We start from the raw sequence: 57,671 nt of genomic DNA on the forward strand, positions 1-57,671 counted from the left end.
CAGCCTGAAGCATCAGGGATTACTCCCCCTCAGGTTATGACTCAAACACAATAAGGAACAATCATGCGTCCAATGATTATTTTCAACCAGGTGAACAAATGGTATGGCAATTACCAGGCGCTTACCGGCGTGAGCGCCGAAATCAAGAGCGGCGAAGTTGTGGTCGTGTGTGGTCCTTCCGGTTCCGGAAAATCGACACTTATCCGTACGGTGAATCGTCTGGAACCGATTGAACAGGGTGAAATCCTGTTTGACGGAGTCAATATTCATGGCAGCAGTATGCGTCTGAACCATCTGCGCCAGCGTATCGGCTTTGTTTTTCAGAACTTTAATCTGTTCCCGCACGTCTCAGTGCTTGAGAATATTATGATGTCGCCTATCAAAGTGCTGGGGGTTAAAAAATCGGAAGCCCGTCAGCAGGCCGGTGAACTGCTGGAGCGTGTCGGTATGTCGCACCGGGCAGATGCGTATCCTGCACAACTTTCCGGCGGACAGCAGCAGCGTGTGGCCATTGCCAGGGCACTGGCGATGAAACCCCCGGTGATGTTGTTTGATGAGCCTACCTCGGCACTGGACCCGGAAATGGTCGGCGAAGTCCTGAATGTGATGCGCGGGCTGGCGCAGGAAGGGATGACGATGATGTGTGTCACCCATGAGATGAACTTTGCCCGTGAAGTTGCGGATACTATCTGGTTTATGGATCAGGGGCAGATTCTGGAAAAATCGACGCCACAGCAGTTTTTCTCCTCCCCGACCAATGCCCGGGCAAAGCGATTCATCACCGATCTGGCCTCCCACTGATCGCTCTCCGACAGGCCGTAAACCCCGTAAAGAAGTGAGTGAATACACATTCTTAGCGGTCTGTCGGAACAATGTATGCCCCGTCTTCCTGTCAGGTTTTTTCCCGGTCTTTTTGAGCAACCCGCCAATCCCTGTCTACACTTAGAGGGATATTTTATTCTGCAGACACAGGAGTAATGGATGATTTTATCTCTGAAAAACCAGGTGGCGTTGATTACCGGTGCCAGTTCAGGCATTGGCTACGGATGCGCGGAAGCCCTGGCGGCTGCCGGTGCCAGCGTGGTAATTAATTACCGCAGCCAGCCAGAGCCGGCCGAAAAACTTGCCGCCAGTATTCGTGAAAAGGGCGGTCAGGCCATTACGGTGCAGGGAGATGTGTCAAAAGAAGAGGATGTCGAAAATCTGTTTGCGAAAACCCTCGAAGCCTTCGGCGCTCTGGATATTCTGGTGGCAAACTCCGGTCTGCAACGGGATGCCATGATCGCGGATATGAGCCTCGCTGAGTGGCAACAGGTGCTGGATGTGAACCTGACCGGACAGTTCCTGTGCGCCCGGGCGGCCGTCCGCCAGTTCCGCAACCAGGATCGCGGGTCTCTCAGCCGTGCAAAAGGCAAAATTATTCATATGAGCTCGGTGCATCAGCTGATCCCCTGGGCCGGTCATGCCAACTACGCAGCCTCAAAAGGCGGTCTGGATTTGCTGATGCGTTCACTGGCCCAGGAACTGGGCGAGGAGAAAATCCGTATCAACGCCGTTGCACCGGGGGCCATCGCCACGGCAATTAATAAGGAGGCGACACAGGGAGAGGCGGCTGAAAAACTGCTGGAGCTGATCCCTTACGGGCGTATCGGTGACACCGAAGATATTGCCAACGCGGTGGTGTGGCTGGCCAGTGATCTGGCGGATTATGTACACGGCACCACATTATTTGTGGATGGCGGGATGAGTCTGTATCCGGAATTCCGCGGCAACGGCTGAAAACCTGACAGAAGCGAGCGGGATCCGGTATGGCTTCCGCAGGTCTGCGGGCGTTGTGCCGGGGGTTACCCGTTGAGCGCACATAAAATGCCGGTGACAGTCCCCTGTCACCGGCATTACTTTCCTTAAGGCCTGTCGCGGCACTCCCGCAGCGGGTGATGCGTCAGTGGTTATCCAGCGGGACGGAAGAGGGAGTGCGGTGTGTGGCTACAGCAGATTTCGGCCGACTGACGTAACGTATAGTCAGTATCACCGCCAGACTCCAGATCACCCCCATCGCAATATACCAGCCCCGCTGTAAGTGCCCGCTCACCAGCCCGAGCGGAGAGAAGGTCAGATACAGACTGACCAGTGCCGCAATCAGCGCGATACTCACCGGCACCGCATAACGCCAGCCCACCAGTTCACTTCCACGGTCCGGCAGACGGCCCTGATGGCCGGCGGGCAGATAATGGTTCAGAGCAAACAGCAGCAGCATTTCACAGGCAAATAATATCCCCATCAGATGAATAAAGCTGATCCCCCAGCGGGCATCCACGTTCAGTCCCAGAATAAAAATACCGTACAGCAGGGCATGAAACACCAGCACCACTTTTGCCGCGATGGCGGGCGGCCGGGCGACGAGGAAGGCAAACAGCACTATCGCAATGACCGGCATATTAAAGAACCCGGTAAAGCGGCGTAACAGGGTGTAGATACCGTCCGGGGCATGCATTAACAACGGGGCACAGGCAATCGAGATGACGGCGACCAGCAGGGTCATTTGTTTCCCGAAACGGATCTGTTGCCGGTCCGTCGCTGCGGGGCGGCGGTGCAGATAGAAGTCATAAGTCAGCAGCGTGGCGGACGCATTCAGTATGGCATTAAAGTGACTCATCACCGCGCCGAGAATAATGGCGACAAAAAATCCTTTCAGCCACCAGGGCAGCAGGGCGGCGATCAGGGCCGGATACGCCAGGTCTGACGAGGCCAGCGGATGTCCGCGGAAGTAGTGCCAGGCAATGATGCCGGGCAGCATCATCAGTAACGGCAGGATCAGCTTAAACGCGCCGGTGAGCAGAATACCTTTCTGTGCCTCTTCCAGTGAACGGGCGGCCAGGCTTTTTTGCATAATGGCCTGGTTGGTACACCAGTAAAACAGGTTGGCAAAAATCATCCCGGTAAACAGGGTACTGAACGGCACACTGTCGTGGGTATTACCGATCATATTCAGTTTCTGCGGATTCTGACGCAGAAGCTCACCGACCCCTGCCTGAAAATGGCCGTGCCCCAGCGCGATAAAGCCCAGCACCGGGACCAGGAAGATGATCGCCAGCAAAAAGACGCCATTGATGGTATCGGAAACCGCAATTGCCCGCAGCCCGCCGAACACGGCATAGGCCGTCCCGATGGCCCCGGTCAGGCAGATCATAGCGACCAGGCTGCTCTGATAACTGATCCCCAGCAGTTGCTGAACATTAAAGATTTTCTCCAGCGTCAGCGCCCCCAGATAGAGTGACGAAGGGCATAGCACCAGGGTATACGTCATCAGCAGCAGAATACTGACAATTTTGCGGGCGGTCCGGTCATAGCGGGATTCAATAAATCCGGTCAGGGTGGTAAAGCCGCTTTGCATATAGCGGGGAAGGAAGAATAACGCCAGCGCGATAATGGCAATAATGGCCGTCGCTTCCCATGCGATGGCACTGAGATTATGCAGGTAGGCATCGCCGTTCAGGCCAATCAGCTGGTCAACCGAGACATTTGTCAGCATCATGGATCCGGCGATAAAACCGAAGCTCAGCTTGCCGCTGGCCATAAAATACTCTCTGGCACTGGTATTTTTGATCCGCCGCGTCAGCCAGGAGGAGATCAGGATGATCAGCAACAGCGTTGCCAGGGTGGTTATCAGTGTAAACATCAGGCCTCCGGTCGGGGGTCGTTGATCCTGCCAAACTGGCTGCTGCCATCGATGGCGTAGTGGTCGATGGCCTGCAGTTCATGGGGGGTGAAGTCGGTATTTTCCAGCGCCTGCAGATTGTGCTGCAGTTGCGCCACCGAGCTGACACCGGTCAGCGCGGAAGTCACTTCAGGTAAGCGGAGAACCCAGGCCAGCGCCATTTGTGGCAGGGATTGTCCACGCTGTCGGGCGATGGCCTCCAGCCCCGCAATCCGGGCGTAATTCTGCTCACTCAGTTCACGCTGATCGATACTGGCGCGCGGCTTATCCGCCGGAGTGGCGGCGGTGTATTTACCGCTCAGTAATCCCTGAGCGAGGGTACTGAAGGCAATGATCCCGGTGCCCTGTGCGGCACAGGTTTCCAGCAGGTTTTGCTCAATCCAGCGGTTGAACAGGTTATAGGCCGGCTGATGAACAATCAGTGGCACATGCCACTGACGTAACAGGCGTGTGATTTCCCGCGTCTGTGCAGAGGGGTAAGAGGAGATCCCGACATACAGGGCTTTCCCCTGGCTGACCGCGGTGGCTAATGCCGAGGCGGTCTCTTCCAGCGGTGTCTGCGGGTCGTAGCAATGGGAGTAGAAAATATCCAGGTAGTCGAGTCCCAGTCGCTGCAGGCTCTGGTCAAGGCTGGCCAGCAGGTATTTGCGTGAACTGCCGCCCTGACCATAAGGCCCCGGCCACATGTCATACCCGGCTTTGCTGGAGATGATCAGTTCATCGCGGAACGGGCGGAGATCCTTGCGGAACACCTCCCCGAAATTCTGTTCAGCGCTGCCATAAGGGGTTCCGTAATTATTCGCTAAATCAAAATGGGTGATACCGGCATCGAAAGCGCTGTGCAGCAGGGCGCGCTGTTGTTCCCGGGTGGTGTTGTCACCGAAGTGCTGCCATAACCCGAGCGAGATCCGCGGCAGTTTCAGGCCACTCTGACCACAATACCGGTAGGGCATTTCCTGATAACGCTGTTTTTCAGGCTGATAATGCATAGTCATTTCTCACTGACGAGGGGGAAAGGCGGGGACGGTTAAGCCCAGATGGCTGCGTAAGGTGCTGCCCTGATACTGTGTGCGGAACAGGCCACGACGTTGTAATTCCGGCACCACCTGCAGCGCGACCTCTTCCAGTCCCTGCGGCAGGTGCGGCACCATAATGTTGAAACCGTCCGCGGCATACTCTTCGAACCAGCATTGCAGCTCGTCGGCAATCTGCTGCGGGGTACCTTTCAGGGTCCGGTGCCCACGGCCTCCGGCAATGCGTAACCCCAGCTCTGCCAGCGTCAGATTTTCTTCGGCGGCCAGCGCCAGTAACAGGGCCTGGCGGCTTTGCTGACCGGAATCTGACAAAGGGAGTTCCGGCAAGGGTTCATCCGGCGGATAGCCGGATAAATCAAAATTCCCCAGCATTCTGCCCAGCAGAGCGATACCCACGTCCGGTTCGACCAGTTGCTGGAACTGCTCATATTTTTCTTCGGCCTCAGACTGCGACTGTCCGGTGACCAGCAGTACACCGGGCATGATCTTCAGGCTGTTTTCGGTCCGTCCGGACAGGCTCAGGCGCTGTTTCACATCCCGGTAGAAGGCTTTGGCTTTGTCGAGTGTCGGCTGGGCGGTAAACACAACATCCGCCGTGGCTGCGGCCAGCGCTTTACCGTCTTCGGACGAGCCGGCCTGCACCACCACCGGTTTCCCCTGCGGGGAACGGGCAATGTTTAATGGCCCCCGTACCTGGAAATAATCACCGTGATGGTGAAGCGAATGCATTTTTTCCGGGCGATAGACTTCGCCGCCTGCTTTGTCATACACAAACGCGTCGTCTTCCCAGCTATTCCAGAGTCCTTCGACGACCCGGTAAAACTCACGGGCACGTAAATAACGTTCCTGATGGCTGAAGTGCTGTTCCCGGTTGAAATTAGCGGCTTCGTTGGCGGCATCAGACGTTACCAGGTTCCAGCCGGCACGGCCGCCGGACAGATGGTCCAGTGAGGCGAACTGACGTGCAATATGGTACGGCTGATTGTAGCTGGTGGTTGCGGTGGCAATTAAACCGATATGCCGGGTCACCGCTGAGAGGGTCGCCAGCAGCGTCACCGGTTCAAAATAATTAGAGCGCGCCATCTTGTGGGCCACCGGCGAGTCAAACACCGCCAGACTGTCGGCAATAAATAAGGTGTCCAGGCAGGCGTGTTCAGCAAGCTGAGCTATCCGGATATATTGCTGAAGATCCAGCGGGTCCGGCGCCACGTCAGGATGCCGCCAGGCAGCCACGTGGTGGCCCGCCGGATGGATAAATGCACCTAATGAGAGCTGTTCATTTCTGGCCATAATTATTCTTAACTAATTAATATTATTGCTTAAACTATATCTGCGCTTTGTTGTTTTATTTAATATCAATTCGTGCACAGGTTATCCGGAAATTAGCTAAACCACGTGTCATGGCTGTCCGGGACGTGGGGCGCAGAGAAGCAAGGTCTGTCGGTGGCGGACGATATCAGGCGGAAAAGTGGCCGGTGACTGATTCGGTTTTCTGTTGATTGCGGTATGTGCAGATGGGAAATACTCGCAGAGAATGAACAGGTTTCTGCGCTGCCAGCCCGGGGAAACGGGTCAAAATACTTGCGATTTATCAGGAATTATGGAAATCTGGACATTGAGACGTCCAAACGTCCGATTCACCTTTCTTCTCATAAAATAACACTGATAAATATCGCAAACTATGACTCAACTTTCAGCTGACGTATCGTCGGGAAGTACCTCACCAGAGAATGATTACACTATTCATAGCGCGGCAGATGTCAGCCGGCTGGTCAATAACTCAACCCATGGCCGGACCAACGCACGGATCATCGTGGCCATCGCCCTGGGCGGTGTCTTTCTGGATGCCTATGATTTAGGTGCGCTGGCATTCGGCGTGAAGGACATTACCCGTCAGTTCGGGCTGAGCCCGTCGGGTATCGGGATGGTGGTGTCTGCCATCACTCTCGGGGCCATCGTCGGGGCCGTCATCGGGGGATATCTCACCGATAAAATCGGCCGTTACCGCGTATTTATGGCCGATATGTTTTTCTTTGTGTTTGCCGCCCTGCTCGGCGCTCTGGCACCGAATGCCGAAGTGCTGGGTATCAGCCGCTTTATTATGGGGCTGGGGATCGGCATCGACTTACCGGTCGCCATGGCCTTTCTGGCCGAATTTTCGCGGCTGAAAGGCCGGGGCAATAAGGCCTCCAGTATTGCGATGTGGTGTCCGACCTGGTATGCGGCTATCTCGGTCTCGTATCTGCTGGTGCTCGGATTATTCTATTCGCTACCCGCCAGTCAGAGCGAATACCTGTGGCGCTATATTGTAGGCTTCGGGGCGGTACCGGCACTGGTGATCCTGACGGTACGTAAACGCTATATGACAGAATCGCCGGTCTGGGCGGCGCAACAGGGGGACTTAACCTCTGCGGCCAGCATCCTGCAGACCGCCTATAATATCCCGGCCACGGTCGGCAAAGACGCGGTCTTACACGCGAAAAAGGGTCTGCAACGGCGTACGACCGGCTGGAAAAGTTATGGCGTATTGCTGCAGGGGGACTATCTGAAACGTACGGTGCTGAACAGCGTAATGTCATTTGTTTCGCCGTTTGCCTATGCGGCTATCGCGTTCGGGCTGCCGATTATTATTTCCACCCTGTTTAAACAATCGATGCTGACGACCATTCTGGTCTCTCTGGCACTGAATCTGCTGTTTGCCTTTACCGGCGGACTGGCGGCGGTGCGGCTGGTACCGAAACTGGGGTCACGCAGTATGACGATTGCCGGTTATACCTGTCAGCTGGTTGCATTGCTGGGCCTGGCGCTGGCCGGTCGTCCGGAAGATACGGCGCAGGCCGTGGCCTGCTGTGCCTTTCTGGCACTTTTCCTGCTGGGGCAGGGCTTCGGCCCGGGGGCGCATACCATGGTGTACGCCTCACTCAGTTATCCGGCGTCGATTCGCGGGGTGGGGGTCGGTTTCAACCAGACGATTACGCGTTTCAGCTCGACGCTGGCGCTGTTTCTGTTCCCCATCCTGACGGCGAGCCTGGACACCGGTTTATTCTGGGTGATTGCCTTATCACCGGTGATCGGTCTGCTGGCACTGTTTATCATTCGCTGGGAGCCGTCAGGGTACGATGTGGATGCCGAAGATTATGCGTCTGTAAAACATGAAAATACACAGCCTGGCGGGGGAGCCTGAGATGTCATTTACCGAAATACAGGTCGTACCGGGGCCGGCGAATTATTACTGTTTTCCGGGAGCGTTACGCGAACTGACAAACTTTTATTCTGCCGCAGACCTGGAGCAGGCGTTCTGGGTCTATGGTGAACGGGCGATTGGGGCGGCGGAACCTTTTCTGCCGGCCGCCTGGTCTCTGCCTTCCGCCGGTAAGCACTGCATCCGGGAACATTGTAGTGAACCTCTAATCAGCCAGCTACTGACAGAGGCCGGGGACCACCGGAAAGTGATTATCGGTATCGGCGGTGGATCGGTGATGGACAGTGCAAAAGCACTGGCGGATCGCCTGAAATTACCGGTGGTGCTGATCCCGACCATTGCCGCCACCTGTGCGGCCTGGACGCCGCTCTCGGTGTGGTACAACGCCCATGGAGAGAATATTGGTTATGAAATCTTTAAACAGGCTAACCATCTGGTGCTGGTGGAACCGGAAATTATTCTGAACGCGCCGGCGGACTATCTGCTGGCCGGTATCGGCGACACCCTGGCGAAATGGTATGAAGCCCGGGTGCTGCTGCCGGATGAAACGGCCTGCAGTGTCCCTTATCTGGCAAAGACGGCGCTGAAAATGGCCGAAGGTCTGCGTGACCTGCTGTTCAGTGACAGTGCTGTCGCACTGCGGGATCAGCAACAGGGCACACTGACCCCGCGCTTTATCTCGGTGGTCGATGCCATTATTGCCGGGGGCGGGCTGATCGGCGGGTTAGGTGAACGTTTCACCCGTGTTGCTGCCGCGCATGCCGTGCATAACGGGCTGACCGTGCTGCCGCAAACCCACCGTATTCTGCACGGGATTAAGGTGGCTTATGGCATTCTGGTGCAGGCGGCCCTGCTGAATCAGCAGCAGGATATCCGTAAGCTGTTGCACTTTTATCATCAGCTGAAATTGCCGGTCACGCTGGCGGAGCTGGGAGTTTCTCTGTCAGATCGTGAAGAGATGGATAAAATGATCGCGCATACTTTACGTCCGCGGGAAACCATTCACCTGTTACCGGTGAAAGTGACGGCAGAAACGCTGTATCAGGCGATGGCGGCCATTGAACGGGCAGGGAAGTCAGCAGAGTAAGACTGAAGGCCCGGCAGGATGCCGGGCCGGGATATCATCAGAAATCCGCTTTCAGTACCGCACGGTAACGGGCTTTACCGTCACGCACATACTGCAGAGCGTCATTGATTTTTGACATCGGGAACAGCTCGGTCTGAGGTTTCACCCCGGAGCGTGCGGCCAGTTTTACCAGGCTGCGTAACTCATGCGGAGACCCGGTCGATGACCCGGAAATGCTCCGGTCACCGGCAATCAGCGTAAAGGCTGGCACTTCAAACGGTTTCATCACGGCACCGACGGTATGGAAGCTACCGTTGTAGGTCAGTGCCTGGAAGTACGGCATCCAGTCCAGATCGACATTGATGGTGTTGATAATCAGATCAAACTGTCCGGCCAGCGCTTTCAGGGCTTCCGGATCCCGGCTGTTAACCACCTTGTCGGCACCCATTCCCAGGATTTCCTGTTCTTTAGACGGTGACGAACTGAACGCGGTGACTTCACATCCCATCGCATGCAACAGTTTAATAGCGATATGGCCCAGGCCACCGATACCTATGACACCGACACGACTGGTCGCCGTGATATGGTGCTGCAGCAGGGGTTTGAATACCGTGATCCCGCCGCACAGCAGCGGACCGGCAGATTCGATATCCAGCGCTTCCGGAAGCGGGATCACCCACTGCCAGTCGGCACGGATTTTTTCAGCGAAGCCACCGCGGTTCAGGATAGTCGGCACACTGCCCTGTTTACAGTTGCTGTGACTGCCGCTGATACAGGCATCACAATACCCGCAACTGCGCGCGGTCCAGCCAATCCCGACACGCTGACCGACTTTCAGACCTTTGTTTTCTGCCGCACTCCCCAGAGCGCTGACACGGCCAACCACTTCGTGACCGGCGACCAGAGGGTACTGAGATATGCCCCATTCGTTGTCAATCATCGACAGATCGGAATGACAAATACCACAGTACTCAACCGTGACTTCAACATCTTCGGCAGCAAGTTCACCGGCATCAAATTCCTGCAGTTCCAGTGCTGCGCCAGCTTCGGCCGCGGCGTAGCTTTTAATCTTGCTCATGAAGGTCTCCTTTCTGTGATGTAGTTATCACTTTAAAGCATGGCAGATGATAGCCATTAAAAAAAGCGCAGAAGAGAATAATATGATGCGGGGGAAAATAGTTGTCCGATATTGCGGTAAGGGCCGGTGAAACTCACCGGCCACAGGAGGGTCAGGCAGGTTTCGCACACCCGTTACATTGATTTTCAAGGATTTGTGTAAAGAAATCATTACCCTTGTCATCCACCAGGATGAAAGCCGGAAAGTCCTCAACGTCAATCTTCCAGATAGCTTCCATCCCCAGTTCCGGGTATTCGACACACTGCAGATTTTTAATACTCTGCTGTGCCAGTACTGCCGCCGGACCGCCGATACTGCCAAGATAAAACCCGCCATGTTTTTTACAGGCATCCGTCACCTGCTGGCTGCGGTTGCCTTTGGCCAGCATAATCATGCTGCCGCCGTGGGATTGCAGTAAATCCACATAAGAGTCCATTCGTCCGGCGGTGGTCGGCCCGAGTGAACCGGAGGCATAACCGGCCGGGGTTTTCGCAGGCCCGGCGTAATAGATGGGGTGATCTTTGATGTACTGCGGGAGTTCTTCCCCGTTATCCAGACGCTCTTTCAGTTTTGCATGGGCGATATCACGCGCGACGATAATCGTGCCATTCAGGGAGAGACGGGTCGATGCCGGATACTGGCTCAGCCGGGCCAGGATCTCTTTCATCGGCCGGTTCAGGTCGATGCTGACGACCGTACTTTCCGCTGCATTCTGCAATGTCTTCGGAATCAGGCGTGCCGGATTATGTTCCAGTTTTTCTATCCACAGACCTTTACGGTTAATTTTCGCTTTAATATTACGGTCAGCCGAACAGGAGACGCCCATCCCGATGGGACAGGAGGCACCGTGGCGGGGCAGACGGATCACCCGGATATCATGGGCAAAATATTTACCGCCGAACTGCGCCCCCAGGCCGAGGTTCTGTGCTTCTTTCAGCAGTTCCTGTTCCAGCGCCGTATCGCGGAACGCCTGACCGTACTTATTGCCTTCGGTCGGCAGATCATCATAGTAATGGGCGGAGGCCAGTTTGACGGTTTTCAGGGTACTCTCTGCGGATGTGCCGCCGATCACAAAGGCAATGTGGTATGGCGGACAGGCCGCCGTGCCCAGGGTGCGCATTTTCCCGACCAGATAATTTTTGAGTTTCCCCGGGCTGAGCAGCGCTTTGGTTTCCTGATACAGATAGGTCTTGTTGGCAGAACCGCCTCCTTTGGCAATACAAAGGAACTTATATTCATCGCCATCCACGCTGTAGAGATCGATCTGCGCCGGCAGATTCGTGCCGGTATTCACTTCCTGGTACATATCCAGCGCCGCATTCTGTGAATAGCGCAGGTTATCCTGCTGATAAGTATTGAAGACTCCCTGGCTGAGAAAGACCTCATCGCCGCCGCCGGTCCAGACCCGCTGACCTTTTTTACCCACGATGATGGCGGTTCCGGTGTCCTGACAGGACGGCAGGATACCTTTGGCGGCAATTTCGGAGTTACGCAGAAACTGCAGCGCGACATATTTATCATTTTCGCTGGCTTCGGGGTCATCGAGAATATCGGCTACCTGTTGCTGATGGGCGGTGCGCAACATAAACGAAGTATCATGGAATGCCTGCTGAGCCAGCAGCGTCAGCGCTTCCGGCGCTACTTTCAGGATCTCCTGCCCTTCAAATTCAGCGACTGACACATAATCGCTACTCAGCAGGTAATAGTCGGTGTCATCTTCGGCGACAGGAAACGGGTCCTGATAATGAAAAGGGATCGTTGACATGTTTTCTCACTTAAAGAGCCGCAGACGGGCGGCCACTATGCTTCGCAAAATACTGATGGTAATGGAAAATCTCTCCCGGAGTCCGATACGTTGCCGGTGCCGGGAGAGGCTCATTGACATAAATACCTGCAGCGATAAAAACGACGCTGTTATCCGAAGATCATCATCATCCAGGGGTAGCCGATGACAAGTAATGCGACCAGGAAAATAGCACCAAAAATGGTCCCCAGACGCCAGTAGTCTACGGTAGGCAGATAGCCACTCCCGTAGTATATCGGGCTTGGTCCGGTCCCGTAAGGGGTGATAATGCCCATCACTCCCAGAGAGGTGACCATCATCAGACAAAAGACCTGCATGTTCATGCCCGGAATGGTGGCGGCGATGGTCAGCATGGCAGGCAATAATGCCGTGGTATGTGCGGTGGTACTGGCAAACAGGTAATGCAGCAGATAAAAGGCAATCACCAGCACGATAAGCGCCACGCCCGGTGAGATACCGCCCATCAGTGCACCGCCTTCTTTCCCCAGCCAGCCGATAAAACCGGTAGAAGAAAGACCATCCGCCAGGGCGACCAGGGTCGCAAACCAGGTAAAGGTATTCCAGGCGGCTTTATTACCGGTGATATCGCTCCAGTTAAGCACACCGGTCCATAACATCAGGGTGATCACCAGCAGAGCGGCCATGGCCGGTTCAATCCAGCTGGCGGCAAAAATCCACATCGCCAGGGCGCAGCAGACAAAGATCAGCAGCAGGATTTCGTTACGGGAAAGCTTACCCAGTTTTTCCAGCTCACGGGTGGCCCAGCGCGGCACCTCGTCGTTAACCTTCACCTCCGGCGGATAAAACAGATAGGCCAGCAGGGGCATGGCCAGGATCAGCAGAATACCGAGCGGCAGGAAGGCGACAAACCAGTTCCCCCAGGAGATGGTGATCCCGGTAATACTTTTCACCAGTGCCAGCGCCAGCAGGTTGGGGGCCAGTGCGGAAAGGAACATTGAGCTGGTGATACAGGCGGCAGTAATGGCGACCCACATCAGGTATGAACCGATACGTCTCGCGCTGGGGTCATTAGGTTTCGACCCATACAGCGGCGGCAGGTTGGCAATAATCGGGTAGATCGTTCCGCCGCTACGGGCGGTATTGGAAGGCGTAAACGGGGCCAGTAATAAATCGGCAAAGGTAATGGCATACCCCAGCGTCAGACTGCGGCGTCCCAGATATTTGACCAGTATCAGGGCCAGCCGGCGGCCGAATTGCGTTTTATCGTAACCGGCGGCAAACATAAAGGCCCCGAAGATCAGCCAGACGGTGGAGTTACCAAATCCGCTGACGGCCCATTTAAAGGACTGACCTGCCAGTTTGAAGCCCGGAGCCGCTTGCTGTTCCGGGCTGAACAGTAACCAGTGGCTGAAGAGGGCGATAACCACCACCCCGGTCAGGCCGATGACGGCGCCGGGTAACGGCTCAAAAATCAGCCCGACGATCACCCCGACAAACACGGCGAAGAAATGCCAGGCATAAGGCGGAAGACCGGCAGGCACGGGGACGAGTAAAAGCAGAAGGGCGACGACGACGGGAAGGAGCAATAATATCAGACGGTTTTTTTTGCCGGTGGCGGGGGGAACTCCCGTCGCGGGCTGAGTTGCATTTGATTTTACGTTCATAGTCAGTTTCTGTATGGGGTTAGAATAGTTATGGAGCAGCGTACAGATAATATTGCGTTTCCGTTATCAGGACATTTCTGTGGCTCAGAATATCCCTGACGCGAAAATTATTATTATGCAGAGCATGTTACATCATCTGCATCATGGATAAAGTCTTTATATGATCTGTTATCTCTTTTTTTTACCGTTGATCCTGATCAACGAAACAGAACTATTTTTTTATTTTTTAAATTATTTTTAGCAATTCTTTTTGATATCAGTCACCTGCTTATTTCCGGTCGCATAGCCGGGGGTTCTGCCGGCCGGTGGGCACGGAATGAAAAGTGTTACATGATGATTTTCTTAGGGTTTATCTCTTTGCTGGCTTACGGTGACCTTATATTCTCCTGTAATAAAACAGCGTGGTAAGGGTTAACAGAAAAATACGCGGCCCTGCCTGTTGGCGGAATTTAAATTTTAATTAATTTATGTCATAAGTTGTGTCTTTTGTTTGTGCTTGAATACGGAGATCGGACATTACCGGAATAACGGGTTTCCGATAACGACCTGAAAAAAATAGTCCTGAACATCCGGAGCAGATAATGACGAATTGTAACCCGCAGCTATCAGAACCCCTGACGCTTCCCTGTGGTACCACCTTAAAAAACCGGCTGGTGATGGCCCCGATGACGACCTGCGCCGGATTCTATGAAGGCAGTGTGACCCGGGAACTGGTGGAGTACTATCGACAGCGTGCGGGTGATGCAGCCGCCATTATTGTTGAATGTGCCTTTGTGGAAGATAACGGGCCGGCGTTCCCCGGGGCGATAGGTATCGACAAAGACAGTAAAATCGAGGGCCTGGCAAAAATTGCCGCGGCTATCAAAGCGCGGGGTTCGAAAGCGATTCTGCAAATCTATCATGGCGGGCGGATGAGTGAACCGCTGCTGATTGGCGGCCGGCAGCCGGTCGCGCCGGACGCTATCGCCATGCCCCGCGAAGGTGCTGTCACCCCGCGCGCGCTGAACACGCAGGAAGTGGCCGACATGGTAGAGAAATTCGGGCAGGCCGTTCATCGGGCTATCCTGGCCGGATTTGATGGCGTCGAAATCCACGGGGCGAATACCTACCTCATTCAGCAGTTCTTTTCACCGCATGCGAACCGGCGAAATGATGAATGGGGGGGCAGCCGTGAAAAACGGGCCAGATTCCCGCTGGAAGTGCTGAAAGCGGCCCAAAAGAAAGTAAAACAATACGCTCCGCCCGGGTTTATTATCGGCTATCGTTTTTCCCCGGAAGAGATCGAAGAGCCGGGGATCCGTTTTGACGATACGCTCTTTCTGCTGGATAAACTGGCGGTTCAGGGGCTGGATTACCTGCACTTTTCAATGAACCATATTCTGCGCAGCTCGCTGGTGGATACGGCAGACAGTGAACCCCTTATCGATAAATATATTGCAGGGCGCACCGCGGCACTGGCCGCTGTTCCGGTGATTGGCGTGGGCAGTGTAGTGAGTCAGCAGGAAACGACGCAGGCGCTGGCCCATGGTTACTCGCTGGTCGCCGTCGGCAAAGGCAGTATTGCGTATACTGACTGGGCCTCAAGGATCATCGGGGGCGAGACCCTGTCGCTGACTATCGACAGTACTCAGCGTGAAGCCTTATTTATTCCCGAACCGCTGTGGTACTTCCCGCAGGTGGCGGCGATGGTCCGCGATCTGAGTCTGGCGGGCGGGAAGTTTATGCCCGGCCACTACAGTGAAACCTTACAGGATGAGCAGGGGGATTGCCGGATCACGGTCACCCTGGCGGAGGATCGTATTACTGATCTCGAACTGTCCACGAAGGAACCGGCTGAGATCGAATTTACCACCCATTTTAATGAACTGCGTTCGCGGATCCTCGATGCTAACAGTCCTTATGTGGATGCGGTGACCGGTGCCACAACCCAATGCGAAGCCGTGAAAAAAGTGGTCGCCAGAATCCTGATGGCCTCCGCAAGGCAGCGTTTGCAGCAGACCGGCGACGGGAACGGGGGCGAAGCGCACTATGATGTGGTGGTGGTGGGCAGTGGCGGTGCCGGACTGACGGCCGCCATACAGGCCGGCGAGTCGGGTGCCCGCGTGCTGATTGTCGAAAAAATGCCGGTACCGGGCGGCAATACGCTGAAAGCCTCGGTCGGGATGAATGCGGCCGAAACCCGGTATCAGACGCTGAAAGGTATCCGTGACAGTAAGGCGCTGTTTTATGAGGAAACCCTGAAAGGCGGCCACGGTAAAAATAATACGCTGCTGTTGCATGAATTTGTGGAGCAGGCGCCTCAGGCGGTGGACTGGCTGGCGAAGCATGACATCGTGCTGAGCGATATCACCATTACCGGCGGCATGAGTATCGATCGTACCCATCGTCCGGCGGATGCGTCTGCCGTCGGGGGCTATCTGGTCAGTGGTTTATTAAAAAATATTCATCAGCGCCCGGACATTGAAATGATGACCGATACCAGCGTCAGCGGAATTGAGTATGACGATGGCAGGGTGACCGGGGTGACGTTACTGAATGAGCAGCAGGAAAGCTTCCGTGTGCAGTGCCACAGTGTGATCGTGGCGACCGGCGGTTTCAGCGCCAATCAGAAAATGGTGGTCAGCTACCGTCCGGATCTGGCCGGATTTGTCACCACCAACCATCCCGGCGCAACCGGGAGCGGGATCGCGTTATTACAGTCCATCGGTGCCGGTACGGTGGATATGGGCGAGATACAGATCCATCCCACCGTAGAACAGACCACCTCTTACCTGATCTCTGAATCTGTCCGCGGCGGCGGGGCCATTCTGGTCAGTCAGAAGGGCGAACGATTTATTAATGAGATGGACACCCGGGATAAGGTCTCGGCAAAAATCATCGGCCTGCCGGAGAAATCGGCCTGGATAGTGTTTGATCAGCAGATCCGTGAACATAACAAGGCCATTGAGACGTATCTCTCGCGGGGATTTGTGGTGAGCGCGGACACCCCGGAGGCGCTGGCCGAAAAGACGGGGATGGATGCCACGCGGTTGCAGGCGACGTTAGCCTGTTTTAATCAGGTCGTCGCAAACAAGCAGCCGGATCCCTTTGGCCGTACTACGGCCCTGCGGCAGCCCCTTAGCCAGCGGCCTTTCTACGCTATCCGTATTGCGCCGGGGGTACACCACACGATGGGCGGGGTCACGATTAATACCCATACCGGGGTGCTGGATGAAAACCAGCAGCCGTTGGCCGGGGTGTTTGCGGCGGGGGAAGTGGTCGGCGGGATCCATGGCGGTAACCGTATCGGGGGGAATGCCGTGGCAGATATCGTGATCTTTGGTCGGGTGGCGGGGGAAAACGCCGCGAAGTATGCCCTGGCACACCGGGATCAGCCGGCCGTCACCCCGGCCTGACGGGGTTGGCGGTCATTCCTCAGGAGACGCTATGTCAGAGATCCCGGGCAGATACCATTATTCGGCGGTGATGATGGGGACGCGCGTAGAACTGCAACTGGCGGCACACCAGCCGGCGCTGGCGCGTCAGGTCTTCCGGCAGATTAAATGGCTGGAAGATCTGCTGACCGTGAACCGGCCGGACTCCGCACTGATGTCTGTCAATCGTGCTGCAGGGGCTCACCCGGTGGTGGTGCCACCACCGGTATTTTCACTGCTCTGGCGGGCCAGGGAGGTCAGCTTCAGCGGCGGATGTTTTAATCTGGCGATAGGCCCGCTCGTCCGGCGCTGGAAGATCGGATTCAGCGGTGATGCCGTGCCGCCGGCCGAAGAGATCGCCGCATTATTGCCGCTGACCGATCCCCATGCGATCCGCATGGATCCGGAGGCCGGTTCGATCTTTCTGACACGGCCCGGGATGTCTGTCGATGCCGGAGCCATCGCCAAAGGGTATATGGCTGACCGGATCTGTGATTTTTTACAGGCACAGGCCGTCGATCATGCACTGATCAATCTGGGGGGGAATATCCGGGTCATCAGCCCGCCCGGTGCTGAAGGCTGGTCGGTCGGGCTGCAGCAACCTTTTGCCGGCCCTGAATCGCTGCTGGGCAGTATCCGTTTATCTCAGGGGTCGGTAGTCACCTCCGGAGTGTATGAACGCTACTTTGTCCATCAGGGACACCATTATCATCATATTCTGGATCCACGCAGTGGCTATCCGCTGGATAACGATTTACTGAGCGTGACCGTGATTTCACCGCACTCCATCGATGGCGAAATATACTCAACGCAGTTATATGGCATGGGGCTGGAAAAGGGTTGTGAGTGGCTTGCGACACAGACGGATATTGAGGGGATAGAGGCTATCTTTGTGACCCGCGACCGGGAGGTCATCATTCCGTCACAGCGTCAGTTCTGTTTCCGGCCGGCTTCCCGGTAATCCCGGGCCTGGCGGAAGAGAGTGCCCGCTGCTGAGCCGGACACCTGATGTTTATTGGCAGTGGCAGGCTGATAAGTAAAAACGGATGTCAGCGGCCCGGCTTTGTTCCGGACCAGTCGTGGGACCCGCGTAGCCGTGATAAAGGTTTAACCTTTTTGCAGAGTAAATAGCGTAATTTCACCCGGATAGCCCAGCCTCAGCGCGAAACCATTCCATAAGCCGGTACCGTTGCTGACATACAGCAACATCCGGCCCAGACGATATTCGCCGGAATAGAACCCCTGGTTGGCTCGTTTTACCAGAATATCCAGCCCCGGCACCATACCGCCGTGGGTATGGCCGGAAAGCTGCAGGTCAACACCACTGGCCGCATTCTGCCGGGCATTCACCGGTCGATGGTCGAGCAGGATCACCGTATCCTGTTGCGTCACCCCCTGCAGGGCCTCCGACAGTGACGGGCCGGGCTGAGAAAACCGCAGCGCCGCTTCATCGGTCACCCCGGCGACCACGATACTCTGTTCACCGCGATAAATACGGACCGACTGATTCATCAGTTCGCGGATCCCCGCGGCTTCAATTTCACGCATCCAGCCGGAAAAATCCGCGTAGTATTCATGGTTCCCCGGGATGGCGACCACACCATCTGCGGCCCGTAATTCTTTGAGCGGTGCGACATCCTGTTTACGGTCCGCCACCGTGCCGTCGGCGATATCACCGGTAATAGTGATCAGATCCGGCTGCAAGGCATTGGTTTTTTCGACGATCTCTGCCATTCGCTGACCGCGTAATAAGGTACTGGCATGCAGATCGGTCAGTTGTACCAGCCGGTAACCTTCAAAGGCGGCAGGTAATCCGGAGACATTCACCGTCACATTTTTCACTGCGGGGACTTTCACGGCCTGCCATACCGCATAGCCCGAAATGGCCAGTGAGACGGCACATAACAGACTATTGGTGGCCCCTTCATGGGATAGCGGATGCCCCGCCAGATAAGCCACTCCGGCGATCAGACCGTGCAGCACCAGCAGCAGAGTAAACAGGATCTCCGCGCCAAACAGAACGTTAATCGCCACCATCACCGGCTGAGGAAATTCCGGTGAAAACATATTGCCGAACACCAGACGATAGATAAGGTGACATTCCGCAACCAGCAAGGCAAAAACAAACAACAGTATTCTGACGGACGCGGGAAGCGGGAGATGTAAAATAAAACGCCAGCCAATCACCAGCGCCATTACAGGGGTCATAAAAGGTAGCACAGTCACTCCTGTGGGTTTGTCATCAATACCTTAACTCTAGCATCGCTCAGCCAATAGTCACATGTCACAGGCCCGGGGCAGGGAGGCTGCCTCCTGCCCCCGGCTCCGTCAGCTATCCCGGACGCCTTTACTGAACCCATCTTCTGCCGGCATTACCGGCCACCGTGAGTGTGCCGTGATCCCTGCACGCCTGGCAAAAAAGGCCCCGGGTGAACGGACAGCCTCTGGAGTGCCGGGTTGCTGTTATCGTGGCAGGATGACAGTGACCGCGAGCCGGCCTGCAACGGTTTTCGGATTACTTCGCCCGTTTCTCAATGGCACAGCAGGTCGCGAAGGAGCCTCCCACGGCCAGTATCACCGGAATGACCAGCGTACTGCCCATATGGGTGAATTCTGCCGCCAGCATCACCGTAGTCAGTGGCATCTGCATTGATGCCGCAAGGAAAGCGGCGGCCCCTGACAGCGCGATCGCCGTCTGATCTCCGGCGGGTAACCACGGTGAGAAAACGGTGAACAAAACACTGGCGAACAGAGCGCCGACGGTAAAGCCTGGCGTCAGAACGCCGCCTTCAGCCCCGGCGCGCAACACAGCCCGGATAAGCACCAGTTTCAGTACCAGCAATATCACGGGTAACAGACCGGTTAATTCCCCCCACAGGGCCAGTTGCGTTGGCCCTTTACCATTGCCGGGTAATTGCGGATACCACAGTGACAAAACGCCGGTCAGGCCAAAACTCAGCAGACACAGGACCGGCATCTGCCAATTGGTTTTAACTCCTTTGCGGGCATTTTCGGTATAACGGCGAAAAAGATGTGCGGCATAGCCGAACAGGGGGGAAGTGACGATGGCCCAGATAATCAGAGGGGTATCGGCGGCCGGTGCTGAGAAATGGTATTGCGATTCATTACCCAGGCCAAAGGTGGCGACATAGGCTCCCAGTGCAGAAGTCACCAGCGCCGGCAGTACGCAGGACCAGCGGAAAGAGATCAGCAGAACTTCCAGGGTAAAGATGGCTCCGGCCAGCGGGACATTATATACCGCTGCCAGCCCGGCCCCCGCACCACAGGCAATCAGCACCCGGGTATCCTCAGGGGAAAGCCCGAAGACGCGAGCCAGAGAGGTGGCGCCCAGCGCGCCGATCTCCCTCGGCGCCACTTCACGGCCTAACGGTGAGCCTAACGCCACCGTGATAATCTGTAATAAGGCATGGATCAGTGAGGTGACCCCCGGCATTGGTCTGGCGGGATCTTTCACTGCCGCGTTGACCGAAACCCGTGGACGGCCGTACCGTGCCAGCAACCACCAGCCGGCACCGGCAATGATCCCTCCCGCCAGTAAAGCCATGATCCGTCGTTCAGCACTGGCCGCGGTCACACCCTGTAAAAAGCTCTCTTTGCTGATAATCGCATCCTGACTGTATCCGAAAGCCAGATGCTGCACGGCATGCAGCAGCATCGCCAGTAACATGCCGCCCAGTCCGGAGAGTACCCCGGTCATTACCACCGCCCCGGCGAACCGTAGTGATTTGGTCATATGACAACCCTTAATACGATAAATAAAAAATATTGATGTCTGCTAACTATGAGGCAGCCAACGTCAATCCGGCGTCAACTCACGGAGATAAGTTAGCTTACATGATGAAAATACGTGATTTTCATTGTGATACCTTGCCGGTAAGGATGAATATTTTTGTAGAAAATTTCTACAATTGTGTCATTCTTAAGCGTGTATCTCATCACACTGATACTAAATAAATCAGTGATGATTATGAGTCGCCAGGAAGCAGAAAAAACAGGGGGAGATCAGGGAGGGACAGGGCCGGAAAAAGAGGTATCTTTCCGGTTTTAAAGGACTTTTTTAAGCCGCCGGGGGGCAGCTTACCCACATGTCATCGCCCGTTTTTGTCGGGAAATGAATAATTGTGCGAAAGTACTGATATTTCCTATATCATAATCATCCGGGAGTTCGTACGATCTCCTGATGGCGAAAAAATAAAGACGTAAATTGTTACATTATGGTCCATGAATTATTAACTCGCCAGTTTGTCTTAGTGATGAGACATAAAATAATGTCGACTAATAGATTGGTGATGCAAGCATGAAAAAAAGTAATGGGTTCAAATTCAGCTTCCTGAATCCTAAGTATCTGACCTTGTGGCTTGGGATCAGTGTTTTATGGTGTGTGGTTAAGCTCCCTTATCCACTGCTTCTTGCCCTGGGGAAACGCCTTGGCACCTGGTCGCAGCCTTTCCTGAAACGACGTAAGTCTATCGCCCGTCAAAATATCCGTCTCTGCTTTCCTGATATGTCTCCTCAGGAACAGGAAGCGTTGTTACAACAAAATTTCGAATCCCTGGGGCTGGGATTACTGGAAACCGGCATGGCCTGGTTCTGGTCTGACCGGCGTATCCGTAAGTGGTTTGACGTTGAAGGGCTGGAAAACCTGAAGCGCGCGCAGTCCGGCAAACGCGGGGTGATGTGTGTCGGGGTTCACTTTATGTCCCTTGAACTGGGCGGCAGAGTCATGGGACTGTGCCAGCCAATGATGGCAACCTACCGTCCGCACAATAATCCACTGATGGAATGGCTGCAAACCCGTGGTCGCTTACGCTCGAACAAAGCGATGATTGACCGCCGCGATTTGCGTGGCATGGTCGGTCAGCTGAAACAGGGTGAAGCGGTGTGGTTTGCGCCGGACCAGGATTACGGAATCAAGGGCAGCTCCTTTGTGCCTTTCTTCGGGGTTAAAGATGTGGCAACGACCAACGGAACCTATGTGCTTTCCCGTCTGTCGCATGCGTCGTTGTTAACCATTACCCTTGTCCGTAAAAAAGACGGCAGAGGCTACCAGTTACATATCGAGGAACCTTTAGAAGATTTCCCGGCCACGGAGTGGAAAGCGGCGGCTTATATGAACCAGATCATTGAGCGGGAAATTATGCGTGCACCTGAGCAATATATGTGGGTCCACCGCCGTTTTAAAACCCGACCGATGGGTGAAGCTTCTCTCTATATCTGATCCTGTCCTTTATCGGACCTGTATCGCTCAGGCGATACCGGCCCGATAACCCCCTTAGCACTTCCCCCATAATTCACCTGTTCTCTCTCCTGCGGGATCGTTGTCTCCGTGAACGGGTATCGCGGTTACGTGAGTTTGTTTGAATCAGTGATCTCTTCATCTTAACGGCAGTGGCTGCAGTCTCGCGCCCGTCGCTGATTAACCTGTTCTGATTATTCCTGTCTGTCCTCTGAACCTCTGAACTGTTCCCTGTGGGGCGTATACCCTGTAAGCGTGAAATTGTCTGCTGCTGCCCGCCATCCGTGAAACAGAATGAGAGTGGGTATTCACTTTCAGGAGGTCGGGGAGTGGGGGGCTGTGCAACGTGACTCAGGACTTTCTCTGAGTCTGTCACGGTATACCTGCGATGTCAGGGGGAATGCTGCTTTTGGGGCAGGCTCCTGACGAAATGGCCTTTGATTACAGTGTCTTGAGAGAGTGTAAGTACACGCTTACTTTTATAGCGTGATCACGTCATTAATAAGTCACGGCAGACCGGCTCTGAAGGTAGTGCGGAGAGCTGAAAGCTGACAGGGGTTTAATATCTTATTTTTGCAGAAAGATTATCTTAATCACAGGCCAGACTGTCATTACAGGTTGTTTCGCAGGCGATATCTCAGCGGAAGGTGTTTAGTGGTTTCTGTGACGCATTAGCTGAACAACATAGCTACGGCATGACTCCATTAAAATAAAAATCAAATAATATAGAGGGTTATATTGATAGTAAGTATTCACATTATTATGAGGTGTGACCTGAGCGGCAACATGGCTAACACCCGGTGTGGGCGACAGCCATGTTGCGGATGGGATGAATAAAAACCGGCACAGCTCTCACTGTGCCGGTAGCGGGATTAACGGATGATTACGTTCTCCATTGGCGGGATGTAACCGTAGTCGAATTCTTTGACCATAAAGGTACGTTTACCTTCGATCTTAATCTGTACGGTCGGGGCTTCGGTACCACCGATGCGGTATGCACCGTCGTAGTCATTGTCAGAAGCTGGCACCGTATCAATAAATGACGTCACCAGGCCGTTTGGCATCACACAGTGTGAATAGGTCTGCAACGGCTGAGACGATGGGTTACCCAGTACCAGGCCGGAACCATTCAGCGGCTCGTAAGGGCCAAACAGTGAATCACTGACAAATCCGTAAACGCCGTCCGGGCCGGTCAGGTTATCGGCATACGTCGATTTATGGCTGATGGTAAACAGGTAGTACTTCCCGTCCTTAAACACAAAGTGAGGACGTTCCGTCTGGTCGTTGACACCAACCGCAGTGATCAGCGGTGGCAGCAGCTGCCAGTCATTACCTTCCGCATCTTTCGCCGCCGCCAGACCGATACAACCCGTCTGATAACGTGCGCCACCGACATCGTCGTAACCCGGAGGAATATCACCCATATCTTCGGTGGTAATCTCATGGCTGCCGCGATCCCCGGCCACATTGCCTTCGAAGACCATATAGAGGTTGCCATCATTCGGGTCGATGAACGGGCTTGGGTCACGGAAGCCCCAGTACGGGTTTTGTTCTTCGGTCTGGTAGTAGAAACCGTCCGCGGAGAACAGCTCAATGACTTCATTGAAACCGGAGAGGGTGACGCCGTTACCATCGGCAGCAATTTTACCTTTCACCTTCACGATGGTCGCGCCCGGCGTGACGCAGGTGTAATACAGTTCCACATCACCCTGTTCGTTCAGCAGAATCGGGGTACCGGCCCATTCACGGGTAGTCGGTGAAACACCTTCCGCCATCACACGGCCACCGAAGGTCCAGTTTTTGCTGTCTTTTGAGTACCAGAAGCAGATTCGGGCACGACCATGACGGGCATTCCAGTCGGTGTAGATGTCGTAGTTGCCGTTTGCATCGGTGTACTCTTCCGGCAGACGATCGGCGGTCAGCGTAAAGATCACGGACCAGCCATTAACGGAAACGATATTACCGTCGTATTTACGTAATGGCAGAGTATCCCAGATAAAGACTTCATCGCTCATCACCGGAAAATCAATGGCGACCACAGGCTGAGTGGTGGTTGGATCATCCTCGCGAACTTTCAGTGCATCTGCACGGCTCCATGCAGTTGTTTTTACTTTGTCTTGTAAATTTTTAATTTCAGTATTTTTCATTTTTAAAACCTCCGTAGTTAAGTGAGGCTTTATAAAAACATGCAGCGTTATTTAATTAAACGTATCCCGGCTTTGTCATTTACCACACAACATATTCAGAAAATAATCTTATTATTTGTTGTGTGGCAGAGCAGACAACGGCTGAATATATCCCTGTTCACTTTTTTATCCGACACTGTCCGGTGGTCCGGAAATGGATTTTCATGCCGAACATTTTCATGAGAAAATGGCAAGCAAAACCTGTGGTAATATCCCTGCGACTTTTTCTTAAAAAATGGGGGTGATCGGTGTTTATGAGAATTTTTCCGTCGCCAGGGGGATTTTTTCATATAAATTAAAATATCCGTTCAGTTCACAGAAAATATACGAATCCGGGATTTCTGATCAGCCGATATTCGGCTACCGACCGGCAGAACGGTCTGTTATCGTAATGTCATGAACCGCAGTAAGAGATAAGGAATGGTCAGGAGTATGATAAAATCTGTATCCTGGGATCTCCTGATAAGTCATATTTCTGGTCCGGACATCACCCGCTACTAATATCCTCTTTTCCGTGGGTTGAAATGTTTTCATCTGTCATCCCGATGGCATTTATCAGATACCCATATCCATGAACATGAGATCATACAGCCCATCCAGCGCCTGTGTTCTGTGTTGTTTTGTCAGCAGGCCGGGAGGACAGTTTTCATTCTGCGGAAAAGGGAGGTCCGGCAATTAACCGATAATCTCCGGCCTGGCCACCGCTCTCAGCGAGACGTTCATTATTCGCTGTCAGGCCGCCGCCGGCAGGGCGGATCCGTTGACTCTGAGACCTTTAGCGACCTGAAACGAAGATGTCAGGCAGAGGTGTCGCAGTATTCTTACTCTGCCGATCCCTTTCAACGCTGTTGCCGGCGGGCAGAAATGATCAAATCTCCCCTGGCAGCCGGTATGACGACCGGAAACCACGCGGCCGCTTTCAGCGGCCCGGGAAGGATCTCTGGCGGGCGGACGCTGTGGTGGATGGAAAAGACGTATCGTGCGGTGTCGTTTCCGGCAGCGGATCGCCGCCATTGGCGATCGCTTTCACCTTTATGACATCCACTGTGCGCTGACGGGAAATATCGATCAGCAGAAAGGTACAGAACCCTAAGCATGATGACCGCCGTGCTGAGACCTTTCCGGACGGTGTCCCGTGTTGCTACCTCCCGGATTCGGGAGAGAAGCCGCACTATGATGGCTGATAAACACGGCAGGCAGCCTGTTAACAGAAAGCGGAAAGCCGGCCAGAAAGATATTCCCGGCCGGCGGCGAAGCGATGTTTTATCCGGAGATAAATATCCCCTGATTTTATCAGGGATATTTCTCATTACAGAGAAGAGATGTGGGAATAATGTTAAAAAATAAAAAATTCCCTATCATGTTTAAGGGTATAGTCTGAGGAATGCGTGTTATTCACCGGCGTTCCTCTCCCATGAACAACAGATAATTTTCTGCCGGGCATGTTTTTACAAAGAATGTTAAGTGCAGGGTTAATTCAATTTCTTCATGATAATCCGGTTTATCCAGAAACTGATTTTTTTTACGCCCATAAAACCGATAAATCCGCCAACAGAAACGGTTAACTGGCTGGATACCCCAAAATAATTCATTAACGATACAGAAATAAATGTCAGGCAGCCACAAATCCCCCCTTCAAGTAATGTTTCGATAATACCCCGTCCGGAATATATCATTCGCAGGATAGCCATAAAAAAGGAGATGAAAACACCAAAGAAAACGGAATCTCCCCGAATGGCTCCCTTCGCTGCATTAATAATGCTGTTAATATCCATAAATTTTTCCTGATAAAGACGCGACCTCAGTCGCGCCACAATGAATATTATTTGACGATGACATTTTCCATCGGAGGAATATAACCGTAGTCAAATTCTTTAACCATAAACGTCTGGTTGCCTTTTATTTTAATTTGTACGGTAGGGGCTTCGGTTCCTCCGACACGATAGCTACCGTTATAATCGCCATTTGATTGCGGAATAGTATCGATAAAAGAGGTCACCAGGCCATTGGGCATGACGCAATGTGAATACGTCTGATAAGGTTGTGACGAGGGATTCCCCAGGACTAAACCGGAACCATTTAACGGCTCATAAGGGCCAAATAAAGAATCACTGACAAAGCCATACACACCATCCGGCCCCGTCACACCGTCACCGTAGGTGAACTTGTGGCTGATAGTAAACAGGTAATATTTACCGTCTTTGAACACAAAGTGAGGACGCTCTGTCTGGTCATTGACCCCGACCGCCGTGATTAATGGTGGCAGTAACTGCCAGTCGTTACCTTCGGCATCTTTTGCTACCGCAAAGCCGATACAACCGGTCTGATAGCGGGCACCGCCGACGTCTTCATAGCCCGGAGGAACATCCCCCATATCTTCGCTGGTGATGACATGTGTCCCGCGAGCGCCGGCCACATTCCCTTCAAACACCATGTAAAGATTGCCATCTTTAGGGTCAATAAACGGGCTCGGGTCACGAAAGCCCCAGTATTCATTCTGTTCTTCTGTCTGGTAAATAAAACCATCGGCAGAGAACAGTTCAATGACCTCTCTGAACCCGGAAAGCCTGACTCCGTTGCCATCGGCAGCGATTTTACCCTTAACTTTCACGATTGTCGCGCCGGGGGTGACGCAGGTGTAGTACAGTTCAATGTCACCCTGCTCGTTTAGCAGAACCGGTGTCCCGGCCCATTCACGGGTGGTCGGTGAAACGCCGTCCGCCATGACCCGGCCACCGAACGTCCAGTTTTTGCTGTCTTTGGAATACCAGAAACAAATACGTGCACGGCTGTGGCGATTGACCCAGTCACTGTCGATATCGTAGTTGCCTTCGGCGTCAGTGTAGACATCAGGCTGACGCTCTGCGGTCAGTGTAAAGATGACAGACCAGCCGTTAACGGAAACGATATTACCGTCATATTTTTTCAGCGGCATGGTGTCCCAGATAAACACTTCATCACTCATCACCGGAAAATCAATACCGACCAGCGGCTGTGTGGTGGTCGGATCATCAGAACGAACTTTAAGGGCGTCAGCACGGCTCCATGCAGTAGTTTTCACTTTATCTATTAAATTTTTCATATTAAACCTCCGTAATTGAATGAGGTTTAATAAAATCATGTCCCCGTAAATAATTAAAACGCATTTAATTTTGTAATGCACCACACAACAGACATAATTTAAAAAAGGGCCGTATTGTTGTGTAGTCAGTGGCAGACCAGAGAGTGATGGCGCCGGACGGGTATATAAATAAGTATCTACAGCCAGATAAAAAGCAGATAGAATCTTTTATCTATTAACAGCCATTAATGTAGTGATTGATCATTTATACCTCTACATGTTTTAAAATTATTCAGTAAAAATAGGTGGTACTTATGATGCGTTGCCCGATCTGTAACAAGCCGGCTCACACACGTACGAGCCGTTACTTAAGTGATACGACCAAGGAAGCATACTATCAATGTCAGGATATTACCTGCTCATGCACCTTTAAAACGATAGAGAGTCTGGAAAAAATTATATGCGCTCCGATGGCTAATCAGGAACAACGAATAATGGCGACGTTATAGGAATAGTCTTAATAACGAATTTTCCACTGAACTTTTCATCAATGTCGTAAGCGCTGATAATAATCAGAGATGTCGTATGGAAAATATTTTCCGACGGCATATTAGCGGAAGCTTATCAATAATTGATCAATATTGCTTTATGTGTGGTTAAACCGCGGTATGCACAATATACCGCGGTTTAACCATCTTCCTGTAATAATGTAAACCATCCGTTATTATTTTGTTTTATTGATGCTCATGCTGGTCCGGGGGCGGGCGGCGTTCTGCCGTCTCCTTTACAGGCCTTCACGATGGCGATTCTTCGTGCTTCGGTCGGGTGGGATGGCACGTCTGAGACCTGGCACAAGCCCGTCAGGGTGGCGGTTTCCCTCCTGTGGCCGGCCGGGCAGTCACGTTTAAATGTCTTTTTTATCCTTTCGTCGCCCTCTGCTGGCATTTTACGATTTTACAACAGTATCAGTGTCTGGATATTGTAAATGCTATTGATAACTATTATCAAAATGATGTAGATTCTCATACAAAATAAGTGGCTGATATTTGCACAATTTCTTTCTTTGAGAGGAAACATTCGTTTGCATTCACTTGCCGGCAAACGACATTTTTGGCGTGTCTGGATACTGATGATTATGTATAAATTTCTGACTCAGGGTAAGTTTAAACCTGCATTATTCAAATTTACCGCGGTGGCACTGTCCGTTCATTCGGCCTGTACCTTTGCCGCAAACACAGCAACGACTGACGCCGGGGCCGGGAGTTCTGAACAGCAGCTTACCGTTACGGCCACCCCGTTGCCGCTGCGCGCAGATAACCGAAAAACGATCACGGCTGATCAGATGCAAAAGCAGGGCGCAACAGACTTTGGTACGCTGATGCGTTATCAGACGCTGGTCAGTGCGACCGGAGCCAGCGGCGGTTCCGGTAACGGGAAAAGTGGCTTTGACCGTGGTGGCTACACCGGTTACAACATCCGCGGCCTGGAAAGCAACCGTGTCGGCATTGATGTGGATGGGGTTGAACTCCCGTCTGCCACGGGGCGTGGCTACGTCGGACGTACCGGAGTGAACACCTTCGGTATTGGCCGCGATTATATTGACCCGTACCTGTTTGGTTTAATGAGTATTGATGCGGGAGCCACCGCAGTATCGCAGCCGAACACCTCTATCGGCGGCATGGTCTCCTTCCGTACCAAATCTCCGGACGATTACCTTAACCCGGAAAAATCGACCTATTTCGGTTACCAGTCGGATTACGATTCCTCTGACCGGGGCTGGCACAACGGGATCACTGCCGCGGCCGGTGATGAAGAACTGCGCGGGATCTTTGTCTACAGTCGTCGCGACGGTCAGCAAACCCGTAATAACAGCGGGACCGTCTCCGCCTATCCGGCGAACTGGCATTCCGACGCCTTCCTGACCACCGGTATCTGGCAGCCGAATGATCAGCATAAGCTGACCGGGACCTTCAGCTATTATGATAAAACTAATCATACGCATTATGACACCTGGGATTCCGCCGGCAAGAATGTGATCGGTACCAGCCATCAGTCCGGGGAAACCCGCCGCCTGGGAGTCAATCTGCAGGATGAATATACGCCGTACAATGACTGGATAGATTCCCTGACCACCCGGGTTAACTGGCAAAAGACCGAAGCGCATGACAATACGCTGGCACCTTATGATACCGGGGTGATTGGCCGTACCTACTCGGACTACAATACCCATTCGCTGGGATTCTCCACCGAACTGCGTAAAACCCTGGGACGCCATGAGCTGAGCGGAGGAGTGAACGCCGGTCTGGAAAATACCACGCGTCCGTTTGAACAGTCGCCGGCACCGCTGGTCTACTATTCAGTGATGCAGCCACAGGCTGACAGCCGGAGCACCACCCTCGGTGCCTTCCTGCAGGACAAAATTAATTTTGATCTGCAGGGCCATAATTTCGCGATCACGCCAGGTGTTCGTGTTGCCTATCAGAAAACTAAACCGCAGAATCTCTCCTCCCTCGCTGACGGCAGTTCCGTGCTGACCACCGGGGATGTGGACACCTTATATGGTTCCGGCACCAGTGATACTCAGGTATTACCGTCTCTGACACTGCAATATTCGTTAACCCCGACGCTGCTGACCTATGTTCAGTATAAACGCGGGGCGGAATTCCCGGACGCCAGCCAGCTGTACGGCTCCTGGAACCTGGGTTCAAGCTATGCGGGAACCCAGCAGTATGCGCTGATCGGTAACCCGTCGCTGAAAACAGAAACCAGTAATAACTTCGAGTGGGGCCTGACCGGGCAGCTGAATCCGGGGATCACGCTCAGCGGGTCGGTCTTCTATAACCAGTACGATAACTTCATTGCGTACACCCGTTATACCCGTAGCGGATCGCCGGCGGCGTTTACCAATGTCCCGTCAAATATCTATACGATCTATCAGGCAGAAAACCGCGATAAAGCCTTTATTTATGGCGGAGATATCAGTGCGAAATTCCATATTGGTCACTGGCTGGAGTCGGCGGAAGGGCTGAGCACCACCCTGGCGCTGGGCTATGCTAAAGGCGAGTCTAAGTCTTCTCTCACCGGTGATAGCTACACCGATCTGGATAGCGTGCCACCAATGAAAGCCGTGGTCGGTGTCGCCTGGGATGCACCATCAGGCGTCTGGGGCAGTGCCGTAACGGCGACCTTTGTGAAAGGGAAGCAGGCCAGCGAGACTACGCGTGATACCACCACTACCGGCACGGTGACCAGTAAAGAGAGCCCGTATCTGCGCATTCCGGGTTATGGTCTGGTGGATGCGACCGCTTACTGGCGCATCACAAAAAATGTCAAACTGAGCGGAGGGATCTATAACATTACTGATCGTAAATATATTGATTACCTCAGCAGCCGTGATCTGGAAACATCGACCGCACAGGATCGTAATGATGTGGCATTAGCCGTGATGCCGGGCCGGACGTATCAGTTAGGTCTGAACGTCGATTTCTGATGATCCATTATCCGCCCTGCCATACGGCAGGGCACTCAGGGAACAGAGAGCAGGAGAAGTTATGATGACGACTTATCAGCATTATGTGCAGTTAAAAGCCGAACATCCTGGCAGTTATGCCCGGGATCTGGCAAAAATGATGGGGATCAGTGAAGCTGAGCTGATTCAGGCCCGGGCAGACGAAGCGCAACCCCTGCGGGCAGATTTTCCGGCGTTACTGGAAGCCCTGCAGAGTGTGGGTGAAATTAAAAGTATTACCCGCAACGAATATGCGGTCCATGAACAGACCGGCACCTTTGATCATCTGCATATTGGTCCGCATGCCGGGCTGGTATTAAATCCGCGCCACCTGGATCTGCGTTTTTTCCTCGCGCAATGGCACAGTGTTTTCAGTCTGCAGGAGCAGAGCGCCCGCGGCGAACGTCACAGCATTCAGGTCTTTGATCGTCATGGCGAGGCAGTGATCAAAATCTATGCCACCGGGCACACCGATCAGGCGGCCTGGCAGCAACTGATCACCGCTTTCCGTCAGCCGGAACCTGCGATGCTCTCTGTGAGCCAGGCACCGGCCCCCGCGTTCGCGGAACAGATTGATGCACCTCTGATAGAGCAGGAGTGGCGGGAAATGACAGACGTGCATCAGTTTTTCCGTCTGCTCAGCCGTCACAATATCAGCCGGCAACAGGCCTTTGCGGCGGTCAGTGATGATCTGGCCTGTCGGGTCGATGCCGGTGCACTGGCACAGTTACTGACGCTGGCGCAGGATGCGGGTAATGAGATCATGATCTTTGTCGGTAACCGTGGCTGTACCCAGATCTTCACCGGCCCGGTGGAGAAAGTTGAGCCGATGAAGGGCTGGCTGAATATCTTTAATCCCCGCTTTACCCTGCATTTACAGGATAAACAGATAGCGGAAAGCTGGATCACCCGCAAACCCACGGTTGACGGACATGTCACCAGCCTGGAGTTATTTGCCGCGGATGGTACTCAAATTGCCCAGCTCTATGGGCAGCGCAGTGAAGGGCAGCCGGAGCAGACACTCTGGCGTCAGCAAATCGAATCACTGAAAGGGAGTGTAATGGCATGAGATTTTTTGGCCTGATGCTTTGTCTGCTGGCATTACCGGTTTTCGCCAGTCCGCGGGTGGTCTCCATTGGCGGAGATGTCACCGAAATCGTCTATGCTCTGGGCGCCGGTGACCAGCTGGCGGGTCGTGACAGTACCAGCACCTTTCCGGCTCAGGCCGAAAAACTTCCCGATGTCGGCTATATGCGCCAGCTAAATACCGAAGGTATTCTGGCGCTCAAGCCGGAAGTCGTGCTTGCCAATGAGCAGGCGAAACCCTCACAGGTTCTGGAACAGTTATCGCAGGTCGGGGTAAAGGTGGTGCATGTCACCGGCGAAAACAGCCTGCCGGCGATTCTGCAAAAAATTACCACCATTGCTGATGCCCTGCATAAAGAGGAGGCGGCAAAACCCTTATTACGTCAGGTCAGTGAACAGATACAGGCACTGCCGACCCGGCCTCTGCAGATCAGAGCGTTGTATATTATGGCTAACAGCGGTATGACCACGCTGGTGGCCGGTAAGGGGACGGCGGCAGATGTGGCGATGCGCAGTGCCGGGCTGAGCAATGTGATGGGCAGCGTCCCTCACTACCAGACCCTGTCTGCGGAAGGCGTTATCGCCGCCGCCCCGCAGGTCATTATTATCGACCGTAGCGGTGTGGCAGCCCTGGGGGGGCCGGAAAAATTGTGGCAGTTACCGGGCCTTTCGATGACGCCGGCGGGTCAGCACCACCGGATGATCACTATCGATCAGATGGCGTTACTGGGCTTTGGCCTGCAGACGCCGAAGGCTCTCCTTCAGCTGCGTCAGGCGGCAGAAAAGATCGATGCGGAGTAACCCACAGACGTTGATCTGGCTGCTGGTGATGGGAGGGATCCTGCTGGCGGCCTTGCTGATTTCCAGTCAGTCCGGGGCGTTGCCTCTGTCGCTGTCCACGTTATGGCATGCGGACCCGGACAGCCTGACGCGGAAAATATGGCTGAATATCCGTTTACCGCGTGTGTTGCTGGCGGCGCTGGTCGGACTGGCTCTGGCCGTCTCCGGTACCGTAATGCAGGGATTATTTCGTAACCCGCTGGCCGACCCGGGATTGCTGGGGATCAGCAGCGGGGCGGGCCTGGCCGTTGCCATTGCCCTGATCATTCCGTTTTCCCTGCCGCCGGCCCTGGCCCTGTGGCTACCGATGGTCGCGGCATTTACCGGCAGCCTGCTGGTTACCGTGCTGATCTTCCGGCTAAGCCGCTTTACCGGCGGACATCTGTCCCGTTTATTACTGTTTGGGGTGGCCATCAATGCGGTGTGCGGGGCGATTGTCGGGGTATTGTCATGGATAAGTAATGATCAGCAGTTACGTCAGTTGTCGTTGTGGGGCATGGGGAGTCTGTCCCAGGCACAGTGGCCGGTGATCCTCGTCTGTGTGTTACTTATTCTGCCCGCCACCTTCGGTACCTTATTCTTTTCACAGCGGCTCAACTTACTGCAACTGGGGGAAGAAGATGCCCATTATATGGGGGTCAATGTCAGCCGTACGCAGCGGCAGCTGCTGGTACTGAATGCTGTACTGGTGGGCACCGCCGTCTCGGTCAGCGGGGTGATTGGCTTTATCGGGCTGGTGATCCCTCATGTGATGCGGATGTGCTTCGGCAGTGATCACCGCAGTGTCCTGCCGGCATCGGCCCTGAGCGGAGCTATTTTACTGCTGCTGGCCGACACACTGGCCCGCACGGTGGTGGCCCCGGCAGAAATGCCGGTCGGATTACTGACCAGCCTGATCGGCGCACCGTGGTTTTTCTGGCTGATTATCCGTCGCCAGCGGGGGGAGTGATGGTCGTTAACCTTGAAGCCGATAACCTCGTCCTGAAACGCGGACAAAAAACGCTGTTGTCTGCGGTTTCGTTACAGTTATCGCCCGGAGAAATGGTCGCTCTGATAGGCCCGAATGGTGCCGGTAAATCGACTTTATTACGGGTACTGAGTGGTTATCTTGCCCCGGACAGTGGCGAATGCCGCCTGCAGGGGACAGCGCTGAGCGCATGGGAAGGCCGTTTACTGGCACAGCAACGTGCGGTCATGCGTCAGCAAAGCAGCCTGACCTTTGCGCTGACCGCAAGGCAGGTCATCGCTCTGGGCAGGGCGGCCTGGCCCCGGGGTCAGCAGGATGAAATTGTGACCGGGGTCGCCGGACTGACCGGCTGCAGTGACTTGCTGGACCGCAATTATCTGCACTTATCCGGCGGAGAGCAGCAACGGGTCCAGCTGGCGCGGGTGCTGGCACAACTCTGGCGTGACGGCGAGCCGCAGGGATTCCTGTTTCTGGATGAACCCACTTCGGCGCTGGATCTTTATCATCAGCAGCATATTCTGAGGTTACTGCACCGGCTGACCCGGCAGGGGAAACTGATGGTATGCAGTGTGCTGCATGATCTGAATCAGGCATCGCTCTGGGCAGATAGGGTGTTGCTGCTGCATCAGGGGAGCCTGGTCACACAGGGCACGCCACAGCAGGTACTGAATGCTGAGACATTACAGCACTGGTACGGGGCGGAACTGAGTGTCCATTCGGCAACGCCTCATCGGCGACCGCAGGTGATGCTGTTACCCTGATACGGGATGATATGTCCGGGAGACGAACCCCGGATGACTCTGATCCACCGGCGGGATCGGCAGGGAGCGACGGATCTCAGGAGTCACGTGCAACGGCCCGACCCTCTGTCAGTTACGCCCGCCTGTTGGATCGATGCTGACCGGCAGGCCGGTGACTGAAGGCTGTCCGGCGGTCGCTGGCTGGCGGATCACGATGATCCTTCCGCAGGGATCGTCTTTTGTGGGGCCGATCCCCGCATGGCGGCCGGGAGGGGCGATCTGTCTTATGGCCGGCGATACAGAGGACGGTCACCACGCCGGGGGCGGTGGTTATTCATCAAAACAGAGTTCAGGGGAAGCCCCCTGATCGTCATATTCCTCAGTGTCCCTGGCCGCAGGGCAGGCCGGATTCAGTAAATCATCAGAAAGGTAACGCTGACCACTGGCCAGGATCTCTTCAATTTGCATCGCATAAGTTGTCGCCATCAGAAAACTCCATGGTTGCTGAATAGTGAATCTGCAGGGTCAGCATGGCAACCACAGATGACATTCCTGTGAACCCGTCCGGAAATAATAAAGATTTTTCGGTGGCTGCAGGACAGCGCACGGAGTAATGGCTATGCTGGATCACATCATTCAGTGACAGACGGAGCAGCGATGACCTTAAGACTGGCAGTGGTAGGAACACATTGGATCACCGACAGTTTCGTGTCTGCGGCACTGGAAAGTGGTCTTTATACGTTGAGTGCGGTCTATTCACGGACCCCGGAACAGGGCGCGGCGTTCGCGGCGGGCTATGGTTCGCCGGCGGTGTTTACGGATTTGCAAACAATGGCAGAGAGCGACCTGGCGGAGGTGGTGTATATTGCCAGCCCGAATTCGCTGCATTGTGAACAGAGCTGCCTGTTTATGCGCCACGGGAAACACGTGATTTGCGAAAAACCGCTCGCGTCAGATGACGTTCAGGCCGCCAAAATGATCGCCTGTGCGAAGCAGCATCGGGTTGTGCTGTTTGAAGCGTTTAAAACGGCGACCCTCCCTAACTTCCGGGTGATCCGTGACACCCTGCCGGCGCTGGGAAAACTGCGTAAAGCGCTGCTGCAATATTGTCAGTACTCCTCGCGGTATCAGCCTTACCTGGCGGGCGAAAATCCGAATACCTTTAACCCGCAGTTTTCGAATGGCTCGGTGATGGACATCGGCTTTTATCCGCTGGCCAGCGCCGTGGCGTTGTGGGGCGCCCCCCGGGGCGTCAAAGCTCAGGCGTCGTTACTGGAAAGCGGGGTCGATGCCCACGGAACGGTGATTCTGGATTACGGCGATTTTGATGTGACTATTCTGCATTCCAAAGTCAGTGATTCGGTACTGAGCAGCGAAATACAGGGAGAAGAAGGCTCGCTGGTGATAAGCAAACTGTCCACCTGTGAAGGGATCACCTTGCATCCGCGCCAGGGGGCGGTGCAGTCACCCGGTGTGGCTCAGTATGACAACGCGATGCGCAGTGAAGCTGAACTGTTTGCCCGGCTGGTGGCAGAGCAGCAGATCGATCACCCGGCGCTGGAGGTCAGCCTGATCACGGCCCGGTTGCTGACGGATATTCGCCGGCAGACCGGGGTACGTTTCCCTTCCGATGATGCGATGCCCTGAAGCATATCGGGTCAGATCTCGAAGTTATAAGGGATGTCCTGGCCGGTGACCGTTTCCCGTGCATTTGCTTTCAGTTCATCCACCGACAGGTTCGGGTTACACAGCATCATAAATTGCCACAGATAATCCCGTTGCAACTGACCCCGCTTGACTGCCAGCCAGACGGTGCTGGCAGTAAACAACTGGCGGACGTCCAGCGCAATCACATCGTCTTCCTGCTCAGACACGGCAGTTTCGGCCACAATCCCGATACCCATGCCCAGTTTGACATAGGTTTTCACCACATCCGAGTCCTGCGCACTGAGCACAATATCAACTTTCAGACCGGCACTTTCAAACGCCTGATCGATCACCGACCGGCCGGTCATTCCGCTGCGGTAGGTGATTAACGGCCAGGCAGCCAGGTGCTCCAGAGTAATCTCCTGCAGGTCTGCCAGCGGATGTTGTTTAGGGAGCAGGACCTTATGGTTCCATCTGAACCAGGGAAACGCCCGCAGAGTATCGCTGTGTGATAAGACTTCAGAGGCGATACCTAAATCTGCGCTGCCGCCACTGACCATACTGCGGATCTCTTCAGGTGTGCCCTGATTCAGCACCACGCGGATATTCGGATATAACTCACGGAACAGTTTTATCTTACCCGGCAGCGAATAACGGGCCTGGGTATGCGTGGTGGCGATGGTCAGTACCCCGTCCTGCTGACCGGTGAAGAGCTCCCCTAATCGTTTCGCTTTTCCTGCATCATCCAGTATGCGTTTCGCAATGGTCAGCATCTCTTTACCCGGCCCGGTCAGACCCAGCATGCGTTTGCCATGGCGAATAAACAGCTCCACACCCAGCTCTTCTTCCAGCTCGCGGATATGGCGACTGATCCCTGACTGAGAGGTGTATAACGTTTTGGCCACTTCGGTCAGGTTGAACTGGCACCGGGAGGCCTCCCTGATAATTCTTAGCTGCTGGAAGTTCATGTTATTCACTTTTTTTGCTTAGGGGTGACCTGGCTAAAATAAAAAAAATTGTCCGGCGGGGTAAATAATTAAAACTTCGCATATATTCCTGAAAGATATATATACAACCCTACAGGTGAAAAAGATTATTCTGCGGTGAAATAAAAGGTAACACCGCCGGTGAAGGCTGAGAAAAAGTGAAAATGTCCGTACCGGCGCGGTTAGTTCTTTTTCACAAAAGCTATGTCAATTTTGTTATTTCAACTATGAAAACGGTGGCTCTTATTATGAATTTCCGGTTTCAGAACAGAATAATAAAGAGGCAGTACATGAGAGGGTTGAGTTCAGGTCGTTTCAGAAAACATTTACTGGTGACACTGGTACTGGCGTCGTCAGCGGCATGGGCGACGGAGAAACCGGTGCAGGGGGGCACGCTGATTTACCTTGAGCAGCAAGCACACACTAACCTGTATCCCCCTGCCGGGGGCTTCTATCCGAATGGCGGCATACTGAATCAGATCACCGATAAACTGACCTGGCAAAACCCGAAAACCCTGGCGATTGAACCCTGGATCGCCGAAAGCTGGAGCAGTAACCCGCAAAAAACCGAATGGACATTTACATTACGGCCGGGGGTGACCTTCTCTGACGGTACTCCACTGGATGCCGCCGCAGTCGCTAAAAACTTTGATACCTACGGACTCGGAAATAAAGAAAAACATTTCCCGGTCTCTGAAGTCATCAATAATTATGACCACAGTGACGTCATTAATCCGCTGACGGTCCGTTTCTATTTTAAAAAACCGTCGCCCGGCTTTTTACAGGGAACCTCGACGATTGGTTCCGGACTGGTGTCATTATCGACGCTGAATAAAAACTTCGATCAACTGGGTGATGCCCGCAATATTATTGGCTCCGGTCCGTTCGTGGTGAAATCTGAAACCCTCGGTCATGAAGTCGACCTGGTCGCCAGGAAAGATTATCACTGGGGACCGGCCAGCGACCCGCATCAGGGACGCGCCTGGCTGGACGGGATTAAAGTGCTGGTCACTCCGGAAGACGGGGTACGCATCGGTGCCTTACTGGCGGGTCAGGCCGATTTTATTCGTCAGATCCAGGCTTATGATGAAAAACGGGTAGAAGCGCAACATCTGCCCATCTATGCCGAAGCGACACGGGGAGTGAATGATAGCCTGAGTTTCCGCCCGGATAACCCGCTGGTGGCCGATCTCCGGGTGCGTCAGGCGCTCTCACTGGCGACCAACCGTCAGCAAATCGTCGAAACCCTGTTCTCCGCGAATTACCCTGCCGCGACCTCGGTGCTGGCGGCGACCGCTTCCGGATATATCCCGTTACAGGGCCTGCTGAAGTACGATCCGCAGCAGGCAGAAAAACTGCTGGATGAGGCCGGCTGGACGCCAGGCCCTCAGGGTATCCGCCAGAAAGCCGGAGTTCCGCTGTCATTAAGTGTGCTGGTCTCGCTGCCGCAGCCACAGAACAAACAGGTTTTAGAACTGGTCGCCCGCCAGTGGCGAAAAATTGGTGTACTGCTGAATGTCAGGCCTTCGGACGGTGGTTCGTCACTGCTGAAAAATCTGGACCCGTTGAAAGCGCCGCTGACGGTTTCTGAGGTGGGCAGGGCCGACCCGGATGTACTGAAGAGCATGTTCTATCCCGCAAACCGTGATGCGCTGCTGCAGAAAGGCGGCCAGAGCGATAAGGTTAAATCGTTCCGTGATAATACGCTGGATGACCTGCTGTACCGGATTTCGACAGAAACGGATAACGCTCAGCGTCTGAAACTGACCGGTGATGCGCAGCGATATCTGCTGGAAAAGGCGTATGTGATCCCGATCTTTGAAGAGCCACAGGTGTATGCAGGTGCCACATGGCTGAAAGGGATGCGCTTTGAAGCGGTCGGCCGGCCATCGTTCTACGATGCCTGGTTAGATAAGAAATAAACGGAGGCGAGGCGATGGGACGCTATGTACTGCAACGGCTGGCACAGGGGCTTCTGGTGCTCTGGGCCGCCTGGACTCTGTCATTTATTTTGCTGCAGTTACTGCCCGGCGATGCGGTGATGATTAAGTTCCTCGACCCGTCACTGGGGCTCAGTGCAGAGCAGATAGATCAGATGCGTAAGGTGTACGGTGAAGGTGTGCCTGTCTGGCAGCAGTACTTCTCAGCGCTGGCAGCGGTATTACATGGCAACCTCGGCTACTCGGTACAGCTCGGGGTTCCGGTAACGCAGGTGCTGGCGAGCAACTTTCCGCAAACCCTGAAACTGGTGATCCCGGGATTTCTTCTGGCGCTGATCCTGGGGCCAGGCCTGGCCATTCTCGCCGCACTGCCGGGATTACACCTGTTACGGAATGCATTGCTCTCCGTGCCGTCGCTGCTGGTTTCCCTGCCGGTGTTCTGGACAGGGATCGTGTTGATCCAGATCTTTTCGTTTCAGTTGCACTGGGTCTCGGTTATCGATCCCTCGCCGATCGGTGGCATGATCCTGCCGGTGATCACGCTGGCGATCCCGATAGCGGCACCGCTGGCACAGATCTTTTTGCGCAGTATTGATCAGGTCCGGACTCAACCGTTTATTGCCGCGGCCCGGTCGCGGGGGCTCAGCCAGTTACGGGTACTGTTCCGCCACGTATTACGCAATGCCAGCCTGCCGTTACTCACCGTCGCCGGCCTGTTACTGGGAGAGCTGATTGCCGGAGCCCTGGTCACGGAAACGGTGTTTGGCCTGAACGGACTGGGCGAAGTGACACAACAGGCCGTGAATGCGCAGGATGTGAATGTTCTGCAGGCGGTGGTGATGATTTCTGCTCTGGCGTATGTCGTGATCAATCTGCTGGCCGACCTGGTCACGCCGCTACTCGACCCGCGTCTGAAAACAGCCTACAGAGGTAGATAATGAGTCTGACAGAAACGCTTCGACTGCCCTCCCGTCGGCCCGGAAAAAGCCTGCGACTCCGGCGTCTCCGGCCGGGCGTGTGGCTGGCCTGCGCCCTTATCCTGCTTGCCATTCTGGCGGCGATTTTTCCGCAGCTTTTTACCCATTACGATCCTGATAGCGGGGTGCCCGGCATACAACTGACACCGCCCGACCGCCATCACTGGCTGGGGACCGATCAGCTGGGTCGTGATCTCTACAGCCGGATCATCTACGGTGCCCGCTGGTCGCTGTCGGCGGCGAGTGCCGCGGTCGGTGTCGGTCTGGTGGTGGGGTCTCTGGGCGGGATGCTGGCGGCCTTCAGCGGACGCACGACCGAAACTCTGACCATGCGGCTGGTGGACGTACTGTTATCCATCCCTGCGTTACTGCTGTCGCTGAGTATCATTATTCTGCTGGGGGCAGGGACGTTACATGCGGCGCTGGCCGTGGGCTGTGCTTCCGTAGCGCATTTCGCCCGCTTATCCCGGGCCGAGGTGCTGCGCATCCGGCAACAGGACTATATCGAAGCCGCCTTCGGTAGCGGCGGCCGTTTCCTGGCGGTCTTTTTCCGCCATGTGTTACCGAATGCCTTACCGAATATTCTGGCTTTTTCGGCCCTGCAATTCGGTCAGGCCATCCTGGCCTTATCGACCCTCAGCTTCCTGGGGTTTGGCAGTCCGCCGCCGATCCCTGAATGGGGACTGCTGATCGCTGAAGGCCGGAATTATCTGGCGACGGCCTGGTGGCTGACCGTCTTCCCGGGCGTGGTGGTGATCGGCATCGTACTGGCGACCAACCGTATCAGCCGTGCATTATCAGGAGAAAATCTATGACGGGATCCACACTGCCGGTACTGCAATTAGATCACCTGTCGCTGGCTTATCGCACAGAGCAGGGCTGGAATGAGACGGTTCATCAGGTCAGTCTGACGATCGGTGCCGGAGAAATGCTGGCGGTGGTGGGCGAATCCGGTTCCGGTAAAACCACCACCGCCCAGGCGGTGATCGGCCTGTTACCGGATAATGGCCGCCGGACCGGCGGACGGATCCTGTTTCAGGGAGAAGATATCAGCCAGTGGTCTTCACGCCGGCTTGACGGACTGCGCGGGTCGCAGATATCACTGATCCCGCAGGACCCGGGAAACTCACTGAATCCGCTGAAAACCCTCGGTGACCAGCTGAGCGAAGTGCTGCAATCGGGCGGAGCGCGTTTGTCGCGAAAAGAGCGTGAGCAACAGGCGATCGGCTTGTTTACCCGTGTCGGCCTCAGCCATCCGGAGCAGCGTCTCTCTCAGTATCCGCATCAGCTTTCCGGGGGCATGAAGCAACGGGTACTGATTGCGATGGCCATCGCGCTGAAACCGGCGCTGATCATTGCCGATGAGCCGACCAGTGCGCTGGATGTGACCGTTCAGAAACGCATTATGACCCTTATCGATGAGCTGCGACAGGAATACGGAACGGCCGTTCTGTTTGTGACGCACGATCTGGCGCTGGCGGCAGAGCATGCCGACCGGCTGGTGGTGTTCCGTGGCGGTAAATTACTGGAGCAGGGGCCGGTGGCAGACGTTATCCGGCAGCCGGCGCATCCCTATACGGCACAGTTACTGGCCGATGTGATCGCGAATACGGCCTCGACTGCCCCGGAGCCGGCCGGCGACGCGGATCCGTCCCCGGTCATCCGTATGCAGGGGGTCAGTAAACAATTCGCACTGAGCCGTCAGCAGCCACTGCAGGTGCTGAATAATATTTCGCTCACGGTCCGGCGCGGGACAACCCATGCGCTGGTCGGGGAATCGGGCTCAGGGAAGACGACCCTCGCGCGGATCCTGCTGGGTTTTGAGCAGGCGGACAGCGGGGAGATCCGGATCAGCGATTCTCATACACAGGCATTAACGGCCGAAGGCTGGCGACAGTTGCGCCGCAAGATCCAGTTTGTGTATCAGAACCCGTTTTCTTCACTGGATCCGCGCCAGAGCCTGTTCTCCGTGATCGAGGAACCGCTGCTGAATTTTCATACCCTGACCCGTGAACAGCGAAAAGCGCAGGTGATCGCCGTGGCCAGGCAGGTTGCACTGGACCCGGGATTACTCTCACGGCGGCCACAGCAGCTGTCGGGAGGACAGCGGCAGCGGGTCGCGATAGCCCGCGCGCTGGTGCTGCAACCGGAAATCCTGGTGCTGGATGAAGCCACCTCGGCCCTGGATGTCACGGTTCAGTCACAGATCCTTGCACTGCTGGCCGAACTGCAGCAAACACTGGCACTGACCTATCTGTTTATTACCCACGATCTGCAGGTGGTCAGACGTATTGCTCACCAGGTGACAGTATTAAAAGGTGGCGAAGTGGTCGAACAGGGGACAACGGCTAAGATTTTTACTGCACCGGAGACGGACTATACACAGCAACTGATTGCTGCGATCCCATCCTTTACCCGTCGTCAGGAGGTCACTGTATGACGCAGAAACGTATTGGTTTTTTCACCCGGCTGCTGGATAAAGCGCCTGCGGCAGAGCGCTACCGCCTGGCGACAGAGCAGATCCGCTATGCTGAAGCGCTGGGATTTGAAAGTGCCTGGGTAGCCCAGCATCATTTCCATGAACAGGAAGGCGGCTTACCCTCACCGCTGGTCTTCCTGGCCCACGCCGGTGCTCATACCTCGAAGATCCGGCTGGGCACCGGCATCATTACCCTGCCGATGGAAAATGCGCTGCGGGTGGCAGAAGATGCTGCTGTCACGGATCTGCTGACCGGCGGCCGGCTGGAACTGGGCCTCGGATCCGGCGGTACCCCCGGCTCCTTTGCGCCTTTCGGGCTGACGTTTGAACAGCGCAGTGCGGCCTTTGCCGCAAACCTTGCCACCCTGACCCGGGCATGGCAGGGAGGTGCTTTAGCGGGAACGGATAACCATCTGTATCCGGCGGCTCAGGGGTTGAATGACAGGATCTGGATTGCGACCTTTTCTCCGGAAGGTGCTGCCCGCGCCGGAAAAGCCGGTCACGGACTGATGTTATCCCGCACCCAGCCACGTCCGGCCGGGCAGCCATCATTGCCGCTGGATGCGCTGCAAAACCCGGTGATCGATGCGTATCTGGAGGCGCTGCCGGTAGGTATTGCTCCCCGTATTCTGGCATCACGGACCGCCTTTGTGGCGGATGACCGGCATTATGCCCGAAAAGTGGCGCTGCCCGGGCTGACCGCACAGGCCGAAAGCTACCGCAAGGCGGGTCATCAGTTACGGGGCGACACACTGGATGATTTTATCGGTCAGTTTGATGCCCATATCGGTGACCCTCCGGATGTGCTGTCGTCGCTGTTAGCTGACAGTAGCCTGTCACGGGTCACCGATATCTCCTTCCAGGTCCATTCCGTGGAACCGGAACATCAGGATGTGCTGCGTTCGCTGGAACTGATATCCCGTTATATCGCCCCGGTATTACGTCAGTCTGCGGCCACCTTACAGCCAGAGAGGATAGCATGAGCGAAACTCACGATTTGATTGATGAACTGTCGGCCATTTCTGCCGGGTCTGAGCTGGCAGAAAGCCGAAAATTCCGGGCGGCGGCCACAGAGCATACCCGGGGCAGCTATCAGGCCCTGTTCAGCACCGGCAGTGATACTTTCCCGTTGCCCCTTCGTGCGGCGATTGCCGCACAGGTGGCCGACTGGCACCAGTCTGCCGGGCTGTTACAGCACTATCTGCGGCGGACGGACGGGGACGTAGATCCGCAACGTCTGAGCAGTGCGCTGAGTTTTGCCCGCAGGCTGACGTTTCAGCCGGTAGCCGCCACCCCGGCGGATCTCGCGGAGTTGCAGCAGGCTGGATGGCAGCCCGATGAGATTATTACTCTGGCGCAACTGGTCTCGTTTGTCAGTTTCCAGAGCCGCCTGATCCACGGATTCACTTTGCTGGAGTCGCTGACGACCCCGACAGAGCCTGTGCCGGCAGACCCCTTACCGGCGCCGGTCACGGCCGGGCGCTGGCACACTCAGTCCCACACCGCGGGACACCGGCCCGCGCCTCTCGCATTTACCCGCAAACAGCTGGGCTGGGAACCCTGGCTGCCGGCAAAACCGTTCAGCGATTTCAGTCCGCAGGGGCAGGAGAGTCTGATCAGGTTTGGTCATCAGGATTCGGATTATTTTAGGCTGCTCGGACGGGATCAGCCGGTCCTGGAACAGCGTACCCTGACCGACAAAGGTATCTTTTACACTCACGGAGGGCTCCCCCGCGCTGAACGTGAGCTGGCCGCCACGGTGGTCAGTAAAGTGAATGGCTGCATCTACTGTGCATCGGTGCACGCCCGCAAAGCGAGCCAGCTTTCAAAATTACAGGATGAAGTGGCGTTACTGTTGCAGGTGCAGCCCGGAGACCCGTTATCTGACGGGCAGTCTGCACGCTGGCAGGCGGAAATTGAGGCCGTTGCCGCCTTATCCCTGACACCGCCACAACTCACCACGGCACATCTGCAGGCACTGCAACGCTTACCGCTGAGTACGCTGGAAATGACCGATCTGATTCAGGCGACGGCCTTTTTTGCCTGGGCTAACCGCCTGATGCTGACACTGGGCGAACCCTTTATCCCGGCAGAGGTAGCCACACCTGCCACTGAGAAGCGCACCAGCGCCTGACGATGGACCCGGCCAGGGAAGGCCGGGGCTCTGCCAAAACTTTCTGCAGTCGCTGGTAACGGTTACCGCTGAGCCCCCCGGAAATGACCGATCTGATTCAGGCGACGGCCTTTTTTGCCCGGGCTAACCGCCTGATGCGGATCCCGGGTGAACCCTTTATCCCCGCAGAGGTTGCCACACCTGCCACTGAGAAGCGCACCAGCGCCTGACGATGGACCCGGCAAGGGAAAGCCGGGGCTCTGCCAAAACTTTCTGCAGTCGCTGGTAACGGGTTCTGTCACATTCCTCCGGCAAATCAGCCACCATTGCTCAGCACAGATTTCAGCAAGCCCGCCGGGCAACGATTTTGCCGGAGGATGCTCATCACCAGGCCTGTAACGACGCCTTTCTGCGACAGAACTGTTAAACGTCGGGCAGACCGCTTATCATCCGCAGTCACCTTTACCCCTTTGCGGAGAGACTATGCGGCGTTTGATCTTCCTGATCCCGATGATAATGGCCGGGTGCTCACTGCCTGCGATCGGCGCGATGTATCACATTAATCCGCAACTGAGCTCTCTGGTGCTGACCTGGAAGATGATCGGAGGCGGCGAATACCATGCCAGGATCACCGGGATCCGTGGTGACCTGAGCTATGATCCGCGTGAGGATGATCGTAATACACTGCAGTCGGCTATCCCCGTCCGCCAACTGGATGCCCATCACTGGGTTCTGACCCGGGCACTCCGCAGCCGGACGTTCTTTGATACGGCCAGCTACCCCGATGCCTTCTTCAGCAGCAGCCGGATGGTGGCTGTGGGTGAGGGGCATTACCGGGTGCTGGGCAGCCTGCAGATTAAAACGGTGCGTAAACCGCTGATCCTGAATGCACAGCAGAACGATGTGTCATTGCAGCGAATCCGTTTATCCGCACAGACCCTTATTTCCCGCAGTGCCTTCGGTATGGGGCAGTATCCCGCCATTGTCAGTGACCCTATCCGTGTGGATATTGTGTTATATGCGGACAAAATAAACTGACCGCCAGCCCGGCCGGCCATTCATTAACACCCGTTCAAATATAACCGGAGGAAAGCCCTTTATTTCCCCGGTCATTATTCGTGTAATAATTATTCCTGCTTACTTTATTCATTATTTATCTCAGGACGGAAACGTCGTGTATTTATTATTATTTTTATCTAACTAAGCGACGATTTTATATTTCATTTGCCGGCGAAGGGGAGCTAATAATGGATTTATTATTTAGTCAGGTAAGGTAAATATATGTCTTATCAGTTAAGTGTCCTGGATAAGTGCCCGGTGAACGAGGGTGACACGACAACCGATGCATTACAGCGGGTAGTCGCGCTTGCTCAGGCTGCCGAGCGATGGGGTTACCGCCGTTTCTGGCTGGCGGAGCATCATAATACCTCAGGCCTCGCCAGTCCTTCCCCGGAGATACTTATCGCCTGGGTTCTGGCACAGACAAAGCATCTGAAAGTGGGGTCAGGGGGCGTAATGTTACAGCATTACAGTCCCTATAAAGTGGCAGAAAATTTTAATCTGCTGGCAGCACTCGCGCCCGGCAGAGTAGACCTGGGGATTGGCAAGGCGCCTGGCGGATTACCGTTATCGACAAAAGCACTGCAGGCGGCGCAGGACCCCGATAAACAGGGGACTTTCGCCAGCCAGTTGCAGACCTTAGACAGTTTTCTGCAAATACCGGTACTGCCCTCGCAGGATGAACCGGCTCTGCGGGCAACTCCGGTCCCTGGTCAGGCGGCTGATAAGTACTTACTAGGGGCCAGTACCGATAGCGCAGCACTGGCGGCGTCCCTGGGCTGGAACTTTGTTTTTGCCGCACACCTGAACGGCGATCGGTCTCTGCTGCGAACATTCAGTGACTACTGGCAGGCGGCGACCCGGTTACCGGTCATTATTGCGGTGCAGATCATTGTCAGCGAAGACGCCGAAGAAGCCCGGCGGCAGGCAGCACAGTCTGAATTATGGCAGGTGGAACTGGAGGATGGCCGGCATGTGACGGTCGGTAGCGAAGCTCAGGCAGAGAGCTTTAGCCGCCAGAGCGATATCGCAGTGAAATCGGTAAGCCGCAAAGAAACCGCGATCCTCGCAGGGAATGCCCGTGAGGTGCTTGCTCAACTGGATGACCTGCATCAGGCATTTTCGGTCAGTGAATTTATGCTGGATATGCCGTTAAGTCAGCCGGAGATCAGAATTAACACACTGCGTCTGCTGGCTCAGGAAAGAGAGCACTCTGCGGTCCGCAGAGTCTCCCCCGTCACGACAGAAAGTTCTGTCGCCTGACGTCCGGGCGACGGTGAATGCCCGGTCCGGTCGTTATACCGGCCGGTGAATACCATTTATTTTCTGAAATATTTATCTCCCGGAGGAGCTATGTCCAATAAAAGGCAATTACGACTAGGTACGATCTTACACGGCGCATCCGGAAATATGTCCGCCTGGCGACATCCTTCAGCCACCGCAGACGCCAGTATTAATTTTGACTTTGCCCGTGAAACCGCCAGAAAAGCGGAAGAAGGGAAACTGGATTTTTTATTTATTGCTGACGGTTTATATATTAATGAAAAATCGATTCCCCATTTTCTTAACCGGTTTGAACCCCTGACGCTTTTATCTGCACTGGCGGGAGCCACCCGCCATCTGGGATTAGTCGGCACCGTCTCAACCTCTTACAGTGATCCGTTTACCGTCGCCAGGCAGTTCGCCAGTCTGGATCATCTGAGTGGCGGCAGAGCCGGCTGGAATGTTGTGACCTCGCCGCTGGAAGGGTCTGCAAAAAACTACTCCCGTGAACATCACCCTGAACATGCCCTGCGTTACCGTATTGCCGATGAGTATCTGGAGGTGGTTAAAGGATTGTGGGATTCCTGGGAAGAAGATGCTTTCATCCGCAACAAAGCCACGGGGGAGTTTTTTGATAAAAATAAACTTCATCCGCTGAACCATAACGGCCCGTTTTTCCGGGTTGCCGGTCCTCTCAATATTGGTCGTACCCCGCAGGGAAGACCGGTAATTTTCCAGGCCGGTGCTTCCAGCGACGGTAAAAAACTGGCCGCGAAACATGCCGATGCTATTTTTACCCACCAATACACGCTCAGCGAAGCGCAGCGCTTTTACCGTGATGTGAAACAACAACTGGCCGGACATCAGCGTCAGCCGGATGACTTACATATTTTTCAGGGCGTCTCTGTCATCGTCGGGGAGGATGCGCAGGACGTAGAACGCCAGTATCAGCAGACGGCTGCCCTGGTCTCGATTGAAAATGCGCTGAATTATCTCGGCCGTTATTTTGAACACCACGATTTCAGCCAGTATCCGCTGGACGAACCTTTCCCTGATATCGGTGAGCTGGGCGGCAACAGTTTCCGCAGTACGACGGATCACATTAAACAGCAGGCCCGCGAACGGGGATTAACGCTGCGTCAGGTCGCTCTGGAAGCCGCGACACCTCGTCCGGTATTTCATGGCACACCGGAACAGATCGCTGATGAGATGCAACGCTGGTTTGAGAATGAGGGGGCCGACGGGTTCATTATTCAGGCTGGCACTCCTGAAGTGTTCCCGCGCTTTGTTGACCAGGTGATCCCGTTATTACAAGCCAGAGGCCTTTTCCGGAAAGAGTACCCGGGAACCACTCTGCGTGAATCGTTTGATTTGCCGCTTCCGGAAAACCAGTTTGCCCGATCGTCACATTTACAGGAGGTTGTATGATTTCAGGTCTGGCGCTGCGCGCACTGGCATTAGCAGGCACTATGGCGGTGGTTTCCGCCAATGCCGCGGATGTCACCATCAATAACACGGATATTAATCTTACTAAAAACGCTCAGCCAGTGAATACCCCGAAAAACCCTGCGGCCATCGCGCAAATTCCGAAAGGTTACCATTTTATTCATCCGGGAGAGTTTACGGTTGCCGTCAGTGGCACGACATCCCCGCCACTGAGCGTACTGGCGAATGATAATAAAACGCTGATCGGCAGTGAACCTGATATTGCCCGGCTGATTGCCGATAGCCTTGGGCTAAAACTGCATATTGTGCCGGCCTCCTGGGATGACTGGCCGCTGGGAGTGATCAGCGGAAAATATGATGCGGCTATTTCAAATATTACGGTGACCCGTGAGAGAAAAAAGAAGTTTGATTTCGTCACCTATCGTCGCGATTTATTAGGGTTTTATGTCAAAAAATCTTCAAAGATCAAAGCAATTACCCGACCGGCTGATATTGCCGGGCTGAAAATTATTGTCGGCTCGGGTACCAATCAGGAAGCGATTCTGCTGGCGTGGGATAAAGAAAACCGCAGTCACGGACTGGCTCCTTTCACTCCCATTTACACTCAGGATGGTGCCACAGAAACGCTGGATCTGCAGTCAGGACGGGCAGATGCCTATTTTGGCCCGCACGTACTCGGTGCCTGGAAAGCGGCCAACGGAGGAAATTTACGCTTTGTCGGTGCCGTGGATGGCGGATGGCCAAAAGCGGCTCATATCGCGGTGACCCTCAAAAAAGGGAGTGGTCTGACCCTGGCAATACAGACAGCTATTAACGGCACGATTGCGAACGGTGATTATCAGAAAGTCCTGGATCGCTGGGGAGAAGGTCTGGAAGGGATACCGTCGGCTGAAATTAATCCTCCCGGACTGGGCGACTAGGAGAGTGTTATGGCTGAGAGGAGATTCAGGATTATTTCGCCTGAGGCGGCAGAGTTGCAGCCTGTCCTGAGCGGGCTGTTTGACGAGTACCGGCAGCGCTATGGTGATTATTTTGCCGGGCATACCGAAGATGATTTACCGGAACGCTATGTTGCGCCTGAGGGGCTATTCATCGTGTTGGAAGAGGCGGGGAAAATCATCGCCACCGGGGCGTATAAGTCATACCGCGGACAGACCGCCGAAATTAAACGGATCTGGACAGATAAAGCTTTACGCGGGCAGGGGATTGCCTGCTGCGTGGTCAGACAGCTTGAGCAACATGCCATCGATGCCGGTTACCGGGAAATGTATCTGACCACCGGATTCCGGCAACCGGAAGCTGTAGCACTGTATCTCTCTCTGGGTTATCAGCCCGGTTTTGATATTCATCGTGATTTTGAAGAATACAGCCGTGCCCCCTATGACGGGCGGCTGAGGTTTACTAAAACGCTGGTGGCACCTGCCTGTTCCGCGCGTAAAGGAGTGAATGCCCATGTCTGATTTACCTTTATCACAGAAAATTGTACCGGCACGGTACCCCTGGCGCATAGCAGGAACGATACTCTCGGTACTGATATTTGCCGGTATTATCCAGTCGGTTGCACTGAATCCACGCTGGGAGTGGCCGGTATTTGCAAAATGGTTTTTTAACCCGGTGATCCTGGAAGGGCTGGGGCGGACGTTACTGATCACCGTTTTCAGTGCGTTACTGAGTGTGATCCTTGGCGGTGCGCTGGCGATGGCACGGCTTTCTCAGTCGCCGTTACTCAAGGCGCTGGCCTGGGGGTATATCTGGTTATTCCGTTCACTGCCGCTGATTGTGGTGCTGATTATTCTTTATAACTTCTCTTACCTGTATGACACGTTATCGCTGGGGTTGCCTTTTACCTCTCTGAGCTGGGGACATTTTCAGACCATCAATGTGCTGGGACAGTTCCAGACGGCCGTAGTCGGGCTGACTCTGGTACAAAGTGCCTATACGGCAGAAGTGATCCGCGGCGGATTCCAGTCGGTCGATTACGGACAATATGAAGCTGCCGCGGCACTCGGATTACCGGTCTGGCGTCGTACATGGCGTATTATTCTGCCGCAGGCCTTGCGTTCTATTCTACCGACCGGTTTCAACGAACTGATTGGTCTGGTGAAAGGCACCTCCGTCGTTTATGTGCTGGCCATGCCAGAACTCTTTTATACCATCCAGATGATTTATAACCGCAATCAGGAAGTGATCCCATTACTGATGGTCGGTGCCTGCTGGTATCTGGTGATCACCAGTGTATTGGCCGTTATTCAGTTACTGGTCGAAAAACTGATGGCGAAAAGCGAACGCAAAGCTCTTCCCCAGTCTGTATCGCCCGCGGTCGCCGCGGTGACGCCGGTCCCGGCGTTGAGCAAAAGCAGTCATCTGCCTCAGGAGATTTCTTATGTCCGCAACAGTTAATCCGCAGGGAAAGATCTCCATCACCGGGATCAGTAAAACCTATGGCCACTTTCATGCACTGAAAGATATCGATCTTGAGATCCCGCCAGGCTCCGTGACGGTGATCCTGGGACCGTCCGGTTCAGGTAAATCGACATTACTCCGTACTATTAACCATCTCGAAAAACCGGATGCCGGTTTTATCCGGATCGACGAAGAATACATCGGCTACCGGCAAAAAAACGGCAAACTCTATGAACTGAAAGAGAAAGACATTCTGAAACAACGACTGAATGTCGGCTATGTGTTCCAGAACTTTAACCTGTTTCCTCATCTCAGTGTCCTCGATAATATTATTGAAGCCCCGGTCGTACATAAACGTCTCTCGCGGCCAGAGGCCATCACACGGGCTGAACAGTTACTGAAATCCGTCGGATTACAGAATAAAATTCATGCCTGGTCACGGCATCTTTCCGGAGGACAACAGCAACGGGTTGCCATCGCCCGTGCACTGGCGCTGGAGCCCAGGGTGCTGCTGTTTGATGAACCCACCTCAGCACTGGATCCTGAACTGGTGGGTGAAGTACTGGAAGTGATAGCACAGCTGGCGAAGTCAGGGAGAACGCTGGTGATTGTGACCCATGAAATAGGATTTGCCCGTCAGGTTGCTGACCAGGTCGTGTTTATGGTGGACGGGAAAATTGTAGAGCAGGGGACCAGTGACCAGGTACTGAATCATCCGCGACATGTCAGAACACAAAATTTCCTGGCGAGTGTACTCTGATGAAGCGTTTTATATGGCGGCCGGGTTATCTGCTGTTACTGATGACGGTAGCTGCTCCCCTTTTTGCACAGACACAGCCGGATTTAAATGCGAACCAGACCCCGGTGAATACCGCGGTATCAGCGTCAGCAGTGGCATTGATCCCTAAAGGTTTCCGGTTTGCCCATCCGGGGGAACTGACGGTCGCTATTTCGGCCATGAATTCACCCCCGCTCTCGCTGCTGGGAAATGATAATAAAAGCCGTATCGGTAGTGACCCGGATATCGCCAGGCTGCTGGCCGACGGACTTGGCCTGAAGTTACGGCTGGTTCCTGTCTCCTGGGAAGAATGGCCTTTAGGGATTAGCAGCGGGCGATACGATGCTGCATTGGTGAATATTGCGGTCACCGAAGATCGTAAGAAGAAGTATGACTTTGCGACTTACCGGACGGACTCGCTGGCTTTCAGTGTCAGGCAGAACAGCCCTATACGGCAGATCCGGGATGCCCGTGATGTGTCCGGGTTAAAAGTCGTGGTTGGCTCGGGGACTAATCAGGAACGGATATTACTGGGATGGAACCAGCAGAATAAGCGTCAGCATTTACCGGAGGCAACACCGGTCTATCTGACCGATGATGCTGCCGTTAACCTGGCGTTGCTGTCAGGCCGGGTAGATGTTTTGTTTGGCCCTCAGTCTGCGGCCAGCTATAAAGCCGCATTAACGGGGAAAACACGGGTTGTCGGACTGGGGCCTAAACTCGCGCAGGTCGCGGTGACGACGAAAAAAGGTAACGGGCTGGTGTATGCGTTACAGGCGGCGCTGGACAGCAGTATCAAAAACGGAACCTATCAGCAGGTGATGACCCGCTGGGGAGAACAGAAAGAGGCCGTGACTGCCTCGAAGGTCAATCCTCCCGGCATTACTTATTAATCAGAGAGACCGGCACCGTGCCGGTCTCTCTGTGGTATCAGGCTCGCGGGATTGACGCGGTGCTGATACCGCAGACCTGTCGCCTGCCAAAAAAACACCGTGTACAGCGCCACAACTTCCTGCAACCTTAGCCCCAAAGCATGACTGAATCATAAAAATCTGCTCTTCTGAACCCTGCCAATAACCAATAACCAATAACCAATAACCAATAACCAATAACCAATAACCAATAACCAATAACCAATAACCAATAACCAACGGCAATCTGCAATTTCCCGGAACCTTAGCCCCGCAGTATGACCGAATCATAAAAATCTGCTCTTCTGAACCCTGCCAACGGCAATCTGACTTCCGGCGACCCTTTGAGTATCGAATAGTCAGTGCAGCAGAGCAGAGATGCCAGGTAATGGCTCATCGCAGAGGCAGAAACAGCAGCAGGCAGAGGAGAATTCCGGACGTTACGAAGAAGGGCCCCGGGGGATTCGGTACGGTGACCCCGGGTATTTGTTCCCTGATTGACGGAAAAAAAAGGAAAGCGGGGGGCTTCTCCCGCCGGGTTTGCCGGAGCGGGTTTACCTGCCGTTATCCCCGCGCAGTTTCGGATCCAGTGCATCCCGCAGCCCGTCACCCAGCAGATTAAAGGCCAGTACGGTCAGGAAGATAGCGAGGCAGGGGAAAATAGCGACGTGCGGCGCCATCACCATATCCGCCCGGGCTTCGTTCAGCATCGCTCCCCATTCCGGGGTCGGCGGCTGAGCACCGAGGCCGATAAACGAGAGGCTGGCCGCCGAAATAATCGAAATACCGATCCGCATCGTAAAATAAACCACGATGGATGAGAGGGTGCCGGGCAGTATATGCCGCCATAAGATATGGCGGTCTGAAGCACCGATACTGCGCGCCGCTTCGATAAAGGTTTGCCGCTTCAGTACCAGGGTATTCCCCCGTACCAGCCGGGCAAACGCGGGAATACTGAAAATGGCTACGGCGAGGATGACGTTGGACATGCCACTGCCCATGATAGCCACAATCGCAATCGCCAGCAGGATCCCCGGGAAGGCGAACAGCACATCGCAGATACGCATAATGACCCGGTCACACCAGCCTTCATAATAGCCAGCCAGCAGACCCAGCAGGGTGCCAATCACTGAGCCGATCGCCACAGAAAAAACGCCTGCCAGCAGAGAGATCCGCGTACCGACCAGTACCCGGCTGAAAATATCCCGTCCCAGCGAGTCGACCCCGAACCAGTGCACCAGTGTCGGCCCCTGGTCTAACCGGTCATAATCAAAATACATTTCTGCATTGTAGGGACTGATCCACGGGGCGATCACCGCCAGAATCAGTAACAGCAGAATAAAGACCGCCGCAGCGATGGCCACCGGCTGTTGCCGGAAGCGGTGCAGGAACTCCCGCCACGGTGTGCGCGGCCGGTGTTCGCTCAGCAGCGGCATCGCTTTCAGCGCTGCATCACGTCGCCAGTTTTTCATTGTGATCCTTCAGCGGTAACGGATAGCCGGATTGATCGCCGCATATAACAGATCAACCAGCAAATTAATCAGAATAAATTCAAAGGAGAACAGCAGAACCTCTCCCTGAATCACCGGATAGTCGCGCATGGAAACCGAATCGATAAGTAACCTGCCGAGGCCCGGCCAGTTAAACACCACTTCCACCACAATAGAGCCGCCCAGTAGAAAGCCGAACTGCAGGCCCATCATGGTCACGACCGGGATCATCGCATTGCGCAGACCGTGTTTAAAAATTACCGAGAATTCAGAGGCCCCTTTCGCCCGGGCGGTGCGCATATAATCTTCCCGCATGACCTCAATAAAAGAGGAACGGGTGAAGCGGGCCATCACCGCCGCCACCCCGGCACCCAGGGTCAGCGATGGCAGAATATAGTGCTGCCAGCTGCCGGCACCGACGGTCGGCAGCCAGCCAAGCTGTACAGAAAAAATCTGCATCAGCAGCATGCCCAGCGCAAAGGCCGGGAATGAAATCCCCGAGACGGCCAGCAGCATACCGAGCTTATCCGGCCAGCGATTCCGCCATACCGCCGAAATTAACCCGATGATTAATCCGAAGACACAGGCCCAGACCATGCTGGTCAGTGTCAGCAGCAGGGTCGGCATAAAACGCATGGCAATTTCCTGGCTGACCGGCCGCTGTGACACCATCGACTGGCCCAGGTCGCCGTGCAGTAATCGCACCAGATAATTCCAGAACTGCTGCGGTAACGGCAGGTCCAGCCCCAGACGGTGACGGACCATCGCCACTACGGCTTCGTCGGCATTCGCACCGGCCTGCAGGCGTGCCGGGTCCCCCGGCAGCAGATGCACAAACAGAAAGACCAGCACCGTCACGATGATAAGCGTCGGGATCATCCCCAGCAGACGTTTGATAAAATAATTAAGCATGCACAGTCCCGGTGGCAGGGGGCAGGCGTCACCGCCTGCCCGATCAGTTACTTCAGATCCGCATCATCAAAGTTAAATGAGGTATCCGGCATAATGTAGAAGCCGGTCAGATTTTTGTTGTTTGCAGACACCAGTTTTTCCACCGCCAGCGGGATCCAGGGCTGGTCATGCCAGATACGGTCCTGAGCGTCTTTATACAGGGCCGATTTCTCTGCTTCGTTGGTGGTTTTCAGCGCATCGGTCAGGTCTTTATCGACGTTCGGGTTGCTGTAGAACGCGGTATTAAAGATGGCTGGTGGCCAGGACGTGGTGGCAAAGAGCGGGGTTAATGCCCAGTCTGCTTCCCCGGTGGAGGCTGACCAGCCGGTATAGAACATACGGACACCGCTCTCTTTCTGTCCTTTATCTTCCACCTGTGAGGCACGCTGACCGGCATCCATCGCCGTCACCTGAGCTTTTACGCCCACCTGTGCCAGCTGCTGCTGAACAAACTGCAGCACCTTCTGTGCCGTAGTGTAGTTATGGGATGACCAGAGGGTGGTTTCAAAACCGTTCGGGTAACCGGCTTCTTTCAGCAGTTCACGGGCTTTGGCCGGGTCATATACCGGGGCCGGGAAGGTCTGTGCGTAGGCGATAGCCGGAGGCACAATACCGGTGGCCGGTGTGGCATAGCCGGAGAACGCGACTTTTACCAGCGCCTGGCGGTTAATGGCATAATTTAATGCCTCGCGTACTTTCGGGTCATTGAACGGTTTCTGCGTCACATTCAGGCTGATATAGCGCTGCATAATGGATGGCCAGGTCACGACATCCAGCTTACTGTCTTTTTTCAGTAACGGAGCCTGCTCGTAAGGGATCGGGAAAGCGACGGTGGCTTCACCGGTCTGCAGCATGGCGGCACGGGTATTGTTATCTTCTACCGGACGCCAGGTGATTTCATCCAGCTTCGGATAGCCTTTCTTCCAGTAGCCATCCCATTTTTTCACCTTCATATCATCGGTCGGATTCCAGCTGACAAACTGGTAAGGGCCGGTACCCACCGGGTGGAAACCGATATCTTTGCCGTATTTTTTCAGTGCCGCCGGTGAAATCATCACGGCAGACGGATGTGCCAGGTTATGGATAAAGGCGGAGAAAGGCTGTTTCAGGGTAACTTTGACCGTCAGCGGGTCAACGACATCGGTATGGGCGATATATTTAAACAGGTTATAGCGCTTCAGGTGATTGGCCGGGTTACTGGCACGATCGAGGTTCACCTTCACGGCTTCTGCATTAAAATCAGTCCCGTCCTGGAATTTCACGCCGGGACGTAACTTAAAGGTATACGTCAGGCCATCCGGGCTGACCGTATAGCTTTCGGCCAGCACGTTTTCCAGCTTCATATTCTTATCGAAACCAAACAGCCCCTGATAGAACGACTTGGCGACGCTCTGCGACAGGGTATCGTTCGCATCGTAAGGGTCCATCGTGGTGAAATCTGACAATACGGCAACCACGATATCTTTAGCCGCAAATGCGGGCAGTGAGACACTGCTGCTGCCGATAATTCCCGCGGCGATCAGCCACTTAACCGTTTTCTGATTCATCGTCCTGCTCTCCTGTAATGGTGCTGTTGCCTGCCTGCCGGTCCCGCGCAGAGGGCTTCGTCACGTTAGCTAAAAGGGTGGCTGCTGTTAGCAACAAAATGCTGACCGGAAACGCGGGTCAGGGAAACGACCGGCGGAGATTCCCCGCGGGCATAGATGGCATCCGGCACGTCTTCTGCCTTCGTGGCAAAATGATGGCGCACCGCCTCCGGGTCTGCGACGGGGACAGCTGCCATCAGTTTACGGGTATAGGGATGTTGCGGATTTTCAAACACGTCCTGACGCGAGCCGATTTCGACGATCTGTCCGAGATACATCACGGCCACCCGGTGGCTGATGCGTTCGACCACCGCCATATCATGAGAGATAAACAGAAAGGCGATACCGAATTCCTGCTGTAAATCCATCATCAGATTAACGATACGGGCCTGCACGGAGACATCCAGCGCAGACACGGACTCATCGGCTATCACAACTTTCGGGTTCAGGGCGAGGGCCCGGGCAATACAGATCCTCTGACGCTGTCCGCCGGAAAACTCATGGGGATAACGGGCGGCATGTTCGGCCTCGAGGCCGACACGTACCAGTAACTCTTCCACACGTTTTGCCGCGGCCGCCGGCTCCATCACCTTATGGACCAGTAACGGCTCCATAATGGAATAGCCGATCGACTGCCTGGGATCGAGTGACGCATAGGGATCCTGGAAAATAAACTGAATATCCCGGCGCAAATGCGCCAGGGCGGCTCCGCTCAGGGTATCGATCCTCTGGCCGTTAAAGGTGATCGATCCGCCCTGACTTTCTACCAGTCGCAGCAGAGAGCGGCCGGTAGTGGATTTACCGCAGCCGGACTCCCCGACCAGCGCCAGGGTTTCTCCGGCGTAGAGATCAAAACTGATATGCTCCACCGCATGAACCTGTCGCTGAACGCGATTCAGCCAGCCGCCGCGGATATCGAAACGGGTAACCAGATCGCGCACCTCCAGTACCGGCGGGCGATCCCGTTGTACCGTATCCGGTTGTGTGCTGACCGGGGCGCTTTCTCCCGGCAGAATAA

The 57,671-nt window shown here is 54.6% G+C and carries 48 protein-coding genes (2 of these 48 running past the window's edge); 31 read left to right on the forward strand and 17 right to left on the reverse strand.

The features are described 5' to 3' along the window. The 3 genes from JK223_RS08430 to JK223_RS08440 all read left to right on the forward strand — a co-directional run. Positions 1 to 54: the end of an amino acid ABC transporter permease gene (locus JK223_RS08430; RefSeq protein ID WP_212713743.1), read on the forward strand. It extends 696 nt beyond the left edge of the window; the window shows 54 of its 750 coding nt (coding positions 697–750); the start codon falls outside the window, past its left edge; it ends in the stop codon at positions 52 to 54. Between the two features lie 9 nt (positions 55 to 63). Beyond that, on the forward strand, positions 64 to 801 hold the full coding sequence (locus JK223_RS08435) for an amino acid ABC transporter ATP-binding protein (RefSeq protein WP_305803612.1): 738 nt from the start codon (positions 64 to 66) through the stop codon (positions 799 to 801). A gap of 180 nt (positions 802 to 981) precedes the next feature. Then, the gene (locus JK223_RS08440) at positions 982 to 1,779 is read left to right on the forward strand and encodes an SDR family oxidoreductase (protein ID WP_212713744.1); all 798 of its coding nucleotides are present in this window, start codon (positions 982 to 984) and stop codon (positions 1,777 to 1,779) included. A gap of 163 nt (positions 1,780 to 1,942) precedes the next feature. On the opposite strand, the gene JK223_RS08445 is transcribed toward JK223_RS08440, so the two are convergent. From JK223_RS08445 to JK223_RS08455, 3 genes are read right to left on the reverse strand one after another with little or no spacing between them, the layout of a single operon-like run. After that, the gene (locus tag JK223_RS08445; RefSeq protein ID WP_212713745.1) at positions 1,943 to 3,679 is read right to left on the reverse strand and encodes a solute:sodium symporter family transporter; all 1,737 of its coding nucleotides are present in this window, start codon (positions 3,677 to 3,679) and stop codon (positions 1,943 to 1,945) included. Continuing rightward, positions 3,679 to 4,707, reverse strand: coding sequence for an aldo/keto reductase (locus JK223_RS08450; RefSeq protein ID WP_212713746.1), 1,029 nt, complete (start codon positions 4,705 to 4,707; stop codon positions 3,679 to 3,681). The genes JK223_RS08445 and JK223_RS08450 overlap by 1 nt, the downstream gene beginning before the upstream one ends. 9 nt (positions 4,708 to 4,716) lie before the next feature. Beyond that, positions 4,717 to 6,042, reverse strand: a complete 1,326-nt coding sequence (locus tag JK223_RS08455) for an LLM class flavin-dependent oxidoreductase (protein WP_212713747.1) — start codon at positions 6,040 to 6,042, stop codon at positions 4,717 to 4,719. 391 nt (positions 6,043 to 6,433) lie between these two features. Here JK223_RS08455 and JK223_RS08460 point away from each other — a divergent pair, with 391 nt between their 5' ends. Continuing rightward, entirely contained in the window at positions 6,434 to 7,936 is a 1,503-nt protein-coding gene (locus tag JK223_RS08460) for an MFS transporter (protein ID WP_212713748.1), read from the forward strand. 1 nt (position 7,937) lies between these two features. After that, on the forward strand, positions 7,938 to 9,041 hold the full coding sequence (locus tag JK223_RS08465; RefSeq protein ID WP_212713749.1) for an oxidoreductase: 1,104 nt from the start codon (positions 7,938 to 7,940) through the stop codon (positions 9,039 to 9,041). Positions 9,042 to 9,078: 37 nt separating this feature from the next. Here the strand turns inward: JK223_RS08465 and JK223_RS08470 are convergent, their stop codons facing one another. The 3 genes from JK223_RS08470 to JK223_RS08480 all read right to left on the reverse strand — a co-directional run bounded on the left by JK223_RS08470 (position 9,079) and on the right by JK223_RS08480 (position 13,566). Then, positions 9,079 to 10,098, reverse strand: coding sequence for an NAD(P)-dependent alcohol dehydrogenase (locus JK223_RS08470; protein WP_212713750.1), 1,020 nt, complete (start codon positions 10,096 to 10,098; stop codon positions 9,079 to 9,081). Positions 10,099 to 10,249: 151 nt separating this feature from the next. Continuing rightward, the gene (gene fumA, locus JK223_RS08475; protein WP_212713751.1) at positions 10,250 to 11,902 is read right to left on the reverse strand and encodes a class I fumarate hydratase FumA; all 1,653 of its coding nucleotides are present in this window, start codon (positions 11,900 to 11,902) and stop codon (positions 10,250 to 10,252) included. Between the two features lie 149 nt (positions 11,903 to 12,051). After that, on the reverse strand, positions 12,052 to 13,566 hold the full coding sequence (locus tag JK223_RS08480) for an anion permease (protein WP_212713752.1): 1,515 nt from the start codon (positions 13,564 to 13,566) through the stop codon (positions 12,052 to 12,054). Positions 13,567 to 14,147: 581 nt separating this feature from the next. Between JK223_RS08480 and JK223_RS08485 the strand changes: the two genes are divergently transcribed. After that, complete coding sequence (locus JK223_RS08485; RefSeq protein ID WP_212713753.1) at positions 14,148 to 16,961, forward strand: flavocytochrome c; 2,814 nt, start codon at positions 14,148 to 14,150, stop codon at positions 16,959 to 16,961. A gap of 31 nt (positions 16,962 to 16,992) precedes the next feature. Continuing rightward, entirely contained in the window at positions 16,993 to 17,940 is a 948-nt protein-coding gene (locus tag JK223_RS08490) for an FAD:protein FMN transferase (protein ID WP_212713754.1), read from the forward strand. Between the two features lie 146 nt (positions 17,941 to 18,086). Here JK223_RS08490 and JK223_RS16925 read toward each other — a convergent pair whose 3' ends face one another. Both JK223_RS16925 and JK223_RS08500 read right to left on the reverse strand, forming a co-directional pair. After that, positions 18,087 to 19,199, reverse strand: coding sequence for a metallophosphoesterase (locus JK223_RS16925; protein WP_212713755.1), 1,113 nt, complete (start codon positions 19,197 to 19,199; stop codon positions 18,087 to 18,089). Between the two features lie 295 nt (positions 19,200 to 19,494). Further along, positions 19,495 to 20,733, reverse strand: a complete 1,239-nt coding sequence (locus JK223_RS08500; protein WP_212713756.1) for a chloride channel protein — start codon at positions 20,731 to 20,733, stop codon at positions 19,495 to 19,497. 564 nt (positions 20,734 to 21,297) lie between these two features. Between JK223_RS08500 and lpxP the strand changes: the two genes are divergently transcribed. Then, positions 21,298 to 22,218, forward strand: coding sequence for a kdo(2)-lipid IV(A) palmitoleoyltransferase (lpxP, locus tag JK223_RS08505; protein WP_212713757.1), 921 nt, complete (start codon positions 21,298 to 21,300; stop codon positions 22,216 to 22,218). 890 nt (positions 22,219 to 23,108) lie between these two features. Here lpxP and JK223_RS08510 read toward each other — a convergent pair. Beyond that, positions 23,109 to 24,383, reverse strand: coding sequence for a glycoside hydrolase family 68 protein (locus tag JK223_RS08510; RefSeq protein ID WP_212713758.1), 1,275 nt, complete (start codon positions 24,381 to 24,383; stop codon positions 23,109 to 23,111). A 903-nt stretch (positions 24,384 to 25,286) separates the two neighbouring features. On the opposite strand from JK223_RS08510, the gene JK223_RS08515 reads away from it, so the two are divergent. Next, positions 25,287 to 25,460, forward strand: a complete 174-nt coding sequence (locus JK223_RS08515) for a hypothetical protein (protein WP_212713759.1) — start codon at positions 25,287 to 25,289, stop codon at positions 25,458 to 25,460. A gap of 434 nt (positions 25,461 to 25,894) precedes the next feature. On the opposite strand, the gene JK223_RS08520 is transcribed toward JK223_RS08515, so the two are convergent. Together JK223_RS08520 and JK223_RS08525 are read right to left on the reverse strand one after the other, a co-directional pair. After that, positions 25,895 to 26,197, reverse strand: coding sequence for a phage holin, lambda family (locus JK223_RS08520; protein ID WP_212713760.1), 303 nt, complete (start codon positions 26,195 to 26,197; stop codon positions 25,895 to 25,897). 47 nt (positions 26,198 to 26,244) lie between these two features. Then, complete coding sequence (locus JK223_RS08525; protein WP_212713761.1) at positions 26,245 to 27,504, reverse strand: glycoside hydrolase family 68 protein; 1,260 nt, start codon at positions 27,502 to 27,504, stop codon at positions 26,245 to 26,247. A gap of 293 nt (positions 27,505 to 27,797) precedes the next feature. On the opposite strand from JK223_RS08525, the gene JK223_RS08530 reads away from it, so the two are divergent. The 6 genes from JK223_RS08530 to JK223_RS08555 all read left to right on the forward strand — a co-directional run bounded on the left by JK223_RS08530 (position 27,798) and on the right by JK223_RS08555 (position 34,645). Then, a complete protein-coding gene (locus tag JK223_RS08530; protein WP_212713762.1) occupies positions 27,798 to 27,992 on the forward strand; it encodes an ogr/Delta-like zinc finger family protein in 195 nt (64 codons plus the stop codon). A gap of 626 nt (positions 27,993 to 28,618) precedes the next feature. Further along, positions 28,619 to 30,973: a TonB-dependent receptor domain-containing protein gene (locus JK223_RS08535; protein ID WP_212713763.1), complete on the forward strand. Its 2,355-nt coding sequence runs from the start codon at positions 28,619 to 28,621 to the stop codon at positions 30,971 to 30,973. Between the two features lie 61 nt (positions 30,974 to 31,034). Beyond that, complete coding sequence (locus JK223_RS08540; RefSeq protein ID WP_305803613.1) at positions 31,035 to 32,060, forward strand: hemin-degrading factor; 1,026 nt, start codon at positions 31,035 to 31,037, stop codon at positions 32,058 to 32,060. Continuing rightward, on the forward strand, positions 32,057 to 32,878 hold the full coding sequence (locus JK223_RS08545) for a hemin ABC transporter substrate-binding protein (protein ID WP_212713764.1): 822 nt from the start codon (positions 32,057 to 32,059) through the stop codon (positions 32,876 to 32,878). The genes JK223_RS08540 and JK223_RS08545 overlap by 4 nt, the downstream gene beginning before the upstream one ends. Next, positions 32,868 to 33,866, forward strand: coding sequence for an iron ABC transporter permease (locus JK223_RS08550; RefSeq protein ID WP_212713765.1), 999 nt, complete (start codon positions 32,868 to 32,870; stop codon positions 33,864 to 33,866). Before JK223_RS08545 ends, JK223_RS08550 begins: the two co-directional genes overlap by 11 nt. Beyond that, entirely contained in the window at positions 33,866 to 34,645 is a 780-nt protein-coding gene (locus JK223_RS08555; protein ID WP_212713766.1) for a heme ABC transporter ATP-binding protein, read from the forward strand. Before JK223_RS08550 ends, JK223_RS08555 begins: the two co-directional genes overlap by 1 nt. A gap of 309 nt (positions 34,646 to 34,954) precedes the next feature. Here JK223_RS08555 and JK223_RS08560 read toward each other — a convergent pair whose 3' ends face one another. Continuing rightward, complete coding sequence (locus tag JK223_RS08560) at positions 34,955 to 35,110, reverse strand: hypothetical protein (protein WP_212713767.1); 156 nt, start codon at positions 35,108 to 35,110, stop codon at positions 34,955 to 34,957. Between the two features lie 171 nt (positions 35,111 to 35,281). On the opposite strand from JK223_RS08560, the gene JK223_RS08565 reads away from it, so the two are divergent. Continuing rightward, positions 35,282 to 36,271, forward strand: coding sequence for a Gfo/Idh/MocA family protein (locus tag JK223_RS08565; RefSeq protein WP_212713768.1), 990 nt, complete (start codon positions 35,282 to 35,284; stop codon positions 36,269 to 36,271). Positions 36,272 to 36,282: 11 nt separating this feature from the next. Here JK223_RS08565 and cbl read toward each other — a convergent pair whose 3' ends face one another. After that, on the reverse strand, positions 36,283 to 37,239 hold the full coding sequence (cbl, locus tag JK223_RS08570) for an HTH-type transcriptional regulator Cbl (RefSeq protein WP_212713769.1): 957 nt from the start codon (positions 37,237 to 37,239) through the stop codon (positions 36,283 to 36,285). A 308-nt stretch (positions 37,240 to 37,547) separates the two neighbouring features. Here cbl and JK223_RS08575 point away from each other — a divergent pair, with 308 nt between their 5' ends. The 15 genes from JK223_RS08575 (at position 37,548) to JK223_RS08640 (ending at position 52,608) form a co-directional block, all read left to right on the forward strand. Next, the gene (locus tag JK223_RS08575; protein WP_212713770.1) at positions 37,548 to 39,179 is read left to right on the forward strand and encodes a TIGR04028 family ABC transporter substrate-binding protein; all 1,632 of its coding nucleotides are present in this window, start codon (positions 37,548 to 37,550) and stop codon (positions 39,177 to 39,179) included. Positions 39,180 to 39,193: 14 nt separating this feature from the next. Beyond that, on the forward strand, positions 39,194 to 40,135 hold the full coding sequence (locus JK223_RS08580; protein WP_212713771.1) for an ABC transporter permease: 942 nt from the start codon (positions 39,194 to 39,196) through the stop codon (positions 40,133 to 40,135). Further along, a complete protein-coding gene (locus JK223_RS08585; RefSeq protein WP_212713772.1) occupies positions 40,135 to 40,989 on the forward strand; it encodes an ABC transporter permease in 855 nt (284 codons plus the stop codon). Before JK223_RS08580 ends, JK223_RS08585 begins: the two co-directional genes overlap by 1 nt. Positions 40,990 to 41,000: 11 nt before the next feature. Continuing rightward, the gene (locus JK223_RS08590) at positions 41,001 to 42,614 is read left to right on the forward strand and encodes an ABC transporter ATP-binding protein (protein ID WP_212713814.1); all 1,614 of its coding nucleotides are present in this window, start codon (positions 41,001 to 41,003) and stop codon (positions 42,612 to 42,614) included. Then, complete coding sequence (locus tag JK223_RS08595) at positions 42,611 to 43,636, forward strand: putative FMN-dependent luciferase-like monooxygenase (RefSeq protein ID WP_212713773.1); 1,026 nt, start codon at positions 42,611 to 42,613, stop codon at positions 43,634 to 43,636. Before JK223_RS08590 ends, JK223_RS08595 begins: the two co-directional genes overlap by 4 nt. Then, entirely contained in the window at positions 43,633 to 44,787 is a 1,155-nt protein-coding gene (locus JK223_RS08600; protein WP_212713774.1) for an alkylhydroperoxidase domain protein, read from the forward strand. Before JK223_RS08595 ends, JK223_RS08600 begins: the two co-directional genes overlap by 4 nt. 83 nt (positions 44,788 to 44,870) lie before the next feature. Continuing rightward, a complete protein-coding gene (locus JK223_RS17050; protein WP_256437085.1) occupies positions 44,871 to 44,996 on the forward strand; it encodes a hypothetical protein in 126 nt (41 codons plus the stop codon). 253 nt (positions 44,997 to 45,249) lie between these two features. Beyond that, positions 45,250 to 45,804 carry a YceI family protein gene (locus JK223_RS08605; protein ID WP_212713775.1) on the forward strand — a complete coding sequence of 185 codons (555 nt, stop codon included), beginning with the start codon at positions 45,250 to 45,252 and terminating at the stop codon, positions 45,802 to 45,804. 243 nt (positions 45,805 to 46,047) lie between these two features. After that, positions 46,048 to 47,088 (forward strand): MsnO8 family LLM class oxidoreductase, encoded by a 1,041-nt coding sequence (locus tag JK223_RS08610; protein ID WP_212713776.1) that lies wholly within the window; start codon positions 46,048 to 46,050, stop codon positions 47,086 to 47,088. 90 nt (positions 47,089 to 47,178) lie between these two features. Then, positions 47,179 to 48,516 carry an LLM class flavin-dependent oxidoreductase gene (locus tag JK223_RS08615; RefSeq protein WP_212713777.1) on the forward strand — a complete coding sequence of 446 codons (1,338 nt, stop codon included), beginning with the start codon at positions 47,179 to 47,181 and terminating at the stop codon, positions 48,514 to 48,516. After that, entirely contained in the window at positions 48,513 to 49,454 is a 942-nt protein-coding gene (locus tag JK223_RS08620) for an ABC transporter substrate-binding protein (protein WP_212713778.1), read from the forward strand. Before JK223_RS08615 ends, JK223_RS08620 begins: the two co-directional genes overlap by 4 nt. 9 nt (positions 49,455 to 49,463) lie before the next feature. Next, positions 49,464 to 49,994, forward strand: a complete 531-nt coding sequence (locus JK223_RS08625; protein WP_212713779.1) for a GNAT family N-acetyltransferase — start codon at positions 49,464 to 49,466, stop codon at positions 49,992 to 49,994. Further along, positions 49,987 to 50,934, forward strand: coding sequence for an amino acid ABC transporter permease (locus JK223_RS08630; protein ID WP_371813090.1), 948 nt, complete (start codon positions 49,987 to 49,989; stop codon positions 50,932 to 50,934). Before JK223_RS08625 ends, JK223_RS08630 begins: the two co-directional genes overlap by 8 nt. After that, positions 50,918 to 51,697, forward strand: a complete 780-nt coding sequence (locus JK223_RS08635) for an amino acid ABC transporter ATP-binding protein (protein WP_212713781.1) — start codon at positions 50,918 to 50,920, stop codon at positions 51,695 to 51,697. Before JK223_RS08630 ends, JK223_RS08635 begins: the two co-directional genes overlap by 17 nt. Before the next feature lie 41 nt (positions 51,698 to 51,738). Further along, entirely contained in the window at positions 51,739 to 52,608 is an 870-nt protein-coding gene (locus JK223_RS08640; RefSeq protein WP_249213548.1) for an ABC transporter substrate-binding protein, read from the forward strand. A 572-nt stretch (positions 52,609 to 53,180) separates the two neighbouring features. Here the strand turns inward: JK223_RS08640 and gsiD are convergent. The 4 genes from gsiD to JK223_RS08660 all read right to left on the reverse strand — a co-directional run. Beyond that, positions 53,181 to 54,104: a glutathione ABC transporter permease GsiD gene (gsiD, locus tag JK223_RS08645; RefSeq protein WP_212713815.1), complete on the reverse strand. Its 924-nt coding sequence runs from the start codon at positions 54,102 to 54,104 to the stop codon at positions 53,181 to 53,183. Between the two features lie 3 nt (positions 54,105 to 54,107). Then, positions 54,108 to 55,028, reverse strand: coding sequence for a glutathione ABC transporter permease GsiC (gsiC, locus tag JK223_RS08650; RefSeq protein ID WP_212713783.1), 921 nt, complete (start codon positions 55,026 to 55,028; stop codon positions 54,108 to 54,110). 47 nt (positions 55,029 to 55,075) lie between these two features. Then, entirely contained in the window at positions 55,076 to 56,614 is a 1,539-nt protein-coding gene (gene gsiB, locus JK223_RS08655; RefSeq protein WP_212713784.1) for a glutathione ABC transporter substrate-binding protein GsiB, read from the reverse strand. A gap of 65 nt (positions 56,615 to 56,679) precedes the next feature. Further along, on the reverse strand, positions 56,680 to 57,671 hold the 3' portion of the coding sequence (locus JK223_RS08660) for a dipeptide ABC transporter ATP-binding protein (protein WP_212713785.1). 865 nt of this gene lie beyond the right edge of the window; only the last 992 of its 1,857 coding nucleotides appear in the window; the start codon falls outside the window, past its right edge — the gene reads right to left on this strand; the stop codon is at positions 56,680 to 56,682.

This window comes from Tatumella sp. JGM118, from assembly GCF_018257515.1.
GTDB classification, from domain to species: Bacteria; Pseudomonadota; Gammaproteobacteria; order Enterobacterales; family Enterobacteriaceae; genus Tatumella; species Tatumella terrea.

Excerpts from the sequence above, each read along its gene's own strand:
- JK223_RS08600 (WP_212713774.1), top strand. The coding sequence starts at position 43,633 with ATGAGCGAAACTCACGATTTGATTGATGAACTGTCGGCCATTTCTGCC.
- JK223_RS08515 (WP_212713759.1), top strand. The coding sequence starts at position 25,287 with ATGATCAAATCTCCCCTGGCAGCCGGTATGACGACCGGAAACCACGCG.
- JK223_RS08635 (WP_212713781.1), top strand. The coding sequence starts at position 50,918 with ATGTCCGCAACAGTTAATCCGCAGGGAAAGATCTCCATCACCGGGATC.
- JK223_RS08455 (WP_212713747.1), bottom strand. The coding sequence starts at position 6,042 with ATGGCCAGAAATGAACAGCTCTCATTAGGTGCATTTATCCATCCGGCG.
- JK223_RS08550 (WP_212713765.1), top strand. The coding sequence starts at position 32,868 with ATGCGGAGTAACCCACAGACGTTGATCTGGCTGCTGGTGATGGGAGGG.
- JK223_RS08580 (WP_212713771.1), top strand. The coding sequence starts at position 39,194 with ATGGGACGCTATGTACTGCAACGGCTGGCACAGGGGCTTCTGGTGCTC.
- JK223_RS17050 (WP_256437085.1), top strand. The coding sequence starts at position 44,871 with ATGACCGATCTGATTCAGGCGACGGCCTTTTTTGCCCGGGCTAACCGC.
- JK223_RS08510 (WP_212713758.1), bottom strand. The coding sequence starts at position 24,383 with ATGAAAAATACTGAAATTAAAAATTTACAAGACAAAGTAAAAACAACT.
- JK223_RS08480 (WP_212713752.1), bottom strand. The coding sequence starts at position 13,566 with ATGAACGTAAAATCAAATGCAACTCAGCCCGCGACGGGAGTTCCCCCC.
- JK223_RS08560 (WP_212713767.1), bottom strand. The coding sequence starts at position 35,110 with ATGGCGACAACTTATGCGATGCAAATTGAAGAGATCCTGGCCAGTGGT.
- JK223_RS08530 (WP_212713762.1), top strand. The coding sequence starts at position 27,798 with ATGATGCGTTGCCCGATCTGTAACAAGCCGGCTCACACACGTACGAGC.
- JK223_RS08610 (WP_212713776.1), top strand. The coding sequence starts at position 46,048 with ATGTCTTATCAGTTAAGTGTCCTGGATAAGTGCCCGGTGAACGAGGGT.
- JK223_RS08615 (WP_212713777.1), top strand. The coding sequence starts at position 47,179 with ATGTCCAATAAAAGGCAATTACGACTAGGTACGATCTTACACGGCGCA.
- JK223_RS08565 (WP_212713768.1), top strand. The coding sequence starts at position 35,282 with ATGACCTTAAGACTGGCAGTGGTAGGAACACATTGGATCACCGACAGT.
- JK223_RS08545 (WP_212713764.1), top strand. The coding sequence starts at position 32,057 with ATGAGATTTTTTGGCCTGATGCTTTGTCTGCTGGCATTACCGGTTTTC.
- JK223_RS08520 (WP_212713760.1), bottom strand. The coding sequence starts at position 26,197 with ATGGATATTAACAGCATTATTAATGCAGCGAAGGGAGCCATTCGGGGA.
- gsiB (WP_212713784.1), bottom strand. The coding sequence starts at position 56,614 with ATGAATCAGAAAACGGTTAAGTGGCTGATCGCCGCGGGAATTATCGGC.
- JK223_RS08450 (WP_212713746.1), bottom strand. The coding sequence starts at position 4,707 with ATGCATTATCAGCCTGAAAAACAGCGTTATCAGGAAATGCCCTACCGG.
- JK223_RS08465 (WP_212713749.1), top strand. The coding sequence starts at position 7,938 with ATGTCATTTACCGAAATACAGGTCGTACCGGGGCCGGCGAATTATTAC.
- JK223_RS08435 (WP_305803612.1), top strand. The coding sequence starts at position 64 with ATGCGTCCAATGATTATTTTCAACCAGGTGAACAAATGGTATGGCAAT.
- JK223_RS08540 (WP_305803613.1), top strand. The coding sequence starts at position 31,035 with ATGATGACGACTTATCAGCATTATGTGCAGTTAAAAGCCGAACATCCT.
- JK223_RS08595 (WP_212713773.1), top strand. The coding sequence starts at position 42,611 with ATGACGCAGAAACGTATTGGTTTTTTCACCCGGCTGCTGGATAAAGCG.
- JK223_RS08575 (WP_212713770.1), top strand. The coding sequence starts at position 37,548 with ATGAGAGGGTTGAGTTCAGGTCGTTTCAGAAAACATTTACTGGTGACA.
- JK223_RS08630 (WP_371813090.1), top strand. The coding sequence starts at position 49,987 with ATGTCTGATTTACCTTTATCACAGAAAATTGTACCGGCACGGTACCCC.
- JK223_RS08525 (WP_212713761.1), bottom strand. The coding sequence starts at position 27,504 with ATGAAAAATTTAATAGATAAAGTGAAAACTACTGCATGGAGCCGTGCT.
- cbl (WP_212713769.1), bottom strand. The coding sequence starts at position 37,239 with ATGAACTTCCAGCAGCTAAGAATTATCAGGGAGGCCTCCCGGTGCCAG.
- JK223_RS08605 (WP_212713775.1), top strand. The coding sequence starts at position 45,250 with ATGCGGCGTTTGATCTTCCTGATCCCGATGATAATGGCCGGGTGCTCA.
- lpxP (WP_212713757.1), top strand. The coding sequence starts at position 21,298 with ATGAAAAAAAGTAATGGGTTCAAATTCAGCTTCCTGAATCCTAAGTAT.
- JK223_RS08625 (WP_212713779.1), top strand. The coding sequence starts at position 49,464 with ATGGCTGAGAGGAGATTCAGGATTATTTCGCCTGAGGCGGCAGAGTTG.
- JK223_RS08440 (WP_212713744.1), top strand. The coding sequence starts at position 982 with ATGATTTTATCTCTGAAAAACCAGGTGGCGTTGATTACCGGTGCCAGT.
- JK223_RS08500 (WP_212713756.1), bottom strand. The coding sequence starts at position 20,733 with ATGACCAAATCACTACGGTTCGCCGGGGCGGTGGTAATGACCGGGGTA.
- JK223_RS08620 (WP_212713778.1), top strand. The coding sequence starts at position 48,513 with ATGATTTCAGGTCTGGCGCTGCGCGCACTGGCATTAGCAGGCACTATG.
- JK223_RS08445 (WP_212713745.1), bottom strand. The coding sequence starts at position 3,679 with ATGTTTACACTGATAACCACCCTGGCAACGCTGTTGCTGATCATCCTG.
- JK223_RS08555 (WP_212713766.1), top strand. The coding sequence starts at position 33,866 with ATGGTCGTTAACCTTGAAGCCGATAACCTCGTCCTGAAACGCGGACAA.
- gsiC (WP_212713783.1), bottom strand. The coding sequence starts at position 55,028 with ATGCTTAATTATTTTATCAAACGTCTGCTGGGGATGATCCCGACGCTT.
- JK223_RS08485 (WP_212713753.1), top strand. The coding sequence starts at position 14,148 with ATGACGAATTGTAACCCGCAGCTATCAGAACCCCTGACGCTTCCCTGT.
- JK223_RS08470 (WP_212713750.1), bottom strand. The coding sequence starts at position 10,098 with ATGAGCAAGATTAAAAGCTACGCCGCGGCCGAAGCTGGCGCAGCACTG.
- JK223_RS08640 (WP_249213548.1), top strand. The coding sequence starts at position 51,739 with ATGACGGTAGCTGCTCCCCTTTTTGCACAGACACAGCCGGATTTAAAT.
- JK223_RS08535 (WP_212713763.1), top strand. The coding sequence starts at position 28,619 with ATGTATAAATTTCTGACTCAGGGTAAGTTTAAACCTGCATTATTCAAA.
- JK223_RS08585 (WP_212713772.1), top strand. The coding sequence starts at position 40,135 with ATGAGTCTGACAGAAACGCTTCGACTGCCCTCCCGTCGGCCCGGAAAA.
- JK223_RS08490 (WP_212713754.1), top strand. The coding sequence starts at position 16,993 with ATGTCAGAGATCCCGGGCAGATACCATTATTCGGCGGTGATGATGGGG.
- JK223_RS08460 (WP_212713748.1), top strand. The coding sequence starts at position 6,434 with ATGACTCAACTTTCAGCTGACGTATCGTCGGGAAGTACCTCACCAGAG.
- fumA (WP_212713751.1), bottom strand. The coding sequence starts at position 11,902 with ATGTCAACGATCCCTTTTCATTATCAGGACCCGTTTCCTGTCGCCGAA.